The 57,671-nt window shown below is 63.7% G+C and carries 50 protein-coding genes and 1 pseudogene (2 of these 51 cut by a window edge); 20 read left to right on the top strand and 31 right to left on the bottom strand.

Features of this window, described 5'->3' with window-relative positions; translation table 11 throughout:
- Positions 1–1,608, top strand: partial view of an alpha-(1->6)-mannopyranosyltransferase A gene (locus QP413_RS00470; protein WP_284780046.1) — the 3' portion only. Its footprint begins 78 nt before the window's first position; 1,608 of the gene's 1,686 nt are visible here — the last part of the coding sequence; its start codon lies beyond the left edge, outside the window; its stop codon occupies positions 1,606–1,608.
- On the opposite strand, the gene QP413_RS00465 is transcribed toward QP413_RS00470, so the two are convergent.
- Positions 1,508–1,969, bottom strand: coding sequence for an Rv2175c family DNA-binding protein (locus QP413_RS00465; protein WP_284780044.1), 462 nt, complete (start codon positions 1,967–1,969; stop codon positions 1,508–1,510). The two genes, QP413_RS00470 and QP413_RS00465, sit on opposite strands and share 101 nt — an antisense overlap.
- A gap of 229 nt (positions 1,970–2,198) precedes the next feature.
- Between QP413_RS00465 and QP413_RS00460 the strand changes: the two genes are divergently transcribed.
- Entirely contained in the window at positions 2,199–4,592 is a 2,394-nt protein-coding gene (locus QP413_RS00460; RefSeq protein ID WP_284780151.1) for a PASTA domain-containing protein, read from the top strand.
- Positions 4,593–4,833: 241 nt separating this feature from the next.
- On the opposite strand, the gene QP413_RS00455 is transcribed toward QP413_RS00460, so the two are convergent.
- From QP413_RS00455 to QP413_RS00420, 8 genes are all read right to left on the bottom strand, one after another.
- Positions 4,834–6,222: a class II 3-deoxy-7-phosphoheptulonate synthase gene (locus QP413_RS00455; protein ID WP_070757981.1), complete on the bottom strand. Its 1,389-nt coding sequence runs from the start codon at positions 6,220–6,222 to the stop codon at positions 4,834–4,836.
- Positions 6,223–6,260: 38 nt separating this feature from the next.
- Positions 6,261–6,764, bottom strand: a complete 504-nt coding sequence (locus QP413_RS00450) for a polyadenylate-specific 3'-exoribonuclease AS (protein WP_284757817.1) — start codon at positions 6,762–6,764, stop codon at positions 6,261–6,263.
- A 12-nt stretch (positions 6,765–6,776) separates the two neighbouring features.
- Positions 6,777–8,021: an acyltransferase family protein gene (locus QP413_RS00445; protein WP_284780041.1), complete on the bottom strand. Its 1,245-nt coding sequence runs from the start codon at positions 8,019–8,021 to the stop codon at positions 6,777–6,779.
- Positions 8,022–8,054: 33 nt separating this feature from the next.
- Entirely contained in the window at positions 8,055–8,798 is a 744-nt protein-coding gene (locus QP413_RS00440) for a 1-acyl-sn-glycerol-3-phosphate acyltransferase (RefSeq protein WP_284757819.1), read from the bottom strand.
- 101 nt (positions 8,799–8,899) lie between these two features.
- Positions 8,900–9,880, bottom strand: coding sequence for an ROK family protein (locus QP413_RS00435; protein ID WP_284780039.1), 981 nt, complete (start codon positions 9,878–9,880; stop codon positions 8,900–8,902).
- A gap of 132 nt (positions 9,881–10,012) precedes the next feature.
- Positions 10,013–11,254 carry a glycosyltransferase family 4 protein gene (locus QP413_RS00430; RefSeq protein WP_284780038.1) on the bottom strand — a complete coding sequence of 414 codons (1,242 nt, stop codon included), beginning with the start codon at positions 11,252–11,254 and terminating at the stop codon, positions 10,013–10,015.
- A 15-nt stretch (positions 11,255–11,269) separates the two neighbouring features.
- A complete protein-coding gene (locus QP413_RS00425; protein ID WP_284757822.1) occupies positions 11,270–12,451 on the bottom strand; it encodes an NlpC/P60 family protein in 1,182 nt (393 codons plus the stop codon).
- A 335-nt stretch (positions 12,452–12,786) separates the two neighbouring features.
- Positions 12,787–13,410 carry a C40 family peptidase gene (locus QP413_RS00420; RefSeq protein ID WP_070757971.1) on the bottom strand — a complete coding sequence of 208 codons (624 nt, stop codon included), beginning with the start codon at positions 13,408–13,410 and terminating at the stop codon, positions 12,787–12,789.
- Between the two features lie 469 nt (positions 13,411–13,879).
- Here QP413_RS00420 and QP413_RS00415 point away from each other — a divergent pair, with 469 nt between their 5' ends.
- Positions 13,880–14,530, top strand: coding sequence for a PolC-type DNA polymerase III (locus QP413_RS00415; RefSeq protein ID WP_284780036.1), 651 nt, complete (start codon positions 13,880–13,882; stop codon positions 14,528–14,530).
- 198 nt (positions 14,531–14,728) lie between these two features.
- On the opposite strand, the gene QP413_RS00410 is transcribed toward QP413_RS00415, so the two are convergent.
- The 4 genes from QP413_RS00410 to QP413_RS00395 form a co-directional block, all read right to left on the bottom strand.
- Positions 14,729–16,366, bottom strand: coding sequence for a cytochrome bc complex cytochrome b subunit (locus QP413_RS00410; protein ID WP_070757800.1), 1,638 nt, complete (start codon positions 16,364–16,366; stop codon positions 14,729–14,731).
- Positions 16,363–17,568: a ubiquinol-cytochrome c reductase iron-sulfur subunit gene (locus tag QP413_RS00405; RefSeq protein ID WP_070757798.1), complete on the bottom strand. Its 1,206-nt coding sequence runs from the start codon at positions 17,566–17,568 to the stop codon at positions 16,363–16,365. Before QP413_RS00405 ends, QP413_RS00410 begins: the two co-directional genes overlap by 4 nt.
- A complete protein-coding gene (locus QP413_RS00400) occupies positions 17,565–18,461 on the bottom strand; it encodes a cytochrome c (protein WP_070757796.1) in 897 nt (298 codons plus the stop codon). The genes QP413_RS00405 and QP413_RS00400 overlap by 4 nt, the downstream gene beginning before the upstream one ends.
- Positions 18,462–18,529: 68 nt before the next feature.
- Positions 18,530–19,114, bottom strand: a complete 585-nt coding sequence (locus QP413_RS00395) for a heme-copper oxidase subunit III (protein WP_187441039.1) — start codon at positions 19,112–19,114, stop codon at positions 18,530–18,532.
- 450 nt (positions 19,115–19,564) lie between these two features.
- On the opposite strand from QP413_RS00395, the gene trpD reads away from it, so the two are divergent.
- The gene (gene trpD, locus QP413_RS00390; protein ID WP_070757793.1) at positions 19,565–20,674 is read left to right on the top strand and encodes an anthranilate phosphoribosyltransferase; all 1,110 of its coding nucleotides are present in this window, start codon (positions 19,565–19,567) and stop codon (positions 20,672–20,674) included.
- 300 nt (positions 20,675–20,974) lie between these two features.
- Here the strand turns inward: trpD and QP413_RS00385 are convergent, their stop codons facing one another.
- Positions 20,975–21,406: a cytochrome c oxidase subunit 4 gene (locus QP413_RS00385; RefSeq protein ID WP_070757791.1), complete on the bottom strand. Its 432-nt coding sequence runs from the start codon at positions 21,404–21,406 to the stop codon at positions 20,975–20,977.
- Positions 21,407–21,445: 39 nt separating this feature from the next.
- The gene (locus QP413_RS00380; protein WP_070757789.1) at positions 21,446–22,549 is read right to left on the bottom strand and encodes a cytochrome c oxidase subunit II; all 1,104 of its coding nucleotides are present in this window, start codon (positions 22,547–22,549) and stop codon (positions 21,446–21,448) included.
- Between the two features lie 344 nt (positions 22,550–22,893).
- On the opposite strand from QP413_RS00380, the gene asnB reads away from it, so the two are divergent.
- On the top strand, positions 22,894–24,852 hold the full coding sequence (gene asnB / locus QP413_RS00375; RefSeq protein ID WP_284780033.1) for an asparagine synthase (glutamine-hydrolyzing): 1,959 nt from the start codon (positions 22,894–22,896) through the stop codon (positions 24,850–24,852).
- Positions 24,853–25,110: 258 nt separating this feature from the next.
- On the opposite strand, the gene QP413_RS00370 is transcribed toward asnB, so the two are convergent.
- On the bottom strand, positions 25,111–25,455 hold the full coding sequence (locus QP413_RS00370) for an iron-sulfur cluster assembly accessory protein (RefSeq protein WP_012360489.1): 345 nt from the start codon (positions 25,453–25,455) through the stop codon (positions 25,111–25,113).
- 160 nt (positions 25,456–25,615) lie between these two features.
- Between QP413_RS00370 and QP413_RS00365 the strand changes: the two genes are divergently transcribed.
- The 6 genes from QP413_RS00365 to QP413_RS00335 all read left to right on the top strand — a co-directional run bounded on the left by QP413_RS00365 (position 25,616) and on the right by QP413_RS00335 (position 31,173).
- A complete protein-coding gene (locus QP413_RS00365) occupies positions 25,616–26,326 on the top strand; it encodes a DUF3043 domain-containing protein (RefSeq protein WP_284757835.1) in 711 nt (236 codons plus the stop codon).
- On the top strand, positions 26,327–27,310 hold the full coding sequence (locus QP413_RS00360) for a nicotinate-nucleotide--dimethylbenzimidazole phosphoribosyltransferase (protein WP_284780031.1): 984 nt from the start codon (positions 26,327–26,329) through the stop codon (positions 27,308–27,310). It abuts the gene before it with no gap.
- 282 nt (positions 27,311–27,592) lie between these two features.
- The gene (locus QP413_RS00355; protein ID WP_070757781.1) at positions 27,593–28,168 is read left to right on the top strand and encodes a pirin family protein; all 576 of its coding nucleotides are present in this window, start codon (positions 27,593–27,595) and stop codon (positions 28,166–28,168) included.
- 39 nt (positions 28,169–28,207) lie between these two features.
- Positions 28,208–29,419 carry a Gfo/Idh/MocA family protein gene (locus tag QP413_RS00350; RefSeq protein WP_070757839.1) on the top strand — a complete coding sequence of 404 codons (1,212 nt, stop codon included), beginning with the start codon at positions 28,208–28,210 and terminating at the stop codon, positions 29,417–29,419.
- A gap of 205 nt (positions 29,420–29,624) precedes the next feature.
- The gene (locus QP413_RS10265; RefSeq protein ID WP_070757779.1) at positions 29,625–30,854 is read left to right on the top strand and encodes a methyltransferase domain-containing protein; all 1,230 of its coding nucleotides are present in this window, start codon (positions 29,625–29,627) and stop codon (positions 30,852–30,854) included.
- Positions 30,855–30,876: 22 nt separating this feature from the next.
- Complete coding sequence (locus tag QP413_RS00335; protein ID WP_070757777.1) at positions 30,877–31,173, top strand: SDR family oxidoreductase; 297 nt, start codon at positions 30,877–30,879, stop codon at positions 31,171–31,173.
- Positions 31,174–31,265: 92 nt separating this feature from the next.
- Here QP413_RS00335 and QP413_RS00330 read toward each other — a convergent pair whose 3' ends face one another.
- Together QP413_RS00330 and QP413_RS00325 are read right to left on the bottom strand one after the other, a co-directional pair.
- Complete coding sequence (locus tag QP413_RS00330) at positions 31,266–31,796, bottom strand: hypothetical protein (RefSeq protein ID WP_141759410.1); 531 nt, start codon at positions 31,794–31,796, stop codon at positions 31,266–31,268.
- A 344-nt stretch (positions 31,797–32,140) separates the two neighbouring features.
- Positions 32,141–33,304, bottom strand: coding sequence for a branched-chain amino acid aminotransferase (locus tag QP413_RS00325; RefSeq protein WP_284780028.1), 1,164 nt, complete (start codon positions 33,302–33,304; stop codon positions 32,141–32,143).
- A 77-nt stretch (positions 33,305–33,381) separates the two neighbouring features.
- Here QP413_RS00325 and QP413_RS00320 point away from each other — a divergent pair, with 77 nt between their 5' ends.
- Positions 33,382–35,004, top strand: a complete 1,623-nt coding sequence (locus tag QP413_RS00320; protein WP_284780026.1) for a leucyl aminopeptidase — start codon at positions 33,382–33,384, stop codon at positions 35,002–35,004.
- Positions 35,005–35,070: 66 nt separating this feature from the next.
- Here QP413_RS00320 and QP413_RS00315 read toward each other — a convergent pair whose 3' ends face one another.
- Positions 35,071–35,481 (bottom strand): hypothetical protein, encoded by a 411-nt coding sequence (locus QP413_RS00315; protein WP_284780025.1) that lies wholly within the window; start codon positions 35,479–35,481, stop codon positions 35,071–35,073.
- Positions 35,482–35,621: 140 nt separating this feature from the next.
- Here QP413_RS00315 and sucB point away from each other — a divergent pair, with 140 nt between their 5' ends.
- The 5 genes from sucB (at position 35,622) to QP413_RS00290 (ending at position 41,459) form a co-directional block, all read left to right on the top strand.
- Positions 35,622–37,787, top strand: a complete 2,166-nt coding sequence (gene sucB, locus QP413_RS00310) for a 2-oxoglutarate dehydrogenase, E2 component, dihydrolipoamide succinyltransferase (RefSeq protein WP_284780024.1) — start codon at positions 35,622–35,624, stop codon at positions 37,785–37,787.
- Between the two features lie 182 nt (positions 37,788–37,969).
- A complete protein-coding gene (gene lipB, locus QP413_RS00305; protein ID WP_149121633.1) occupies positions 37,970–38,668 on the top strand; it encodes a lipoyl(octanoyl) transferase LipB in 699 nt (232 codons plus the stop codon).
- A 94-nt stretch (positions 38,669–38,762) separates the two neighbouring features.
- Complete coding sequence (gene lipA / locus QP413_RS00300) at positions 38,763–39,806, top strand: lipoyl synthase (protein ID WP_012360497.1); 1,044 nt, start codon at positions 38,763–38,765, stop codon at positions 39,804–39,806.
- A 156-nt stretch (positions 39,807–39,962) separates the two neighbouring features.
- Complete coding sequence (locus QP413_RS00295) at positions 39,963–40,733, top strand: DUF4191 domain-containing protein (RefSeq protein ID WP_284780022.1); 771 nt, start codon at positions 39,963–39,965, stop codon at positions 40,731–40,733.
- Positions 40,734–40,805: 72 nt separating this feature from the next.
- Entirely contained in the window at positions 40,806–41,459 is a 654-nt protein-coding gene (locus QP413_RS00290; protein ID WP_284780020.1) for a LysE family translocator, read from the top strand.
- A 206-nt stretch (positions 41,460–41,665) separates the two neighbouring features.
- On the opposite strand, the gene QP413_RS00285 is transcribed toward QP413_RS00290, so the two are convergent.
- The 3 genes from QP413_RS00285 to QP413_RS00275 all read right to left on the bottom strand — a co-directional run bounded on the left by QP413_RS00285 (position 41,666) and on the right by QP413_RS00275 (position 44,887).
- Entirely contained in the window at positions 41,666–42,142 is a 477-nt protein-coding gene (locus tag QP413_RS00285; RefSeq protein ID WP_187441041.1) for an RDD family protein, read from the bottom strand.
- Positions 42,143–42,253: 111 nt separating this feature from the next.
- A complete protein-coding gene (locus tag QP413_RS00280; protein WP_284780019.1) occupies positions 42,254–44,140 on the bottom strand; it encodes a hypothetical protein in 1,887 nt (628 codons plus the stop codon).
- Positions 44,141–44,887 (bottom strand): hypothetical protein, encoded by a 747-nt coding sequence (locus QP413_RS00275; protein ID WP_200973955.1) that lies wholly within the window; start codon positions 44,885–44,887, stop codon positions 44,141–44,143.
- 283 nt (positions 44,888–45,170) lie between these two features.
- On the opposite strand from QP413_RS00275, the gene glnA reads away from it, so the two are divergent.
- Positions 45,171–46,607: a type I glutamate--ammonia ligase gene (gene glnA, locus QP413_RS00270; protein ID WP_284780016.1), complete on the top strand. Its 1,437-nt coding sequence runs from the start codon at positions 45,171–45,173 to the stop codon at positions 46,605–46,607.
- Positions 46,608–46,696: 89 nt separating this feature from the next.
- On the opposite strand, the gene QP413_RS00265 is transcribed toward glnA, so the two are convergent.
- The 6 genes from QP413_RS00265 to QP413_RS00240 form a co-directional block, all read right to left on the bottom strand.
- Positions 46,697–47,338, bottom strand: a complete 642-nt coding sequence (locus tag QP413_RS00265) for a heme oxygenase (biliverdin-producing) (RefSeq protein WP_284780014.1) — start codon at positions 47,336–47,338, stop codon at positions 46,697–46,699.
- A 245-nt stretch (positions 47,339–47,583) separates the two neighbouring features.
- Entirely contained in the window at positions 47,584–48,660 is a 1,077-nt protein-coding gene (locus QP413_RS00260; RefSeq protein WP_284780012.1) for an HtaA domain-containing protein, read from the bottom strand.
- Positions 48,653–49,447, bottom strand: a complete 795-nt coding sequence (locus tag QP413_RS00255; protein WP_284780010.1) for a heme ABC transporter ATP-binding protein — start codon at positions 49,445–49,447, stop codon at positions 48,653–48,655. The genes QP413_RS00260 and QP413_RS00255 overlap by 8 nt, the downstream gene beginning before the upstream one ends.
- Positions 49,447–50,490 carry an iron ABC transporter permease gene (locus QP413_RS00250; protein ID WP_284780007.1) on the bottom strand — a complete coding sequence of 348 codons (1,044 nt, stop codon included), beginning with the start codon at positions 50,488–50,490 and terminating at the stop codon, positions 49,447–49,449. Before QP413_RS00250 ends, QP413_RS00255 begins: the two co-directional genes overlap by 1 nt.
- Positions 50,471–51,517, bottom strand: a complete 1,047-nt coding sequence (locus QP413_RS00245; protein ID WP_284780004.1) for a hemin ABC transporter substrate-binding protein — start codon at positions 51,515–51,517, stop codon at positions 50,471–50,473. The genes QP413_RS00250 and QP413_RS00245 overlap by 20 nt, the downstream gene beginning before the upstream one ends.
- 10 nt (positions 51,518–51,527) lie before the next feature.
- Positions 51,528–53,351, bottom strand: a complete 1,824-nt coding sequence (locus QP413_RS00240; protein WP_284780002.1) for an HtaA domain-containing protein — start codon at positions 53,349–53,351, stop codon at positions 51,528–51,530.
- A 221-nt stretch (positions 53,352–53,572) separates the two neighbouring features.
- On the opposite strand from QP413_RS00240, the gene QP413_RS00235 reads away from it, so the two are divergent.
- Both QP413_RS00235 and QP413_RS00230 read left to right on the top strand, forming a co-directional pair.
- Positions 53,573–53,947 (top strand): hypothetical protein, encoded by a 375-nt coding sequence (locus QP413_RS00235; protein WP_284780000.1) that lies wholly within the window; start codon positions 53,573–53,575, stop codon positions 53,945–53,947.
- Between the two features lie 223 nt (positions 53,948–54,170).
- Complete coding sequence (locus QP413_RS00230) at positions 54,171–55,139, top strand: GIY-YIG nuclease family protein (RefSeq protein WP_284779999.1); 969 nt, start codon at positions 54,171–54,173, stop codon at positions 55,137–55,139.
- A 375-nt stretch (positions 55,140–55,514) separates the two neighbouring features.
- Here the strand turns inward: QP413_RS00230 and QP413_RS00225 are convergent, their stop codons facing one another.
- The 3 genes and pseudogenes from QP413_RS00225 to QP413_RS00220 all read right to left on the bottom strand — a co-directional run.
- Entirely contained in the window at positions 55,515–56,171 is a 657-nt protein-coding gene (locus tag QP413_RS00225; protein WP_336620841.1) for a restriction endonuclease, read from the bottom strand.
- Positions 56,172–56,177: 6 nt separating this feature from the next.
- Positions 56,178–56,435 (bottom strand): annotated as a pseudogene (locus tag QP413_RS10260) (winged helix-turn-helix domain-containing protein); the annotation flags it as partial.
- 15 nt (positions 56,436–56,450) lie between these two features.
- Positions 56,451–57,671, bottom strand: partial view of a DEAD/DEAH box helicase gene (locus QP413_RS00220; protein ID WP_284779996.1) — the final stretch only. Its footprint extends 3,744 nt past the window's final position; the window shows 1,221 of its 4,965 coding nt (coding positions 3,745–4,965); the start codon falls outside the window, past its right edge — the gene reads right to left on this strand; its stop codon occupies positions 56,451–56,453.

Genomic DNA, 57,671 nt, shown 5'->3' with positions numbered 1-57,671 from the left:
CGCCCCACCGCGTGGTTGCGGGCCCACAGTATGAGCAGCGCGATCCGCATGGGGCTGATCGGCTCGGTGGTTCTCACGCTGTGTTCCTACACGGTGGGCGCTACCCGCGAACGCGGCGGCATCATGCAAGCCCTCGGCCTGGATTGGCTGACCTTCGGGCACATGGCGGGGATCTTCTCCGTCGTGCTGTGGGTGGGTATTGCGCTGCTGGTGCTCAGTTGGGCGATCGTCGGCGGGCTCGTGCTCCGGGGCGGGCGCTCCTTGCCACAGCGCGCGATCGCCGCGTGGGTCGGGCCGATGGTGCTGGCTGCACCGTTGATGAGCCGCGATATTTACTCCTATTTGATGCAGGGGGCGCTGGCGAAGGAGGGGCTGGATGCCTACCGGGTGGGTGCGGCGGCCAACCCGGGCCCGATGCTCTACGAGGTCTCTGCCGACTGGCGTAACACCACCACCCCCTACGGCCCCGGCCATCTGTGGCTGGGCAAGGGGGTCACCACGATCACCGGGGATAACGTCACCGCCGGGATCTTCGTATTCAAGTTTCTGACCCTCGTGGCCTTCGTGGCCCTGATCTGGGTGGTGCGCCGCCTGGCCGCCGAACTCGGCAGTGACCCCGACCTGGCGGTGTGGCTGGGCGTGGCCAATCCCCTGGTGATCGTGCATCTCATCGGCGGACTGCACACCGAGTCGATGATGATGGCGCTCGTGATGCTCGGCATTCTGGCGAGCCTGCGGCTGCGACCGGTCGCCGGGCTACTGCTGGGCAGCGTGCTGATCGCCACTGGCGTGGCGTTGAAGGCCACCGCCGCGATCGCCTTGCCCTTCCTAATTTGGATCGCCGTCGCCCGCATCGCTGGGCCCGCGCCCCGTGGCTGGTTCAAGGAAACTGCCGCCCGTTTCGTCACCTTGCTGTGGACGGGGATCAGCTCCGTGGCGGTGGTCGTGGCCGTGATGTTCGCCATCACCTGGGCCTCGGGGCAGACCTGGGGCTGGATCGCGGAGATGTCCGGCAACTCGAAGGTGATCAACCCGCTGGCCGCCCCCACGATGCTGGCCAGCACCCTGGAGCCCTTCATCTCCCACATCAACGACGACATCGGGTTCAACGTCCTGATCGGAATCTTTCGGCCGATCTCGATGGTCATCATGCTGATCGGTCTGGTCGTGGTGTGGTGGCTCTTCCGTCACGACGTCCGCCGCGCCCTGCTGGGTGCGACCCTGGCCTACGCGGTGACCTGCGTGTTCAACTCGGTGGTGCTGCCCTGGTACTACGTCGCCCCGCTGGTGATCGTGGGTGTGTGCATACGTGACCGCCGGGCGGTCTTCATCGTGGCCTGGTTGAGCGCGGTGCTGTGCTTCATGTTCGACGGCGGTGGCAACAACCGCCTCTACGTTCTGTGGTGGGTCATCGCCATCGGCGTGGTGATGTGGTTCGCGCTGCGCGCCACCCTGGGCTTCGCGCCCGGCATGCCGGAAGAGCAGGCCGAGCCGTGGCCGAAGGCCGCTAAATCAGAGCCATCGCCTGCGCCCGGCGGCGAACCTCACGAGCCAAGTGCCCGTGCAGCGCATCAACCGGCCGACCAGGCAGGGAGTCGTCCTCGGTAAAAAGGTACTCCAGGATCTCCGCGGGCTGGTAGCCGCCGTCGAGAAGGAGGGCAACCACCCCGGGGAGGAAGCGGGTGACCTGGCCGTCGTCGTCGAAGAAGCGGGCGGGGAGGTAGCGCACGCCGTCGATCTTGGTGTCGAGGATCTTTTTCTTCTGCACCAGATCCAGGATCTTGCTCTGCCCCACCCCCATGCGCTCGGCAGCTTCAGGGATGCTCAGCAGCACCTCGCCCGCGGGCAGGCCGCCCGCGGCCTCCTGCAACACGCCGCTGGTCACGCGGCCGCGATCGGAGCGGCTTTTGGCTGCTGGGGTGGCTTCTGGGTGGGAAGACTGCGGGTCCGGCTGTGTGGAGTTGCTCATGGCTGCCATTGTATTCGACTGTGACAGGCTAGAATCGTTGACACCTTCAAGGCACGCTTGAGCCTTTCGGGCGCCTCCTGCGCCCCGGCTCGGCACGGTGTGAACCCGACCCGCCCCTCCCCTGCGTGCGGTGCCCTGCGCACGGCCCAATGGCCTACGTAGCGGGCACAGATGGACAACGGGGAAGAGCGTAAGAAAAAATAAGCAAGGATTATCGGCAGTAAAAGTGATGGAACCGCAACCCGGCAGCTACCTCGACGACCGCTACCACCTGGGCGCCAAGATCGCCAAGGGCGGAATGTCGACGGTCTACCACGCCGTGGACACTCGCCTGGACCGTGAGGTCGCGGTGAAAATCATGAACCCGGAGCTCGCGACCGATCCGACCTTCCGCACCCGCTTCGAGCGGGAAGCGCGGGCTGTCGCAAAGCTCACGCACCCGGATCTGGTCAACGTCTTCGACCAGGGCGAGGATGGCCCGTTCGTCTTCCTCGTCATGGAGCTCGTAGACGGCGGTTCTCTACGGGAGCTGCTCCGGGAGCGTGGCCCGATGCCACCGCACGCAGCGCTCTCGGTCATGGAGCCGGTGCTCACCGCCCTATCGGTTGCCCACACCACGGGCATGATCCACCGAGACATCAAGCCGGATAACGTGCTGATCAGCGCCAATCACCAGGTCAAGCTCGCGGACTTCGGGCTGGTCCGCGCGGTTGCGACGGGCTCGGGTGAGGCGGCGCGCACCTCAGCCACCGGGCAGGTCATCGGCACCGTCGCTTACCTTTCCCCGGAACAGGTTCAGGGCCAGTCCCTGGGTGCGGCCTCCGATGTCTATTCCGCCGGGGTGCTGCTCTACGAGCTGCTGACCGGCGAGACCCCCTTCAGCGGTGGCAGCCCCGTCGAGACGGCGCTGAGCCGGCTCACCCAGGATGTCCCCGCCCCCTCCGAGATCATCGACGGCGTGCCGCCGGAGATCGACGACCTGGTGCTGCGGGCCTGCCAGCGGGCACCGGAGGATCGTTTCGCGGACGGTTCTGAGTTCCTCGCCGCGGTCCGCCAGACCGCCGCGGAACTCCAGCTTCCGGCATTCCGGGTGCCCGTCCCCGCGGATTCCGCCGTGCAGCACGCCCTGGCAGGCTCGAGTTTCACAGACCGCCTGGCCTGGGACGACGAGGCGATGTCCACCCGTGCGGTCACGCTCGACCCCGCAGCGGGTACCGATGAAGCCGGGGACACGGCGGAGACCCACTACGCGGCTCAGGACCAGGCTCACGAGACGTCGGAGACCGCACTGGTCGACCCCTACGGGGATTACTCCCCCGCCGAAGCCGATCAGGGCTATGACCAGTGGGCAGACCCAGGCCATCAATGGGCTGAGCCCGGCGAGCAGTGGGCCGAGCCAGCCCAGCCCCAGGGGTATGGGCAGGCGCCGGGCTACGCGGAGCCGCAGTACTACCCCGCTGCTCCAGCGGGTTACCCAGCGCAGCAGTCCGCAGGCTACCCAGCGCCCGAACACCGCCCCGCGCCCCCACCGGCGCCGACAAAGAAGCTCAGCAACCGCTCCACGATCAAGGGTTTGCTGTGGACCGCGATCATCACCGCGCTGGTGATCGCCATCGGGCTCGGCGGCTGGTGGCTGACCTCCGGCCGCTACGGCCAGATCCCTTCGGTCGTCGGCCTCGACCGAGAGGCGGCGGTCGTCAAGGTGGAGGACGCAGGCTTCGTCTCCCAGGTGGATGAGCAATTCTCCGACGACCACCCGGCGAAGAAAGTGATGGGGACCGATCCCCCTTTTGGTGAACGGGCACCGAAGGGAAGCCAGGTTTCGGTGCTCGTCAGCCTCGGGGCGCCGACCGTCCCGATCCCTGGTGAGACGGATACGGCGGAGACCTATTCCGCCAAGCTGACGTCCCGCACCCTCGTCGCCGAGATCGGCGAGGAGGTCTACTCCGACGACGCCAAGAAGGGCACCGTCGCCGAGGTGTCCCCCTCTCCCGGCAGCGAGGTCCGCACCGGGTCCACGGTGACGATCCACGTCTCCCGCGGGCCAAAACCGGTCCGGGTTCCAGGTGTGGCGGGTCAGAAGCTGGACCGGGCGAAGAAGACCCTGGAATCCGCCGGTCTGAAGGTGGGCAGGACGATCAAGGAGTTCGACCCCGACGCCGACCCGGGCACCGTCCTGCGCACCACGCCCTCGAAGGGCACGGAGGTGCCGAGCAAGTCCGAGGTCACCATCGTGGTCAACAATGCCACGGAGGTCCCGGACATCACGGGGCTGAGCAAGTCTGAGGCCATCGCCGAGCTGCGCGATGCGGGTCTGGACCCGGTCGATGATGGCGAGGTTTTTGACGAGGACGTCTCCGGCGGCGACGTCGCCTCCCAGTCACCGGAAGCGGGCACGGTCGTCGACCCGTCCCGGGACACGCAGGTGAAGTTCAAGGTCTCCAACGCCGAGTCGGTCCCCTTCGTGTTGGGGATGCGGGCGGAGAAGGCCCGGGAGAAGCTGGAAGACGCGGGCTTCGAGGTCGAGATTTCGGGCTCGGAGGACGGCCTGGTGTGGAGCCAGTCGCCGAACACCGGTCGGAAGGCGCAGAAGGGCGACACGGTGCGGATTTCGACCTTCTAGGCTCCGCTGGGGCGCTCGGGTTAGCTCCACTGCGGTCTCCCCACCGCCCCCGCCTGACACCCTGGATGGCTATCGCTGCCGTGCACCCTGCACAACCGGCTGGGCAACCGGCCCTCAATCAACCGACCCCACGCAATCGGCTGGGCACGAAATAACCCCGGGGAAGGAATAACTCCTTCCGCCGGGGTTGCGTTGCGCTGCGGGACCGGTGCGGTCCGGCGCTGGCTACAGGGGCAGCAGCCTAGTTGCGGAGCATCTCCGCGACGAGGAACGCCAGCTCCAGGGACTGCTGGGTGTTCATGCGCGGGTCGACGGTGGTGTCGTAGCGCTTCGGCAGGTCCACGTCGGTGATGGACTGGCCGCCGCCGACGACCTCGGTGACGTCGTCGCCGGTGAGCTCCACGTGCACACCGCCCGGGTGGGAGCCAAGGGCGCGGTGGACCTCGAAGAAGCCCTGGACCTCGTCGATGATGCGGTCGAAGTCGCGGGTCTTGTAGCCATTGGAGCTGGTGTAGGTGTTGCCGTGCATTGGGTCGGTCTGCCAGATGACCTTGTGTCCGGTGGCCTCCACGGCCTCCACGATCGGCGGCAGGACGTCGCGGATCTTGTCGTAGCCCATGCGGGTGATCAGCGTCAGTCGGCCCGGATCGTTGTGCGGGTCGAGGCGGTGGACGTACTGGACGGCCTCCTCTGGGGTGGTCGTCGGCCCGATCTTCACTCCGACCGGGTTACCGATCAGGGAGGCGAAGTGGATGTGGGCGTCGTCCAGCCCGCGGGTGCGCTCGCCGATCCACACCTGGTGGGCGGAGAGGTTGTAGAGCACGTCCCTGCCCTCTTCGTCGTGGGCCAGGCGCAGCATGCCGCGCTCGTAGTCCAGGACGAGGGCCTCGTGGGAGGCGTAGATGTCCGCGGTGTGCAGGGTGGAGGAGGTCACGCCACAGGCGCTCATGAACTCCAGGCCGCGGTCGATCTCCTGGGCCAGGGCCTCGTAGCGGGCGCCCGCCGGGGAGTTGGCGACGAATTCGCGGTTCCACTCGTGCAGCTTGTACAGGTCCGCGGTGCCCGAGCCAGTCAGGGCGCGGATGAGGTTCATGGTCGCCGAGGAGTTCGCGTAGGCGCGCACCATGCGGGACGGGTCGTGGGCGCGGGCTTCCTCGGTGGCCTCGTGGCCGTTGACGAGGTCGCCGCGGTAGTTCAGCAGGCCGTTGGCGTCGCGGTCGGCGGAGCGCGGCTTCGCGTACTGGCCAGCGATGCGGGCCATCTTCACCACGGGGGTGGACGCCCCGTAGGTCAGGACGACCGCCATCTGCAGGAGGGTCTTGATGTTGCCGCGGATGTGCGGCTCGGTGTTGGACTCGAAGGTCTCGGCGCAGTCACCGCCCTGCAGCAGGAAGGCCTTGCCCAGTGCGACGTCGGCGAGCTGCTTGCGCAGGCGACGGATCTCCGGGGCGACGACGATCGGCGGGACGGACTCGAGAATCCTCCGGACACGATAAGCGTGATCCTTGTCCCAGCTCGGCTGCTGCTTGGCATCACGAGCAAAAACCTGGTCAAACTCCGCTGCGATATCGTCCGGCAGCGGCGGGAGGTCGGGCATCTCATCGATGGGGAGGTCAATAGTCCAAGACATGCCTAAAACTATACCCGAAATTACCCCTGCGCTGCGCGTTAAGTGCGTTTATTCAGCGCAGCCATGCTCAGCCGGTACTTCACGGCGTTGAAACGGGCATCCACCAACGCGTCGTGGGCCTTAGATGGGGCCTCCGGCAGTTGCGGTTTACCCGCCATCTCCCACAGCTGGCGCAGCTCGCGGGTGAAGTGTGGAATCTCGCGGGGCAGCTTGGTCATATCCCCCCACAGCTGCGCGAGCGCCACGTGGTCGTACGCCCCCAGCCAGGCCCACAGTTCGGGCCAGTCGCGGCGGGTCGTGCCGGGCGGCAGGAGGAAGTCGTAGAGCTGGTCGCGCATCTGCGCGCGGCTCATCCAGGCCGCGTGGGAGCGTGGCGGCAGCAGCGGCAGCACGTTGCGCTTGACCCATGGGCCGGCCGCCCCCGCGTCGAATTCCGTGGAGATCGCGTAGAACTCGCGACCGTCCTCCGCGACAACACCGATGGAGATCAGGTCGATGGTGCGACCGTTTTCGATGAACTCGGTGTCATAAAAATAGCGCACTGCTACTGCTTTCTAGCTTCGCGTTTGGGTGGAGCTTGCGCACTGCTGGCGCGGCGTGGAGCGTTGTTCCGCCGTCGAGTGTAACCGGGTAGCGCCCGCCCGGGGCAAAGCCGGCGGATAAAGAATCCACTTGAGCACCGGCACCTTGCCGACGTTGTAGAACAGGGTCCCGGCGAACAGGCAAGCAGCGAAGCCGATGAGCATGAACGGATAAGTCTCAGTAAGGAACCCGAAGCGCTCCGGGTCACTATCGGCCAGGCCGCGGGCGCCGACGTCCATAAACAGCCACACCATCGCATGGTGACTGACGTAGATCGGCAGGGTGTTGGCTCCGACAAAGGTCAGGAAGCGGCTGACCAGCGGGGTGTTGCTCAGCCACACGGCCAGCACCACGCCGAACGGCACAGCGGTGAAGGTGCGGATGAGCGCCAGGAATGCGTTCTGGCTGGAAATGACGATATCCCAGCCTTCGAAGACCACCGCCTCCATGTAGCGGTACACGAACTCCCAGGCCACGAAGATGCCGAAGGTGCCGAGGATGACCGCCGCGTTGCCGGCCTTATTGGCCAGGGCAAAGAACCACGTGCGGAAGTGCAGGCCGGCAAAGAAGATCGGCATGTAGATGAAGGCCTGGCGGAAGCTCTGGGTCTGCACCCAGCCGGTCATCATGCCTGCACAGATGGGAACGAAAGAGAGCGCCAGGGCCACGACGGCGGGCTGGCGACGCAACAACCACGCGACGATGTTGTAAACCATCAGCGTGTAGAGGAACCACAGCCCAGGATCGCCGAACAGGATCGCCTGGATCAGGTGGGGCAGGTCGGCATTGCCCGCCATGTTGAGTCGGATCAGCGCCTGGAAGGGGGTGAAGACCAGATAGGGAACGAGCAGAAACCACAGGCGGCGGTACCACAGGTCCCCCAGCGTGCGCTCCAGCACGCGGTGGGCGAAGAGCCCGGAGACGAGGAAGAACAGCGGCATGCGCAGCGGGTCAAGGAAGGAGGACAGCATCCCCAGCGGTGTGCTGGTGCCATCCGGAACCGCCGTGACGACGTGCATCAGGCACACGCCGATGATCGACAGACCCTTCGCGGTATCCGCCCACTCGACGCGGCTCGCCTTGCGCGGCGTCGAGGCCGGCGCCGACGCGCTGCTCGCCGCGGTCGCGTCCGCGGTCTGCTCACTGCTCGTCTTGATGTTTGCTCCTCTATGCCAATGGGGCTCTGCCCTGCCCCGGTGTGGATCCGTGGCCGGCAAGCCCCTTATCGAAGCGCGACTTCTTAACGTTTTTTAAGAGTACACCACGCCCTCGCCCGGAGCGGAACCCTCCGGGTAGCCCTGACCTGCAGCGAGGGAGTTTTTCACGTCCGCGGCGTAGAAATCCTTCACGTACTCCTGGCCGCTGAGCTTGGCGAGCTCTTCCATGACCCGGTCGGTCAGCGCACGAGCCTGCTGGTAATCATCCCCGGCATCCTTGAACTCGGCGGGGTCGATCGGGTCGCCCACGATCACGCCGCAGCGGTAGGGCCGCGGGATCCAGGAGCCGATCGGGTTGACCTTATTCGTGTTGATCATCGCCACCGGATAGACCTTCACGCCGGACTCCAGCGCGATGCGAGCCATGCCGGTCTTGCCACGGTAGAGGCGACCGTCCGGCGAGCGGGTGCCCTCCGGGTACATGCCCAGCGCGTCCCCCTTCTCCAGCACCCGCAGCGCGGTCTGCAGGGCGGCCTCCTGGGACCCCTTGTCGGCGCGGTCGATCGGCACCTGCCCCACCGAGGAGAAGAACCAGCGCTGGATCGCGCCGACCAGGCCTGGGGTGGTGAAGTATTCCTTCTTCGCCAGGAAGGTCAGCTGGCGTTTGTTCACCAGCGGGAAGTAGAAGGAGTCCATCACAGCGAGGTGGTTGGAGGCGAAGATCACCGGCCCGTCCACTGGGGGCTTATCCAGCCCGCGGGTGAATGGCCGGTTGTAGATCCACAGCCACGGCCCGATGAAGACGTGCTTCAACCACCAGTAAGTCCGGTTCCGCATTGGAAAAGTCTTGCCTTCCTAGAGTTCGCCTCGAGCTTTGAAGCCCCGATCGTGTTTGGCCGCACGCCGCGCGGCCCGGGCTGCCCAGGGCTATAACTTCTTTAATCCAGCGCCTGCGCTGCGAGTAGAGCCACGCCAATCATACCGGCGTCCCCACCCAGTTCCGCGGGAACGACGCGGGCTAGGGGCCGGCGACCTTGGCCGACGATGTTTTTCGCCATTTCTGCCCGGGCGGTTTCTAGGAAGAGGTCGGCGTCGGCGCTCACTCCCCCGCCCAGGACGATGAGCTCTGGGTCCAGGATGTCCTGCACCATCGCCAGGCCACGGCCGAGCCACTCCCCGACGTCCCGGAGGATCTCAAGGCCCAGCTTGTCCCCATCGCGGGCAGCCTTGACGATGTGTCGGCCGGAGATCTCCTCCGGTTGCCGGTGGAATCGGGTGAAGAGCACGGATTCCGGGTAGGCCCGCTCCGCAATGCGGTCATGGGCGGCCAGCTGCAGCGCGGAGCCGGAGCAGTAGCGCTCCAGGCAGCCTCGCTTGCCGCAGGGGCAGGACCGCCCGCCGGGCACCACCGTGATGTGGCCGAATTCGGGCGCGGTGCCGAAGGAGCCCCGGTACAGCTCGCCGTTGTGCATGAGCGCGCCACCCACCCCGGTGCCAATGGCGAACAGCGCCCACGTGCCGACCCCCTGTGCCACGCCACGGTGGTGTTCCCCGATGGCGGCGGCGTTGGCGTCGTGTTCCACGACGATGGGCAACTTGATGCGGTTTTCCAGTCGGGCGACGACGTCGACGTCCTCCCAGGGCAGGTGGGGCGCGAAACGGACGGTGCGCAGGTCCGGGGCCAGGAAACCCGCGATCGCGAGGCCCACCGCACCGATCTGCGGGTGTCGGGCGCACAGCGTGTCGACGACGCGGACGATGGTGTCCTCCAGCGCCGGGGCTTCGGATGGTGTGGGGAGTTTTTCGAGGTCGACGATCGTGCCTTCGGCGTCGATGACTGCCGCGCGGAGGTTCGTGCCTCCGATGTCCATACCGATCGTCAGCTGTGGGTGTTCAGCTGGTGCTTCCTGGTTGTGCACCGGCAACCTTTCTCGATTCAGGCGTGGAAATACCGGTGCCCCGTAGCACCGGTATTCGCCGTGGTTCTCGCCCCTCGGTTGAGGTTGCGGCGATCGTGTCGCGCGGCTGGCGAGTTGAGGTCTTTATAGAACTTACTTCTTATTGACCGGGGAATTCCAACTGTGGCGGGGTGGTGTGCGCCGCCGTGGCTGCTGGTCACCCCTCAGGACGTACTCCAGTTGCTGGGCGAGAACGCGCCAGTCCCAGGCCTCCGCGACGCGCTCCTGCCCAGCTGCGGCCAGGTTTGCGGCGCGTTCCGGGTCGTTGAGTAGTGCGCTGAGGCAGGAGGCGACGGCGGCGGTGTCACGCCCGTTCACGATCTCGCCGGTGACTCCGTTGATGACGGTCTCGGGTGCTCCCCCACCATCGCCGGCCACGGTGGCCCGGCCGGCGGCTTGTGCTTCGAGGAAGACGATGCCCAGCCCTTCGACGGAGAGCCCACCGCCCTGGGTGCGCACCGGCAGGGCAAAGATGTCCCCGAGGCTGTAGTAGCCCGCAAGATCCTCTGGCTGCACCGGCCCGGTGAAGGTCACGTGCTGGGCGACGTGGAGTGCCTCGGCACGCCGCTGGAGCTTCGTTGCGTAATCGCCAGGGCCGACGATCACGAGGTGGGCATCCGGGACCTCCCGCAGGATCTGCGGCATCGCTGCCACGAGGGTGTCCTGCCCTTTCCTGGGAACGACCCTGCTGACCGCGACGATGACTTTCTTTTCCTCAACGCCCACGCGTCGGCGGAGGCGTTGCCGGACCTGCTCATCCGGGGTGAAGCTTGCGGCATCCACGCCGCCGGGCATGGGTTCCCACGCCACATCGGGGCCGAAAACCCCGGCGATGCGCCCACGCACGTAGCGGGAGACGAAGGTGAGAGTGTCCACGTGCCGGCCGATATAGCGGAGCACGGCACGGGCGCCGGGGAACATGGACCAGCCAACCTCGTGGCCATGGGTGGAGGCCACGACCCGCGTTGCCCCAGCGGAACGGGCGCTGGGAGCCATCGCAGCGAGTGGGGCTGCTGCACCGAACCACACGGTGTCGATGCGGTACTCGCGGATGAGCTGCCGCATGCGGCGGGCGACCTGCGGGGTCGGCAGCATGATCTTCCGGGGCCACCGTACGACGTGGTAGTCGACAGCGGCGTCGAACTCGGCGGCCGCGTCGGCGTCCTGGGTGGAGGCGAAGACCACGATGTTCTCCGCGGGGATCCCGGCGTGGGTGACCAGCGCGTTGAGGTAGTCGCGAATATAGGTCTGGATGCCCCCGAGGGTCGGTGGGAAGTCGTTGGTGACGACGAGAACCCGCGGGGCTGGGACGCCGTTGTTCTGCTGCTCCGGCACGCCGGGTGGGACCTGCTAGTAGCGGACGGCGCCGACGATCGGCATGGAATCGACCGGAACAACCTGGACCGGGATGCCGTAGTCGGAGGCGTGGACGAGCTGGCCGTCGCCAATGTACATGCCCACGTGGGTCGCACCCGGGTAGTAAGCGACGATATCGCCTGGCTGGAGGTCGGAGGTGCTCACGCTCTGGCCGCCGGAGAGCTGGGCCTGGGAGGTGCGCGGGATGGACTTGCCGATCTGCTGATAAGCCCAGACCATCAGGCCGGAGCAGTCGAAGGCGTCCGGACCGGTGGCGCCCCAGCTGTACGGGGCGCCGAGCTTGCTCATCGCCGCGGCGACGGCGCCGGCGTAATTGCCCTTCGCCGCACCCTTGGCGGACTTCTTCAGCTTGCCGAGGAACTCGTCGACGTCGACGTCGATGGGGCCGTTGCGGTCGACCCAGCGGCGGCGGTCCTCCGGGGAGAAGCCATCGACGATGGTCTTGACCTCGGCCTTGAGCCGGTCCAGGTCCTCGGTGCGCTCGTTGAGCTTCTTCTCCTGGTAGCGCAGCTCGTTGAGTCGGTGGTCGGCCTGGGCCTTGGTGCGCAGCGCCTTGGAGCGGGCGGCGTGGGCGTCCTGCTGGTCCTGGGTGACGGCGTCCATGCGGGACTGCGCGTCGCGGGTCAGGGCGGTCAGGTATGCGGAGCGATCCATGGCCGCGGCCGGACCGGATGCGCCGGCGATCGCGGAGACCGGGTCCACGCTCGCGCCACGGTAGGCGGAGCGGGACATCTCGGAGACGGAGGCGCGGGAGGCGTCGACCTTCTTCTGCGTCTTGTCGAGCTGGGCCTTGGCGGCGCGGACGTCGCGGTTGGCCTTGTCCAGGGCCTCGTTCTGCTTGGCGATGCGCCCCTTGGTGGACTCCACGAGGTCGCTGGTGACCGCCGCGGTGCGGGAGATCTTTTCGAGGCGCTTGATCAGGCCGTCGACGTCCTTCGGCGCGGGGCTCTTGAGCAGACGGTCGACGTCAGCCTGGGTGGCGTCGAACTCGCTGAGCTTCTTCTTGTCCTTCTTCGTGTCCGCCTGGTTGGCTCCGTTGTCTCGGGTCGACGCGGCGGGGTCGGCCTGCGCGATTGGCGCGGTCGGCAGGATCGTCGCGGCGGTGAGTACAGCAGCGCAAACACTAGTCCCGAGGGTGAATTTCTGCTTAGACAAGATTTTTTCCAAACCTTTGCTTCGAAGAGCCACAGTGTGGGGGCGGATGTACGGGCCGTTCACGGGGTCGTCACGGCCACAAGCCGGGTTTTCAGGGGGATCGTGCAGCCGTGTTGGCTTGGGCTGAAACCTGCTGCGGCGAACCGAAACCCAGCGGAACAACCAACTTGTGATTATGCCACAGTTGGCTCGCAATGAGTAGCCATTTCGGAGGGCTGAGCTGCAGCGCAGTAACGCCAGGCCTCGTTAGCCCCAAGAGTTAACTGAAGGAAACAAGAAACCCGCCGGAGGCGGCATTCTGGGCCACTCCGGCGGGCAATCGAGCGCCTGAAAGCTTAGAAGCGCACTGCGTTGTTGACCGGCATGTAGTTGAGGTCGTTGACCTGAACCGGGGTGCCGGAGTTGACGGCGTGGACGACCTTGCCCTTGCCGATGTAGATAGCAACGTGGGATGCGCCACCGTAGTAGGAGACGATGTCGCCCGGGCGCAGATCCTTGATGGCGACCGGCTTGCCGCCGCCAGCCTGAGACTGGGAGGTACGCGGGATGTTCTTGCCGACCTGCTTGTAGGCCCAGCTGGTCAGACCGGAGCAGTCGAAGGCGTTCGGGCCAGCGGCACCCCAGGCGTACGGGGCGCCGACCTTGCTCATAGCGTAGTCGGCGATCTTCTGGCCGATGCTGACGTGTGCCTTAGCAGGGGCAGCCTTCTTCGCACCCTTGGTTGGAACCTGAGCCTGCTTAATGAGGCCTGCGTTCACTGCCTGGCGGTGAGCGTTATCGATGTGCGGCTGCACCTGCTTGGCGATGTGGTCCGGCGCCTCGACGGAGAAGTCGGTGTCCGGGACGGTGATCGGCGCGGCGGTGGCGGTGGCCGGAGCCAGGGCTGCGAGGCCTGCGCCTGCTGCTGCGAATGCGACTGCGTTGCGGACGGTGTTGCCCTGCTTACGGTGCTTACCCATAGAAATTCTTGCCTTTCGCTACTCCCCTTGAGAGGAGTTCTTATTCGGTTTCTTTTCTCCGGATGTTTACCGGCGGGGCGGCTGCCCTCTGCTTTAAGATCACGGAAAGATTACGAAACGATCACAAGCCCTGTCCACTGAAACGGCCAAAGTTTGTGAAAATTCTTCTGTTTCCATGCCAACCAAGGGCACCGACCTGGGAACTTCACCCCGCGAACACACAAAAGTTACCAAACCGTAATAACCCCGCTACCTGCGTTCTTGCATTTGCAATACCGCTCGACTGCTGGCGCCAGCACCGCAGGCATAGCGGCGAAGTTCCAGCAATGTGATCTTGCTCACATCTCTTTATATTGGGTGCTTTTTTGGCGCTGGAAACACGGTTTGGAGGGAAGAAAACCGGACATCGAACACCTGCTGCTCAGCCAAAGAACGGGCTTGTCCGGGAGCGCGCCTAGACTCCTTAGCTATGAGCACTCCCCCGGCTAATACTCAACCCGGCTGCAATCGTGATGATGGCTCGTCGGTGAACCCGCGCCCGCGCCTTGAGGCTGCGTTGGCAGCAGCGTTGGAACGCTGTGCGGTGGTGGACCTGGAAACCACCGGGCTGGAGCCTGCCACGGATAGAATCATCGAGATCGCTGTCCTTCCCGTACAGCATGGAAGCATCGTGGGGAGGTTCCACTGCCTCCTCAACCCCGAGTGCAGCATTCCTGCGGAATCCAGCAACATCAACGGGCTTAGAGACGATGATGTCGCCAACTCACCCACTTTTGCCGAGGTCGCTCAGGATCTCCTACCCCAGGTATTGAATAGGACGCTCGTGGGGCACAACGTGAAGTTCGACGTCGGCTTCCTCGCGGCGGAATACGCTCGCCTGGGGCGCGCGGATGCGGCACGGGCTTTGACGGAGCAGTGCCTCCCGCAAGCGTTGTGCACGGCCGCAACCGCTCGAGAGCTCATCCCCCGGGAGGCCGTGGGGCGTTATACGTTGGCGAACCTCGCGGCACACTGTGGGTTGCCCTCCTCCCCTACCCATCGGGCGCAGCAGGACGCGGCCACGACTTTCGATCTCACCCATCGGCTCTACACAATCGCACAAGAGCCCCCACAGCGTTAGTGGGCGCTCACCGCACCCCGCTCAACGCTTCCGCACGCGCAAATCCCTCAGGCAGGAACAGCGGGAAGCTTTAGATAGGGCATAGAGAAAGGGCGGGGCCCACGTTTTTAACGTGGGCCCCGCCCTTAGCCTTTCCCGGCTGCTAGTGGCAGTTGGAACTAGCGCCGGTACTTCTGCGAGCTATGCGCCTCGTGGCGTTTAGTCCTCGTTGCGGGACTCCAGCTCGGCACGGTTGGCCTCCTGGAGACGCTCGAACATCTGCTTGCGCTCCAGCGCGTTGCGGTGCTCGATCTCCTGAGCCTTTTCGGCGATCTCCGGGGAGTCCGGGCTGAACCAGCCACCGCGGCCCGGCTTGCCAGCCGCACCGAGGTCGTTCGGCTGGGTCGGCACGTATGCACCCTGGTACTCCAGCGGGATGGCGTGGCCGTGCTCGTCGACGCCACCAAGCGGCTGGTGGACCTCGATGAACTCGCCGGACGGCAGCTGACGGATGGTACCGGTCTCGATACCGTGCTCCAGGATCTCCCGGTCGCGCCGCTGCAGACCAACGCAGATGCGGTGGGTGACGTAGTACGCGATCGGAGGCAGCACGATCAGGCCGATGCGGCCGACCCAGGTCATCACGTTCAGCGAGATGTCGAAGAAGTGAGCGACGTGGTCGTTACCACCAGAGACGGTCAGCAGTGCGTAGAACACCAGAGCCATGACGCCGAGGCCGGTGCGGACGGGGACGTCGCGCGGACGCTGCAGCAGGTTGTGGTGTGCAGTGTCACCGGTCATCTTCTGCTCGATCCACGGGTAGGCAACCAGCAGCGCGACCAGCAGGCCGAGCAGCAGAGCAACCCAGAAGACAGAGGCGATGGTGTAGTTACCGAGGTACAGCTCCCATGCCGGCATGACACGGGCAGCACCATCAGTCCACAGCATGTAGACGTCCGGCTGGGAACCAGCGGAGACCTGGGACGGGTTGTAGGGGCCGATATTCCAAATACCGTTGATCTGGAAGAGACCAGCCAGCAGTGCCACGAAACCGAAGGTGATCAGGCCGAAGGAAGCAGCCTTGACGCCGAAGACCGGGAGGATTCGGACGCCGACAACGTTGTTCTCAGTGCGACCCGGTCCAGGGAACTGGGTGTGCTTCTGGAACCAGACCAGAGCCAGGTGAGCAGCGATCAGAGCCAGCAGGATGCCCGGGATCAGCAGCACGTGCGCGATGTACAGGCGCGGGATGATGATGTCGCCCGGGAAGTCACCGGCGAACATGATCCAGTGCATCCAGGTGCCGATGATCGGCAGGGAGATCACGATTGCAGACATGATTCGCAGACCCACACCGGAGAGCAGGTCGTCCGGCAGGGAGTAGCCCATGAAGCCCTCGGCGATCGACAGCAGCAGAAGCAGGCAGCCGATAACCCAGTTGGCCTCACGTGGCTTGCGGAATGCACCCGTGAAGAAGATACGCATCATGTGAACCATGATGGAAACGGAGAACAGCAGGGCTGCCCAGTGGTGGACCTGGCGAATGAACAGGCCACCACGCACCTCGAAGGTGATATCGAGGGCCGTGTGGTAAGCGGCGGACATCTCCACACCGTTGAGCGGTGCGTAGACGCCGTCGTAAATGACCTTCGACATGGATGGGTCGAAGAACAGGGTCAGGTAGACACCCGACAGGATCAGAATGATGAAGGAGTAGAGCGCGATCTCACCGAGCATGAAGGACCAGTGAGTCGGGAACACCTTGTTGATCTGCGGGCGGATTACCCCAGATGCGGTGTAGCGCTCATCGATGTTGTTTGCGGCCTGCGCGAGGCGGCCTTGTTGCTTAGTGGTCATGACCTACGCTCCCAGAATGCCGGGCCAACAGGCTCAATGAAGTTGCCCTTGGCGATGAGGTACCCTTCCTCGTCCACCGTGATCGGCAGCTCTGGCAGTGCACGTGCGGCTGGGCCGAAGACCGGCTTGCCGTACTGCAGCGCGTCGAACTGGGACTGGTGGCACGGGCAAAGAATACGGTTGGTCTGCTGCTCGTACAGGGACGTCGGGCAACCAATGTGCGTACAGATCTTGGAGAACGCAATGTAGTCGCCGTAGTGGAAGTCCTCCTGGCCGGCACGCTGGACAGCACGCAGAGCATCCTCGTGGCGCAGGCGGATCAGCATGACCGCGTTGCGGGAACCGTGGATGGAGTGCATGTGGTCCTCGTAGACCTCAGCCTTGGAGTCGTACTTGTCGCCGTCGTTGACCATGCTTTCGGTCATCGGGAAGACGGTCTCCATGGCACCAGCGTCCAGGTCCTCCGGACGGACGCGGACCAGGCGGGAGATGCCCTGGGTGCTCCAGTGGCCGTCGTGGTTCTCAGCCACGGCGCCGGTGTCGCGAGCCAGGTACAGCTTCTCGCCCTGCTCGTGCAGGGTCCAGCCGGTGGTCCACAGGGTGCCGTCGCCGGCGATGCCCATTGCGCCGCGCTTCCACGGGTTCTTCACGATGCCACCCATTGGGAGGATGATCGCGAGACCAGCGAGTGCAGCACCACCTGCGGCCAGGCCGGCGATCACCGGGCGGCGGCCGAGGGTGGAGGTCTTCCAGGAGTCGTTCAGGAGGGCCACGAGGGTGCGGCGATCGACCTCGTCAGACGGGCCGTCGTGGCGAGTCTGAACGGAGATCTCCTCCGGAATGAAGCTCTTGGTGTAAGCCGCAACACCCATGCCCAGCAGGGTGATGGACAGACCAGAGGTGATACCCAGCAGCGGGGTGTAGAAGGTGTACCACCACAGGCCCTCTTCATCCATGTGCTTGTACTCCCACGGCCAGAAGAGGTAGATGGCAACGAATGCCAGGCCGAGGACGATGGAGAGGATCAGGTAGGTGGCAACCCGACGGGAGGCACGCTTCTCAGCCGGATCGTTCTCGATCGGGAAGCGTTCCTTACGGTAAGCGACGGTCACGCCGTCCAGCTCGGTGCCGAGGCGAGCGAGGTCTTCCTCGCTCATCTGTGCCAGCTCGGCATCAGTGTACTTATTCTTCAATTCGCTCATGACCGGGTTCCAATCCACATCGCGAAGGCGATCATCACGATGATGCCTCCGAACCACATCAGCATGCCCTCGCTAACGGGACCCAGACCGCCGAGGCCGTAGCCACCCGGGTTCGGGGTTTCCTTAGCGTTCTTCACGAAGGCGATGATGTCCTTCTTCTCGTCAGCGGTCAGCTGGCGATCAGAGAACTTCGGCATGTTCTGCGGGCCAGTCAGCATGGCCTGGTAGATTTCCTGCTCGTTCGCGTGATCCAGGGTCGGAGCGAACTTACCGGAGGACAGTGCGCCACCACGGCCAGTGAAGTTGTGGCAGGAGGCACAGTTCAGACGGAAGAGGTCGGAACCGCGTGCCACGTCGGCCGGGTTGATCTCACCGTCGGTGGTGCTCTTACCACGGAGGGACTCCATGGCGATGGAGCCGTCCTCGTTGCGGACGATGCCCGGGCCGCCACCGTTGGCGTTGACGTATGCCGCCAGAGCCAGGGTCTGCTGCTCGGAGTAACGCGGCTGCTTACGCTTTGCCTGCGCCTCGTTGCGCAGCATCGGCATGCGGCCGGAGTGGACCTGGAAGTACACGGAGCCCTCGCCGACACCGATCAGCGAAGGACCACGACCCTCCTGGCCCTGGAGGTTGGCACCGTGGCAGGTGATACATGCCACTTCGTAAATTTCCTTACCCTGCTGGACCAGTGCGGTCTCGTCCTGCTGTGCCGTAGCAGTGTTCGGGTCCGGAGTGAGGGCATTAGCCAGGAATCCCGCGCCGGTCAGTCCGACGACGAGAGCGAATGCCCCGGCAAGCACCTTGCGGAGCTTGCGGCGCCGCCGTGCGGCCCCTGGGGAACGCTGCGCACCGGTTGCTGCACCAGCGCTCGCGTTGTTGTTAGAGGTATCCATCTTGTTCCCTTTAACTCGTCAATGGAATTGCGATGGGCTGTCGGCCAACCTGAGTTGGCGCTAACGGCCTATTGAACGAAGTAAATCGTGATCCACAGGCCGATCCAGACAACGTCGACGAAGTGCCAGTAGTAGGACACGACGACGGCAGCGGTTGCCTGTGCCGGGGTGAACTTGGACTTGAACGTCCTGAGCAACACAACGAGGAACGCAATCACACCGGCCAGCACGTGTGCGCCGTGGAAACCGGTCGTGATGAAGAACACCGAGCCGTAAACGGAGCCCGGGATCGTGGTTCCAGTCTCGACGAAGTGGAAGTACTCGTATCCCTGACCGATAAGGAACACGGTTCCCAGCAACGCCGACAGTGCGTACCAACGACGAAGAGCGAAGACATCCCCCCTCTCAGCCGCGAACACGCCGAACTGCGCAGTCACGGACGAGGAGATCAGGATGATCGTAATCGTCGCCGCGAAAGGCACGTTCAGCTCGGTTGGCTCGGATGGCCAATTGCCTCCCGAGTTGGCCTTGGACACGAAGTACATCGCGAACAGGCCAGCAAAAAACATCAATTCTTGAGACAGGAACACGATCGTGCCGACGCTGACCATGTTCGGTCGGTTCAGCGTCGCAACACGATGTGGTGCTGCCATACCTGGGTTTTCAACTGCGCTTGTCACGTGTCTAAGTATGGCTGTTTTCTGGCAGATAGTCGATTCCCCACGCGTGAAAGCTCAAAGCGGACTGGAAAACAGCAGGTCAAACCTTGGACAAACCTGCCAGTATCCCCCCTTTGGGGGATAGTCGGAACTTTTTGGAACCGCTATCCGACGCACCACATCGTGCCAGGTCAGCGCATAAGCGGACCCGGTTTTCCGCCGTACTGACACCCGATTTTGTTCACAGGATTCAGCCAGCAAGGCACCACCCCCTCCCCCACTTCAGGCCCGAACCCCGACCCCGAAGCGCCCCCGCATCTCACCTTTACCCCCGCAGAATTCGCCGAGATTCGGTTCGCAGTGGTGATCCACGCCACCCGCTCACAGGCAACACTAACCTCCGCCGTATTATTTAAAGAAACAGCTTTGGAAGGGAGCCAACAGGTGGCAACAGAGTCAACCGATCACAGCACATTCACCTCTACCGCTCATGCACTTGGTGCCGAGCAGCTTCCGGAGTCCTACTTCACCTGGCCGGGCCTACTGGACCGCCTGGGTCGCCGCGAAGAGCTCAGCGAGTCCCAGACCGCTTGGGCGATGAACGAGATCATGGCTGGACGCGCCAGCGACGTCTTGATCTCCGCCTTTGCCTTTGGTCTTCGGGTTAAGGGCATCACCGCCGCGGAGCTCGCCGCTGCAGCAGAGGCCATGCGCTCTTTCGCGACCCCGGTGGACTTCTCGGGCGTGGACAAGATCGTGGACATCGTCGGAACCGGCGGCGATGGCCGCAACACCGTAAACATCTCCACGATGGCGTCCTTCGTCGTCGCGGGCACCGGAACGAACGTTGTTAAGCACGGTAACCGCAAGGCGTCCTCCCAATGTGGAGGCGCAGACATGCTCGAGGCGCTCGGTGTGGACATCGAGCGCTCCCCCGAGGCCGTAGCGGAGGACCTCAAGGAGACGCACTTCGCGTTCCTGTTCTCGAAGGCCTACCACCCGGCCATGCGTTTCGCGGGCCCAGTGCGTAGCGAGCTGAAGGTTCCGACCGTCTTCAACCTGCTCGGCCCCATGACCAACCCGGCAAAGCCCGGTTATGGCCTCATCGGCTGTGCGTTCAAGGATCTCATGCCGATCATCGGCGGAGCATTCGCCCACCAGGGCAGCCGCGTGCTCGTCGTTCGCGGTATGGACGGCATGGACGAGATCAGCGTGTGCGCCCCAACCGACGTGGTCACGGTGGATGCCAACGGCCAGACCGGCGAGGAGATCATCAATCCGCGTTCCCTGGGCCTCGACTTCTACGAGGAGGACGCCCTGCGCGGCGGGGATGCCGAGTACAACGCCGAGATCGCCCGCAAGCTCTTCCGTGGCGAGCTCGAGGGCGCGATTAAGGACGCCGTCCTGCTCAACGGCGCCGCAGCGCTGGCCACCGTCGAGGGTTGGGAGGAAGACGGCCTGCAGGCCACGCTGAAGCGGAACATCGACCGCGCCCGCGAGAGCCTGGAGTCCGGCGCAGCCCTAGAGAAGATGGAGGCGATGATCGCCCGCTAGGGCCGCACCACTGCCCCATCAGGCCCCTCGGTAAAGGTTTAAAGCCTGACCGAGGGGCCTTTTGCGTTGCTTTTCAACCGAAGTACTCCGCTGCCGTTGATTACTGAACCGCGCGCACGCCTGTCCCTCAACCCGCCCCCCGCTAGCCCAACCAGATGACCCCCCAGCGCGGTTGCAGATGCGATGGCCCGCAGGCTGACAGCGAGATATTGGCGAACAGGGTCCAGAAATACGGAACGCGGCCGGGTTCCCGTCGAGGGATCCCGGCCGCGGCCTTAAAGCGTGTGAACGCTTAAGCGTTTAGTGGTCGTCGCGAGCGACACCGTACTGGAGGTTCATCATGACAGAGCCCCAGATCAGGAAGATTGCGCCGGCTACGATCAGCCAGAAGTGCCAGAAGGCCAGACCGTAAGCGACCAGCATCACGGCGATGGTCAGCTGCAGCGGCCAGATGGAGCCAGCGGAGAAGAAGCCCAGCACGCCAGCGCCGTCCTCAATCTCAGCCATCTCCCAGTCGGAAGGACCGATGTCGGTCTTGTTGTCGGTCAGGTGCAGGTACACAGCCAGCATCAGGGACAGCAGCAGGGCCAGGGTCAGGCCGGTGACACCAGCCCACTCGGTGCCCATCACACGGTTGGTCTCGACCAGGTGCTTGGTGCCCAGGATGTAGACCACGTCCATGACGAAGAAGAACAGGGCGAGGCCGTAGAAAAGCTTTGCTCCGGAAGTCATCTTTTCCTCTTTCTCTAGTTAGGAACTCGCGCGGTGCCCTTAGGCAGCGTTGCGGTCCGTCATGTTTTCGCCGGCTTCACGGGTGCCCGTGCGGTCGGAAACGAATGGGTGGGTAGAGGTGGAGTACGGAGCTTCACCGATGGACTTCAGAGCCTCGGAGTTCGGAGCCTCCGGGTTGTCCTGACGGAACTTGATGTAGTCCGCGAACTTCTCCGGGGAGACGACGCGCAGCTCGAAGTTCATCATGGAGTGGTAGGTACCGCACATCTCGGCACAGCGACCGACGAATGCTCCCTCTTCCTTGATCTCGGAGATCTGGAAGCGACGCTCAGACTGGTTTGCCTCCGGGTGCGGGAACACGTCGCGCTTGAAGAGGAACTCTGGGATCCAGAAGGAGTGGGCAACGTCCGCGGAGGCGAGGTTGAACTCGATTGCGGTGTTGGACGGAACAACCAGGACCGGAACCTCGTCGGTGGAGCCGACGGTCTCGATCTTGTTGAAGTTCAGGTAGCTGTAGTCTTCCTTCGAGCGGCCGTGGATCGGGCCGACACCGTGGTTGGTGTTGGAGCGGATCTCGTACTTGGAGTCCTCAGCGCGCTGCTGAGCCTCCTTGTCGACGCCCTCGTAGTCCTGGCCGCCCAGCAGCTCGCCGTTGATCTCGCCGTAGCCGAACTTCCAGTTCCACTGGTAGCCGGTGACGTCGACCTTGACCTTCGGGTCCTTATCCAGGGCGGTAACGCTGTCCTGGGTCTGGACGTTGAAGAAGAACAGGACCATGACGATCAGGACCGGGAGGGTGGTGAGCACCAGCTCGAGCGGGACGTTGTAGCCCGTCTGACGTGGGAATTCCTCGTTGTCGCCACGGCGGGAGCGAGCCTTGCTGGAGTAGCGACCCATAACGAAGAACATCAGGGCCCACATGATGATACCGATGATCCAGGCGGCCACCCAGACCCAGACCCAGTAGTTGCCCATCTGCTCAGCCTCCGGGGTGATACCCATCGGCCAGCCCATGCGGAGAGCATGGAAAAAGCCGTTCTCCGGGGGCGCGACGTTACAACCAGCAAGGGCGAGGCCGGACAGGCCGAGCGTCCCTGCCATAGCAATACGGCGAGTCATACCGTGCACTTTTCGCTGTTCCACGCGATTATGCCTTCCTCGTTCACACGTTCATAGCCTTGGGTTTTTCGGCGTTATCGCTCGTGGTGAGCGCACGCTTGTTGCGCCCAAGACTGCTTCACTAGAGAACTTTAGACCATATACAGCGAATTGCCACTATTCGTTGCGGTGGGTGCCACATTTTGGGGGTTCCCTGTGAGCCCCTCCCCCCGTCCGGGGCAACTTGCCCGTTTTCTGCCCCGCGCGCCAGCTAGGACGAGCGCCCCCGAGCGCGTAGTTTGTAGTCTAACCGACCTGGCTCGCGGCCACCTCTGTTCCGCGCGTCAGTTTATATAGTCCCCGATGATTCAGGAGTAGTAAAGCACCCTATGTGTGGCCTACTTGGTTTACTGTCCGCCGACGGCACTGCCAACACGTTCAGCGACCCGGTCGCTGAAGCGCTGCCGTGCATGCGTCACCGTGGTCCGGATGATAGCGGCACCTGGAACGACGACGATGTGGTCTTCGGCTTCAACCGCCTGTCCATCATCGACCTGGAGCACTCCCACCAGCCGCTGCAGTGGGGGCCGGCGGATCAGCCGAACCGCTACTCCATGACCTTCAACGGCGAGATCTACAACTACGTCGAACTGCGCGAGCAACTCCAGGAATTGGGTTACTCCTTTAATACCGGCGGCGACGGCGAGCCGATCGTCGTTGGTTTCCACCACTGGGGTGCCGATGTGGTCAACCACCTGCGTGGCATGTTCGGCATCGCGATCTGGGATTCGGTGGAGCGCCGCCTGTTCCTCGCTCGCGATCCGTTCGGCATCAAGCCGATGTACCTGGCATCGACGGACAAGGCGACGGTCTTCTCTTCCGAGAAGAAGTGCATCCTTTCCCTTGCGGACGCCATCGGCCTGAACCTCGATCTGGATCCCCGGGCTATTGCTCACTACACCGATCTGCAGTACGTCCCTGAGCCGGAGAGCCTGCACAAGAACATCTTCCGTCTGGAGTCCGGTTCGCGTGCGTTCGTCACTCCCCCGGCGGAGGGCGCGAAGGGCGGCTGCACCATCGAGGAGGAGCGTTACTTCGAGCCGAAATTCCCGGTGGCTAAGGTACCGGCGGGCGGCGAGGACGCCCTCTTCCAGCGCATCGCCGAAGCGCTGGAGGATTCCGTGGCCAAGCACATGCGCGCGGACGTCACGGTGGGTTCCTTCCTTTCGGGCGGCATCGACTCCACGGCTATCGCCACCCTGGCGAAGCGCCACAACCCGGACCTGCTGACCTTCACCACGGGTTTCCAGCGCGAGGGCTACTCCGAGGTTGATGTGGCCGCGGAGTCCGCTGCGGCGATCGGCGCGGAGCACATCGTCAAGGTGGTCAGCCCGGAGGAATTCGCCGACGCGGTGCCGAAGATCATGTGGTACCTGGACGACCCGGTTGCCGACCCGGCGCTGGTGCCGCTGTACTTTGTGGCAGCCGAAGCCCGCAAGCACGTGAAGGTCGTGCTCTCCGGCGAGGGCGCGGACGAGCTCTTCGGTGGCTACACCATTTATAAGGAGCCTTTGAGCCTCGCCCCATTCGAGAAGATTCCTGGCCCTATTAATAAGGTGTTGGCGAAGCTGGGCGACGCACTGCCAGACGGCGTGCGCGGTAAGTCGCTGCTGCAGCGCGGCACGATGTCCATGGAGGAGCGCTACTACGGCAACGCCCGCTCCTTCAACTACGAGCAGCTGGAGCGCGTCCTGCGCGAGGTCCGCCCCGAGTGGGATCACCGGGAGGTCACCGCCCCGATCTACGCGAAGTCGAGGGACATGGATCCGGTGGCCCGCATGCAGCACCTGGATCTGTTCACCTGGCTGCGCGGGGACATTCTGGTCAAGGCAGACAAGATCACGATGGCGAACTCCCTGGAGCTGCGCGTTCCGTTCCTGGACAAGGTCGTTTTCGACGTCGCGGAGACCCTCCCGATCGACATGAAGATCTCCCACGGGACGACGAAGTACGCGCTGCGTAAGGCGATGGAGCGCATCGTTCCGGAGCACGTGCTCAACCGCAAGAAGCTGGGCTTCCCCGTGCCGATCCGCCACTGGATGGCCGGCGACGAGCTCTACGGCTGGGCGAAGAAGCACATCGAGGATTCCCAGACGGATCACATCTTCAACAAGGCCGAGGTGCTGGCGATGCTCGAGGAGCACCGGACGGCGATGAACTCCGGTTCCGGCCCGGATCACTCCCGCCGCCTATGGACGGTGCTGGCGTTCATGATCTGGCATGGCATCTTCGTGGAGAAGCGCATCGACCCGGGCATCAGCGAGCAGGACTACCCGGTGAAGCTCTAAGCGCGCTGTGTTCCGGGGAATCCGGAGCCTAGGCCTATTTCCCCGGCCCTAGAGCCCCTCCCCGGCGCCAGCGGCTGCTTCCCCAGCGCATAGGTCCAGCCCTTCGGCCAAACCCTGGGCTCCCTGCCCCGCTGGCCCTCTAAATTATCCACCCCAACAGAAAACGCCGCGGCACCCACTCATCGTGGGGCCGCGGCGTTTCGCCGTCTTCCCTTTTTCGCTACCCCGCAATTGCGGGGCCCAGGGGCCTTCTTCGGCTTAGGAGAAGGAGTCGCCGCAGGCGCAGGAGCCGGAAGCGTTCGGGTTGTCGATCGTAAAGCCCTGGGACTCGATGGTGTCCGCGAAGTCGATCTTCGCGCCCATCAGGTACGGGGCGGACATGCGGTCGACGACCAGGTTCACGCCCTCGTACTCGTCCTTCAGGTCACCGTCCAGGGAGCGGTCATCGAAGAACAGCTGGTAACGCAGGCCAGCGCAGCCACCTGGCTGGACCGCGATGCGCAGTGCCAGGTCGTCGCGACCCTCCTGGGCCAGCAGGGAGCTTGCCTTGGCCACAGCGGCGTCGGTCAGCTCAACACCCGTGACCTTCTCTGGGGCAGTCATATTTCCTCCTCAATAAGGATGGTTTCGATGCTCGTTTAGGTTACTCGCGAAGCGGTGCGAATTCCACAAGCTCGCGCTCCGTCCTCCCGTACAACGAACGTTGCCGCGAAACTATTCCATCCTTTTGATAGCCCCCTGATTCTGCTCTAGCCTAAGAGGCGTGAAAAAGTCGCGTAAGAAGAGCACATCCACCTCCGCTGCCGCCAGCACCGCCGCAGCATCCGCCGAGGCCACCCCAGAGGCTGGGGACAAGCAGCCTGCCAACAAGGCCTTCACCCCGCCGAAGGGTCGGCCGACCCCGAAGCGTAACGAGCAGGAGCGCCAGGCCGGCGTGCGCCGCGGCCCCTACCAGGGTCCAGAGACCCCGGCCGAGGCCCGCAAGCGCCGTAAGGAGCTCAAGGCCTCCATGTCCAAGGAGGAGTACAAGGAGCTCAAGGCCAAGGAGCGTCGGGAGCGCGAGGCCGAGCGCCGCCACATTAACGAGCGCATGATGGCCGGCGACGAGCGCTACCTCATGGACCGCGATAAGGGTCCGGAGCGTCGCTTCGTTCGCGACTGGGTGGATTCGCACCGCTACCTCGGCAACTACTTCATGCCGATCGCGCTGGTCGTGGTCGTGATCATGGTGATCGGCCTGCGCAACCCGATGCTGGCGAACACCGCCTCCCTGGTGATGTTCGGCATCCTGATCCTCATGGTCATCGAGGGCATCATCCTTGGCCGCAAGGTCAACCGCCTGGTGCGCGAGAAGTACCCGGACACCACGCTGGGTAAGTTCGGGCTGGGTATGTACGCCTTCGGCCGCGCGACGATGATCCGCAAGATGCGTAACCCTGCCCCGCAGGTAGAGATCGGCGAGGACGTTCGCTAAATGGCAGTGGACTTCACGGCCGTGGAAGCAGTCGATCCGACGCGCGTTGCTGAGGCGACCCGCCGGCTGGAGGCGACGACGATGGCTGCCGGTGGCGGCCGTGCGAGCTTGGGGGAGCTCGCCGCCTGGGGTGGCTGGTTGGCGGCCTGCCAGAGCCGGGAGCTGCCCGCCGCGCTGGAGCGCGTGACCTTGGCGGTCGTCGCGGGTGGGTCTTCAACGACGCCCAGCGTGTCCGTTCTCCCCGAGGACTCCCTTTCTCAGGTGGGCGAGCTGTATTCCTCGGGTCGCTCCCCCGTCGCCGCCGCTGCGGTGGCCCAGGATGTTCGGGTAGAGTTTATCGACGCCAACGCCGCGGCCACCGATCAGCTTTCCACCGAGCAGGCCTCCCCTGGGGCGGAGCCCGGCATCGAGGAGTGGCTAGCGGCCGGTGCGGCCTTCGCCGATGCGGAGGCCGATAAGGGCACGGAGCTGCTGCTGTTCGGCGACTTCGGCCCGGGCACCACGACCGCGGCCGCGACGATCATCGGCGCGATCTGCGGGATAGAGCCGGTCAAGGTCATCGGTTGGGGTTCCGGCATTGATGACCAGGGCTGGCGGCGCAAGGTAGCCCAGATTCGCGACGGCATGTTCGCGGTGCGGGATGTGCGCACCGAGCCCCGCGAGATCCTCGCCCGGGCGGCCGCGCCGCATATCGCGGTGCTGACCGGGATGCTCGCGCAGGCCGCGATCCGGCGCACGCCGGTGATCTTCGATGGTGCGGGCTGCGCGGCGGCCGCGCTGTGCGCGCAGATGCTGGCTCCCACCGCTCGCGACTGGTGGCAGCCTGCCTCCCCCGGCACGGAGCCGGCGATCGTGCCGGCGCTCGGCGCCTTGGGCTTAAGCCCAATCCTGCCGACCGGGATCGGCCTGGGTCAGGGAGCGGGTACGCTGCTGGCGCTGCCGCACTTGCGCCTGGCCACACAGTTCGCCGAGGGCGAGGCATAAGACCGCACTCCCCTGATCAGCGCCCTGCCTAGCAACGCTTAAGGCCTCGGTGCCACCGAAAGTGAACTAGCCCCCGAAAGTTGGGCTTTTAACCCTAGGCGGTTAGGAGCTCAAGGGCCTGAGTCCGATATTGCATCGGGGTCAGGCCCTTAAAGTCGATGTTGGATGCGTGCGGTGTTGTGCCACTTACCGGCTCTTCTCGATTTAGAGTGCGTTGATCCGGTCCTGTAGCTGCCCTGAAACCAGTCCCGTCCCGCCGCGCCACCGGCATAGAATTGCGGCATGGGCAAGAAGAAGACGCCGATGACGGCCCTTGAGGTCCGCATCATCCGCGCCGATGAACGCTCGACGTGGCGTGATTCGGCGCTGCTGTCTCGCCAGTCTTTCCCCGCCACCGGCAGCTTCGACCTCGAGGGCAACGCGTTCGGGCTGCTCATGGTGCACAACGACGACATCGTCGCCCCCGGCGAGGGCTTCGACATGCACCAGCACAACGACGTCGAGCTGGTCACCTGGATCATGACCGGCCGCCTGCGCCACCGCGACGATGGCGGTATGGAGGGCAGCGCGGCCGGCACCGCGTCGATCCTGACGCCGGGCATGGCCCAGCGGGTCAGCGCCGGACGCAGGATCCGCCACTCCGAGCTCAACGCCTCCGGCTACCTCGACGGCAAGAAGTTGCGCGTCATCCAGGCGTGGCTGCCGTCGGACGAGATCGGTGCCGCCCCTACCCACGACGAAACCGACCTCAACGACGAGCTCACCGCCGGCACGCTGATCCCCGTCGCCTCCGGCACTCCGGGCATGGCGCCGCTGACCATCGGCACCTCCGGCGCGACGCTGTGGGCCGGTCGATAACATGGCGGGGCCTCGTGTCCGCGCGTACCGTCGGCGATGATGACTGACATTAACCAGACGCCTTCCACGCCCAACTCCCCCGACTCGCCGTTCCGTTTCGCCGTCGTCGGAGTCGGCCAGATCTCGCAGCAGGCCTTCATCCCGGCTCTGCGCAGCCTCCCCGATGCGGTGGTCGCCGCCGTGGTGACCAGCTCCGACGCCAAGGCGGAGGCCGTCGCCAAGCGAACGGGTGCCGGAGCCGGACCCGACGATGACCCCGCGGCGACCGGCCGGGCGACCGCCGACGACGTGGCGGTGTACGACTACGACGAATTCCCCGAGCTGCTGAAGCGCGGCGACATCGACGGTATCTACGTGGCCACGCCGGTCTTCCGCCACCGCGAGTTCGCAGAGCCCGCGCTCGACGCCGGCATCCCGGTGCTTTTGGAGAAGCCGATGGCCGATTCCGTGGAGGATTGCGAGGCGATGATCGCGGCCTCGCAGCGCTCCGGCGCGACCTTGATGGTCGCCTACCGCATGCACCAGGACGCCTACCTGGTGGAGCTGGCGGACATGGTCGACCGCGGCGTCATCGGCGAGACCCGCACGTTCACCTCGACGTTCGCGCACGACATCGAGGAGGCCAACCACCGCGGCCACTCCGGTTTCTGGGGCGGCCCCGTCCCCGACTTCGGCGCCTATCCCCTGAATCTGGTGCGTCATCTGTTCCGCGCTGAGCCGACGCACGTGCACGCCACCGGCGTGAGCTCGCGCGACCGCGACTTCGATTTCCAGGACGGCGTCGGCGTGACGCTGCGCTTCCCCGGTGCCCGCGTCGCGCAGTACACGCTCAGCTACAACGCCGCGGACCTGGACACGTTCCAGCTGGTGGGGTCGAAGGGCACCATCACGTCGAACTCCTGTTATGGCTTCGCGCCGGAGCCGCCGCGAAATTGGACGCTGACCACGCCGCAGGGCACGAAGACCCATGAGGCCACCTCCGTCGACCAGTTCGCCGGCGAGACCCGCTACTTCATCGACTGCGTCCGCGCCGGCGTGCGCCCCGAGCCCGATGGCCGGGAGGGGCTCGCCGACGTGCGCATATTCGCCGCCATCGAGGAGTCGCTGCGCCTGGGCCGCGAGGTCATTCTGCCGCCGCACCAATTCGGCCCCGGCCTGAGCCGAGATCAGATCCGCTCGATCCCGCCGCGCCCGGCCGGGGAGATCCCGGAGGACGACGAGCTCGTCGACCAGACTCCGCAGGACCGCTGACCGGGGCATTTCTCGAACCAACTCCCCCCTTCCGGGCCGTCGCAAAGCAGCTTTGCGACGGCCCGATCTGGCTTTTCATCCCTTCTCGACAAGTAATTAAGGTTAGCCTAAGCTCGTTCCTGATACTCAGTACTTCATATTCGGATTATTGGCGGCCACGTTCCGACGACACCGCCACCACCGACACTCGACGAAGGAGTCACGCATGACCGCCCGCGACAGGGATTTCGATCAACTCCAGGGACATTGGCTGTTGGCCAGGCTCGGAAAGAAGGTGCTGCGCCCCGGCGGCCGGAAGATGACGGAGTGGATCCTCGACCAGTCCCGCCTCACCGATGCCCGAGTCGTCGAACTGGCCCCGGGCCTGGGCGTCACGGCGGCGGAGATCCTAAAGCGACGGCCGTCCGGATACGTCGGAGTCGACGAAGACGAAGCCGCCGTGCAGACCACAGCCAAGGTCGTGAGCGGCCAGGGTCGCGTAGTGAAGGGCAAGGCCCAGTCGACGGACCTCGACGACGATTCAGCGGATGCCGTCATCGGCGAAGCGATGCTCACCATGCAGGGAGTCAAGGGCAAGAATGCCATCCTCGACGAGGTCCGCCGCATCCTCGTGCCCGGTGGCCGGTACGCGATCCACGAACTCGCACTGACCCCCGACGACCTCCCGACGTCGACGAAGGACGAGATCCGGGTCGCCATGTCGAAGGCGATTCGCGTCAATGCCCGTCCACTCACCCCCGCCGAATGGCGGCAGCTGCTCGAGGATCACGGCTTCGAGGTCGAACAGGTCCGCATCGGCGAGATGGGCCTACTCAAGCCGAGCCAGATGCTCGAGGACGAGGGCCCTGCCGGGGTCGCGCGGATCGTGGGCAACGCGATCAGGCAGCCGGCGGCGCGCCGACGGGTCCTGGGCATGCGCAGCACATTCGCCAAACACGACGACTCTCTCGCCTCGATCGGCATCGTGGCCCGTCTGCGCGACACCGCCGATGCCTTCGATGCGACGGGCGCCGATTCCAACGCTCCCGGCCCCGGGCGCGAAGCATCGTCCGCCGCCCGACGCGAGCCCGAGATCGAATTCCTCGACGCCGACCAGAAAGCTGAACTGACCGCCGAGCCGGAAGCCCTGAGCCTTCATGACATCGCCACCGCCGCACCAGCTGCAGAGGGCGGCGACGGCCCGGCCGTGAAACGACTGCAAACGGCCGACGGCGTCAACATCATCGCCATGCGCTTCCGTTCCGGACAGACATTGCCCGATCACCGCGCTGCACACCCGATCATGGTGCAATGCATCGAGGGCCAAGTGCGCTTCACCGTCGGCGACCGCACCGAGGTCCTCACGCCGGGGACCGTCGCGTACCTGCCCGCCATGGTCCCGCACCGGGTCGACGCGGACGAGGACTCCGTGTTCCTGCTGTCGATGCTGACCTGATCCGCCGGCCACGCCACCGGAGGTGATCGCCCGCGGCGATTCCGTCATCGCGACGGACCTGCATGACACGGCGAACGAGGACGTCATCAAGCTCGGCGAAACGTGCACCTACCGCAAGCTGGACGTGACCTCCGACGCCGACCGGGAAGCCGCGGCCGAGGCCATCGGCGCGGTGGATGTGCTCGTGCTCAACGCGGGCATCGCGGTCGGCGGGGCGATCGAGAACGTCACCATGGACACGTGGCACCGCGCGCTGGACATCAATCTGGCTCTTCGCGTTTGGGAGCGTGTAGCTGAGCCCACTAACTGCTCGCGCTAATCTTCGCTTGGCTAGCTTCGTGCTCTCAACGGAAACTGCTCCTCACTAGTTGGTAGCTGATAACTCAGGCCAACTAATGGGGAGCAGTTCATTTATTTAGGAGAGTTTTTTCGATTCACGATTCGCTTAATCGCGACAAATAGCAGGTTCAAAGGGATGCAAAGTAGCGCCACTCCCACAAAGGCAAAAACAACCCCAATTCCTTCTTGGGATGTTACACCAAAAGATGCATCGAACGCGAAAGCTGCGCCAAAACCTGAGCCCGTAAGAAGAGATATAATGAGAGTTCCCCTGACAGACCCAGAGTTAACATATGCAATTATACCCGAACCGAGTATCAGGGAAATTCCACAACCAATAATCTGCCATTTAGGGAATTGGTTAGGCGCGCCATATAGAAAAAAATCTCCAATGCTTGATCTCGGAGACCATGAAAGCCAGAATGCAGCTGACAGAAGCCCAACAAGAAAAGACGCAACGGGAGCTCTACGTGGAAGTCGTGAATTATGGCAGTTTTCAGGAACATGCCTGTTTATCAAAATGTAAACTACTACGGTGGGGATCAGCACCAGGATAAAGATGACCCAAAGAAACTGCGCAAGGTGAAAATTTCCATTCAGCATTGCGTCTCCAATCAAAGATTATCGCTGTGAGCTCCTGTAACAATAACCCAGTAGGTATCTCTGAAATCTCTGCATCCGTACCGTCTTGGGTCTGGACCACTATAAACATTTGTGCAGATAGTTTCCATGTCGCGCCAGAGTTTGTACCACTTACTGCTCGCGCTGATCTTCGCTCAGCGAACTTCGTGCTCTCAACGAAAAACTGCTCCTCACTAATCGGTAGCTGATAAATCAGGCCAACTAATGGGGAGCAGTTCAACGATGGTAGCCCGGGGCCGTGAAGTTTCGCTCCACACCACCGCGCTCGAAGCGCGTTACGGAGCTAGGGCGTTATTGCAGGCGCGCTACTGCAGGTCCTCAGCCGGAACCAGGGTATGCAGCCAACCGTGCTTATCCTCCACGGCACCGCGCTGGATGCCCGTGAGGTGGTCGCGCAACCGCATGGTGACCTCGCCGGTCTGAGCACCGTTGATGTCGTACGCACCGCCGGCGTATTTCACGGAGCCCACCGGGGTGACCACGGCCGCGGTGCCGCAGGCCAGCACCTCGGAGAGCATGCCGGAGTTCGCGGCCTGCTCCCACTCCTCGATGGAGATACGGCGCTCGTTGACGTTGTAGCCCAGGTCCCGGGCGACCTGGATCAGGGAGTCGCGGGTCACGCCCGGCAGCAGGGAGCCGGAGAGCTCCGGGGTGATGACCTCGGCGTTCTCCCCCTCGCCGAAGACGAACATGAGGTTCATGCCGCCCATCTCCTCGACCCACTTGCGCTCAACGGCGTCCAGCCATACGACCTGGTCGCAGCCCTGCTCGGCGGCCTGGGCCTGTGCCATGAGGGAACCGGCGTAGTTACCGGCGCACTTCGCGGCACCCGTGCCGCCGGGTGCAGCGCGCACGTACTCGGTGGACAGCCAGACGCTCACCGGCTTGATGCCACCGGTGAAGTAGGCTCCCGCCGGGGAGGCAATAACCATGTAGGTGTAGGTCTTGGAAGGCTGGACACCCAGGTGGACGTCCCGGGCGATCATCAGTGGGCGCAGGTACAGTGCGGCCTCGCCGCCTGCTGCTGGCACCCACTCGTGGTCGATGGCGACCAGCTGCTTCAGGGACTCGAGGAACAGCTCCTCCGGCAGCGGGGCCATGCCCAGGCGCTCGGCGGAACGGGCCATACGCTGGGCGTTCTGCTCCGGGCGGAAGGTGGCGATGCTGCCGTCCGGCTGGCGGTAGGCCTTGATGCCTTCGAAGATGGCCTGGCCGTAGTGGAAGACCATGCTGGCCGGGTCCATGCTCAGCGGACCGTAGGGCTCGACGCGGGCGTTGTGCCAGCCGATCTCCTCGTCGTAGTCGATGAGGACCATGTGGTCGGTGAAGTGGACGCCGAAGCCCGGGTTCTCGAGGACCTTGGCGATATCCGCCGAGGAAGTGCGGTTCTCGTTCGGCGTGACGGTGAAGCTCAGATTGGTGTTTGGTGCGGTGGTGTTCGGTGTGCTTTCGCTCATGGCTACAACCATAGTTCCTCGAAAAATTGTGAGTACAGTTGATGGCGCATTAGTGAGTTTTCGCATTGCGAAAGGATTGATTTTCGATCATGACCACCCAGCCAGGCCAGCCGATCGCGCTGGATCCCGCCCAGACTTATTCCGCCCTGCCGAACCGTGGCACGATGCCGGCGATTGACCTCGTCGCGGAGGTTCCGGCAGACACGGAGGTGGACACGCTTATCGTCCCGGTGTTTCAGGGCGCCAACGGCCTGGAGCTGGCCGCCACGGGTTCCGGCCTGCTGAGCAAGGAGCAGGAGATTACCCTGTGGCGCGTGCTCACCGGCGTGGGTGCGACTGGCAAGCGCGAGGAGCTGACCCCGGTGCCGGGCGAGCTGCTGGCGACCGAGGGGAAGGCTCCGGCGACCAAGATCCTGGCGCTGGGTCTGGGCGATATCGACGAGTCCACGGACGAGGACATCCGCGAGCTCGCGGGCGTGGCTTCCCGTGCTGCGGGCCTGGGTTCGAAGGTTGTCTCCAGCCTCGGGTTGATTTCCCCGGAGGCCGCGCTGGTCGGTCACGCCCTGGGTGGTTACCGTTTCGCTGGCTTCAAGGGCGCTTCCGCCAAGGACGCCGCTGGTCAGGACGTTTCCGCTAAGGACGACGCCGACGCGTGCGACTCCCCCGCCACCATCACGGTGCTCGCCCGCGAGGCCGACGCCGCCCTGCTGACCCAGGCTCAGGTTGACGCCGCCGCGGTGGCGCTGGCCCGTGACTTCGTGAACACCCCGGCGAACTTCCTGTACCCGGAGACCTATGCCAACACGATCCGCGAGATCGCTGAGGCCGTGGGGCTGGGCGTCGAGATCCTGGATGAAAAGGAGCTGGAGGAGAAGGGCTACGGCGGCATCGTCGGCGTCGGTAAGGGCAGTGAGCACGCACCGCGCCTGGTGCGCCTGACCCACGAGCCTTCCGCGGATAACGAGGCACCACAGGTCGCCCTCGTCGGCAAGGGTGTGACCTTCGACACCGGCGGTATCTCCCTGAAGCCGGGCGCGAATATGTGGGACATGATTTCGGACATGGGTGGCTCCGCGGCTGTCGTCGCCACGATGGTGGCGGCCGCACGCCTGGACCTGCCGATGAAGGTCATCGCCACGATCCCGCTGGCGGAGAACACCCCGAGCTCCACGGCAACCCGCCCGGGTGACGTGCTGCGCCACTACAACGGCCTGACCACCGAGGTGCTGAACACGGACGCCGAGGGCCGCCTGATCCTTGCGGATGCGATGGCGCGCGCCTGCGAGGACGAGCCGGATTACCTCATCGAGACCGCGACCCTGACCGGCGCGCAGATGGTGGCGCTGGGCAACCGCACCCCGGGTGTCATGGGTTCCATCGCCTTCCGCGACAAGGTGGCGGAACTGTCCCAGGAGATCGGCGAGAACGGCTGGGCTATGCCGCTACCGCCTGAGCTGGGCGAGGCGCTGAAGTCCGATGTGGCTGACCTGCGCAATATCTCCGCCAGCCGCTGGGGTGGCATGTCGGTGGCCGGCCACTACCTGGCTAACTTCGTGACCGAGGGCGTGGAGTGGGTACACATCGATATCGCCGGCCCGGCGTATAACACCGAGGGCGCGTTCGGCTACACCCCGAAGCGCGGCACGGGCGTGCCGGTGCGCACGATTCTGGCGACCCTGCGCCACCTGGCAGGGACCAGCAAGGAGGGCTAAGCCCAAGCCCTGGCCCTCCCCTCGGCAAGAACTGCCCGGGGCTAGGGTTTCTCCCCCCCCGAAGGGCTAGGACTCCTCTTCCGAGCGGCGCGCCTGTTCCATGCGGGCGCGCCGTTCGCGCTGTTCGAGGCGCTTTTTGATCAGCCGGTCACGCTCGATGCGGTCGCGCATGCGCTGCGGGTAGCCGGTCTCTTCGGCGAAGTAGAGGGGGATGCCGAGCTGCTTGGCGACCACGTCGATGCCCTTCGGCCCGCCGATCTTGCGGCGCGTCCAGTCCCCAGAGCCGTCGACGAGAACGACCGACATCTCGTTGATGATGGTTTCGGGTTCCACGAAGCCCTCCACCCCACCTGCCTGTCCGCCATGCTGCGCGGACCAGGTGCTCAGGTACTCCAAATCACGTGCGCGGATGGTGTCTCCGGGCGCACGCGGCGGCTTGGTCTGATTCTTGCTGGATCGGCCAAAAAGATTGAACACAACTAGCCATTCTAGGCAGTCCGGTTCTCGGTCGGGGTTGGGTGCGTCGAAAGTTGCTTGAGAGCGTACAATTGTTGAGTAACTGGTCTTTAAAACTCGACCACAGCTAGTTTTCGCGTTTCAAGAGGAGCTTCAACACCATGGCGCAGTCCGTCGAAATGCCCGAGTTGGGCGAATCGGTCACTGAGGGCACCATCACCCAGTGGCTGAAGAAGGTTGGCGACAAGGTAGAGGTGGATGAGCCTTTGCTCGAGGTGTCCACCGACAAGGTTGATACCGAGATCCCCTCCCCTGTTGCCGGCGTTCTGCTGAAGGTAATGGCCGAAGAGGACGACACCATCGAGGTCGGTTCCGTCATCGCTGAGATCGGCGAGGAGGATGAAGCTCCTTCCTCCGATGACGAGGGCGACGACTCCTCCAACGAGGACGAGGCTGCGGACAGCTCCGATGAGGAGGCTGCTGAGGAGTCCGAGGATGAGTCCTCCGACGATTCCGCTTCCGAGGGTTCCGGTGAGGGCGAGGACGTCACCATGCCGGAGCTCGGCGAGTCCGTCACCGAGGGCACCATCACCCAGTGGCTGAAGTCCGTCGGCGACAAGGTCGAGGTCGACGAGCCACTGCTCGAGGTCTCCACCGACAAGGTCGACACCGAGATCCCATCCCCGGTCGCAGGCACCCTGGTCGAGATCCTCGCTGAGGAGGACGACACCGTCGAGGTCGGCGACGTCATCGCCCGCATCGGCGACGGCGAGGCTAAGCCGGCCAAGAAGGAAGAGCCGAAGGCTGAGGAGCCGGAGGAGACGGAGGACGAAGACGCTGAGGATTCCTCCGAGGACACCTCCTCCGACGAGTCTTCCGACGATTCCGCTTCCGAGGGTTCCGGTGAGGGCGAGGACGTCACCATGCCGGAGCTCGGCGAGTCCGTCACCGAGGGCACCATCACCCAGTGGCTGAAGTCCGTCGGCGACAAGGTCGAGGTCGACGAGCCACTGCTCGAGGTCTCCACCGACAAGGTCGACACCGAGATCCCATCCCCGGTCGCAGGCACCCTGGTCGAGATCCTCGCTGAGGAGGACGACACCGTCGAGGTCGGCGACGTCATCGCCCGCATCGGCGACGGCTCCGGCAAGCCAGCCAAGAAGGACGAGCCGAAGAAGGAGAAGTCCGAGGACAAGTCTTCCGAGAAGACTGAGAAGTCGGAGAAGAAGGACGACTCCAAGGACGAGCAGAAGTCCGAGAAGAAGGATTCCGGCAAGGACAAGGCCGCGGCCGCCCGCGAGGCTGCACGCGAGAAGGCTGCGGAGACCACCGCACGCCCGAACGTCGCCGACCGCGGCGAGAAGTCCGGCTCCGCTGGCGAGCCGTCCGGCGATAACCTGCCGTACGTGACCCCGCTGGTCCGCAAGCTGGCCGAGAAGAACAACGTGGACCTCTCCAAGGTCACCGGCACCGGCGTTGGCGGCCGCATCCGCAAGCAGGACGTCCTGGCCGCCGCCGAGGGCGAGAACATCACCACCGGCGCGAAGACCAACCTGCCGGCCGGCCCGCGTGCATCCGCGCACAAGGTCGACCCGAATAAGCAGGAGCTGATCGGCACGACCCAGAAGGTCAACCGCATCCGCGAGATCACGGCACGCACCACCCTGGAGTCCCTGCGCAACTCCGCGCAGCTGACCCAGGTCCACGAGGTCGACATGACCCTCGTCGCCGACCTGCGCGCGAAGTCCAAGAAGGCTTTCCAGGACGCCCACGGCGTGAACCTGACCTTCCTGCCGTTCTTCGCGAAGGCTGCCGTCGAGGCGCTCATCTCCCACCCGAACGTCAACGCGTCCTACAACGCTGAGACCAAGGAGATGACCTACCACGACCGCGTGAACCTGAGCATCGCGGTGGACACCGAGGACGGCCTGCTCTCCCCGGTCATCCACGACGCCCAGGACCTGAGCCTGCCGGAGCTGGCGAAGGCCATCGCGGACATCGCTGACCGCGCACGCAACAAGAAGCTGAAGCCGAACGATCTGGCCGGTGGCACCTTCACCATCACCAACATCGGTTCCGAGGGCGCCCTGACCGACACCCCGATCCTGGTTCCGCCGCAGGCAGCCATGGTCGGCACCGGTGCGATCGTGAAGCGCCCGGTCGTCCTCACCGAGGACGAGAACGAGGCCATCGCTATCCGCGACATGGTCTTCCTGCCGCTGACCTACGACCACCAGGTCATCGACGGCGCCGACGCAGGCCGCTTCATGTCCACCCTGCGCGACCGCCTGGAGAAGGGCGACTTCGAGGAGGACCTCGAGCTCTAAGCTCCTTCCTCCCCTCCCTGGGGCTGTAAGCCCCCGCCCCCTACACGGTGGCGCTGGTTGATGGCAGCGCCCCGCGCGGAAGATAGCGCCCGCGGGTAACTAGCTGTCACTAGCCCCGCAGCATTCAGACCCCTGAGCCTCAAGGCTTGGGGGTTTTGTGCTGCGCGCTACACTTGGCAAACATGGGCTTTCAAACCGGCAGTATCCGCATGGACTCCACCCCGATCGAGGTCAACGAGCTCGGGACCGTGGACTACGAAGAGACCTGGCATCGCCAGGCCGAACTCGCCGCCGAACGCGCCGAGGGGAAGATCGGCGACCAGCTGCTGATGCTGGAGCACCCGTCGACGTACACGGCGGGTAAGCGCACCGAGGACAGCGACCGGCCGGATAACGGGCTGCCGGTAGTGGACGTCGACCGTGGTGGTCGCATCACCTGGCACGGGCCGGGCCAGCTGGTGGCCTACCCGATTATCAAGCTGGCCGACCCGGTGGACGTGGTGGACTACGTGCGCCGCCTGGAGGAAGCACTGATCCAGACCTGTAAGGACGTGGGCCTGGAAGGCACCGGTCGCGTCGAGGGCCGTTCTGGGGTGTGGCTGCCCGCCGGCGTGGTGGGCGGCGAGCTGAAGCCCGCCCGGAAGATCGCAGCGATCGGCATTCGTGTCACCCGCGGGGTGACGATGCACGGGGTGTCCCTGAACTGTGACAACACGATGGAGTACTACGGGCACATCGTGCCCTGCGGCATCGCCGATGCCGGGGTGACCACGCTGTCCGCGGAACTGGGCCGGGACGTCACCGTCGAGGAGTGCCGCGAAGCGCTGGAGAAGAACATCGTGGCTGCCCTCAACGGCGAGCTGGCGGTGCACAAGGACTAGCCCCAGCGCTGGCCATGCCGGTGATGTTTGGGCAGGTCAGCCCGCACGCCGAGATTGTTAGCAATCATCGGGGGACCAGCGTAGGGTGGACTCTATGACTGTCAGCGCTAACGGACGCCGGATGCTTCGCATTGAAGCTAAGAACTCGCAGACCCCCATCGAGGCTAAGCCCCGCTGGATCCGCACCACCGCGAAGATGGGCCCCGAGTATCGGGACATGAAGAACCGCGTGACGGGCATGAGCCTGCACACCGTATGCCAGGAAGCTGGCTGCCCGAATATCCACGAGTGCTGGGAGGACCGCGAGGCCTCCTTCCTTATCGGCGGCGACACCTGCTCCCGCCGTTGCGACTTCTGCCAGATTAAGTCCGGTAAGCCCACCCCCCTGGACCGCGACGAGCCGCGCCGCGTGGCGGAGTCCGTCCGCGAGATGGGCCTGAAGTACGCCACCGTCACGGGCGTGACCCGCGACGACCTGGACGACGAGGGCGCCTGGCTGTACGCGGAGGTCGTCCGCAAGATCCACGAGCTCAACCCGAACACTGGCGTGGAGAACCTCACCCCGGACTTCTCGAATAAGCCAGAGCTGCTGCAGATCGTGTTCGAGTCCCAGCCGGAGGTCTTCGCCCACAACCTGGAGACCGTGCCACGCATCTTCAAGCGCATTCGCCCGGCTTTCAAGTACGAGCGCTCCCTGGAGGTCATCCGTGCGGCCCACGATTATGGGCTGATCACGAAGTCCAACCTGATCTTGGGCATGGGCGAGACCGAGGAGGAGGTCGTGGAGGCCATGCGTGACCTGCGCGAGGCTGGCACCGACATCCTCACGATTACCCAGTACCTGCGCCCGACCTCCATGCACCACCCGATCGAGCGTTGGGTGCGCCCGGAGGAGTTCGTGGCACACTCCGAGGCTGCTTATGACATGGGCTTCCCGGCTGTCATGTCCGGCCCGCTGGTTCGCTCCAGCTACCGTTCCGGCCGCCTGTACGCGCAGGCGATGCGTGCCCGTGGCCGTGAGATCCCGGAGAACCTCTCGCACCTCAACGAGAAGCTGGACGGCTCCACCCAGCAGGAGGCCACCAACCTGCTGGATAAGTACGGCGCTTCCGAGGAAACCCCGGTCGCGTACCGCTAGGAACCAAGCGGGGTACTGCTAGGACAAACCCCGCCGCGTAGCGCCAGGACAATCCCAGTGGCGTACCGCTAGCGCGAGAAGCGTTGAGACGCGCGTAAGGCTTCGCACCTTGCGCGCGTTTCTTTCTTTTTCGCTGCATGTTCTATCCTGGAGCACATGGCTAAGGACATCCGCGAGAAGGAAAATAAGAAGGCAGAAAAGGCCGCCAAGCGCGCCGCCCGCAAGGAGCAGCGCGGTCAGCTGTGGCAGGCCTTTAAGCTGCAGCGGCAGCGCGATAAGGCTCTGATCCCGCTGATGCTGGTGGGCTTTTTGGTGCCCGTCGTGCTTCTTCTCCTGCTCTCCACCGTCTTCGGCTGGTGGTGGCTGAACCTCATCGTGGGTATCCTGCTGGGCATCGCCGTGGCGGTGTGGGTGTTCACCCGCCGCCTGCAGAAGGGTGTCTATGAGCAGATCGAGGGCGAGGCTGGCGCTGCCGCCTGGACCCTGAACAACCTTCGCGACGGCGTGGGCATGAAGTGGATCGTCGAGCCAGGCATCGCGCAGAACACGAACCTGGATGCCGTCCACCGCGTCGTCGGCACCCCGGGCATCGTCCTGGTCGGTGAGGGCGACTCGAACCGTGTAAAGCAGATGATCGCCCGCGAGCGGAAGAAGATCGCCCGCATTGCTGGCAACGCCCCGATCTACGACGTCGTCGTCGGCGACGGTGAGGGCGAGGTTCCGGTCCGTAAGCTGCAGAACCACCTGATGCGCCTGCCGCGGAACATTAAGAAGAACGAGGTCGATGCGCTGAACTCCCGCATCGATTCGATTTCCCGCCTGCAGTCGCCCATGGCGAATATGCCGAAGGGTCCGCTGCCGAAGGGCGGACAGATGGCCGGCATGAACCGCCGCGCCCGCCGTGCTGCACAGCGTGGCAAGAAGTAAAACTTAAGATATTTTGCGCTCAACCGGCCGCACTCTGTGGCCGGTTTTTGCTTGGAGATTTGGGATTAATTTGTGGAATTAACGAACATCGGGATCGTCATGCTGATGAACATGCTCGGCGTGATGACCCCTGGACCAGACCTGTTTCTGGTGCTGCGGATGGCTTCCCGCTCGCGGAAGCATGCCTTCGCGGCGATCGGCGGGATCATCACGGCGCTGGTGTTCTGGTCGACGCTGGCCGTGACCGGCGCGAGCGCGCTGCTGAATAAGAAGCCGTGGATCCTGGATTATCTGCAGATCTTCGGTGGCCTGTGGTTGGGCTATATGGCCTTTAGCCTGCTGCAGCAGGTGCGGGAGTACTACCGCACGCGGGTGGGGGCGAACGCTGATCTGGTGATGCCCCCGGGCTTGGGCTCGCCGCGTGCTGCCTACCGCACGGGCGTGGCGACGAACCTCTCCAACCCGAAGGTCGTGCTGTACTTCACGGCGATTCTGGCGCCGTTCCTGCCGGTGGGCGCGCCGTGGTGGGTCTCTGTGGTGTATGTGGTCACCATCATGGCCTCGGCGGCGCTTGTGTTCAGCCTGATCGCGCTGTTTGTGTCGACGCAGCGGGTGCAGTCGCGGTTGCTCTCCGTCTCCCACCTGATCGACTTGGGTGCGGGGCTGTTCTTCGCCGTGGTCTCGCTGACGTTGCTGTACAACGGTCTGAGCGGCCTGTTGGGCTAGTGCTTCGGCGCCGGCGTTCTCGATTTTCGGACGTCACCGAGGGGCTGCTTCGACGTCGCCGGCGCTCCCCCTCCTGGGCCCCGCAGCCAGCCCCTCTTTCTTGCGGTCCCCCGGTCGCTTTGTCCCTGTTTCTTGCGGTCCCCCCCGGTGGTTTTGCCCCTGTGGCCGCGCGGTCCGCGGCCCTGTTCCCCTTTTTCCGGGAGGGGCTAGCGGGTCTTAATGACGCCGGTTTGGGTCACGCGGTCGTGCAGCCCGCGGCCGTCGGTGTCCTGGACGACGGGCGGGAACATGAAGATGGTCAGCAGGATGCGCACGAAGGAGCGCCAGAGTCCGACGCGCTGGGTGGCGTCGTCCAGGCGGGCGACACCGATGCCCATCACCGCGTGGCCTGGGGTCTGGGCCAGCAGCCAGACGGTGAGCAGGCGCATCAGCACGAAGACCAGCATGGTGAGGGTGGACAGGCCACCGAACTTGGTGGTCTGCGTGGTGATGAAGAACGCGATGCCCATGCTGAGAAACCAGTCGATGAGCAGCGCGATCATGCGGGGCATCAGCGGTGAGAGCGAACCGGGCCCGTCCTTGGGTAGGCCGATGGCCTCGCCCGGGTATGAGCTGAGTTTGTTCGGGTCTTCGTTTTGGCCGGGCAGCTGGGGGCCTTCGAGCCAGGAGCGCTTCTGAGTCATGATGGTTTTGAGCCTATCCAAGCGCGGGGGCGGGAACAATTTCCCGCGCCCCTGCTGGGCTTATTAGGCTGCCCTGACCGGGCTGGAGTGAGGCTCAGCCCGGGACCGGGGTTAGCGGCTGATCACCTTCTTCGTGGTGCGCGGCTTAGTACCCAAGAATTGGCGCTTGAAGTACTCCGAGACGGAGCTGGCCCACTGGCCGGCGCCTGGCTTTACTTGTCGCCCGGTGTTGGCCCCTCCCCGTGCACCGGGTGCCATGCCGCCGTAGAAGCCGCGGCCGCGTTGGTTGTTCTGCGCAGCGGCGGCCTGCTCGGCGTGTGGTGTTGCCGCGGTCGGATAGCCGTGGCCAGTGCCGTGCATGCCCGTGTTCGGAACCGTGTGGGGAGCGCCCGGCGCGCCGACGCCGTGCAGCCCGCGGCCCGCAGCACCGTTGCGGAGGTTCTCCGGGTGCGCGGCTGGTAGCTCGGGGCGGACGACGGTGACCCGTGGCATTCTCCCCTGCCCGGTGGTGGCGTGGGTTCCGTAGCCGTGGTTGCGGCTGCCGGTGCGCTCGCCGGTTGTTTCTGCTCCGCCGAGCCCCGGTGCGTTACGGAGGGCGTTGTGCGTGCCAGTGCCGTGTGGGGCGCTGCCTGCCCGTGGCACCGGCGCGTGCCCTGCGTTTGGCCGGTGTGCACCCGTAGTCGGTAGCGCAGGGCGGGTGGGCTGTGCTCCCCTAGCGCTCGGGCTCCCGTTCGCCCCGCGTTGGTTGGTTCCAGGCAGTGCGAGGCCCGGCGCGGTTGCGTTGGATGGAGCCCCGCCCGGCATGCCTGCTGTGTGAGTGGGCGTGTGCGCGGGCAGCTGTGCGCCTGCCGGTGCCACGCCCGGACCCGTGGGTGCTGCGGGGTTGGCGCCTGCCGGGGCGACGTGCTGCTGGCTGGCGGGGATGTGCTCCCCTGCCGCTGGGCTGGTGTTCCCGGCTGCTGGCGCGTTGGCGGCGGCGTTGCCGCGGCCGGCATCCGTCACAGCGTCAGCGGTTTGTGTCCCGAGTTCTTGGACGTTGTTCGCAGCGGCGGGTGCGACGTTGCCGTTGATGCCCTGGAATGCCTCGGCGGGGCCGGCGGTGTTGAAGCTGGTGATGTTCACCCCGCCGCCACCGTTGTGCCCGACGACGGGCACCCCGAAGTTGTGGACCGGTGGCTTGAGCAGCTCCAGCGAGGGCTGCAGGTGCGTGCTCACGAAGGTCGCTACCGCAGCTTTCCGGGCAGCCAACACCCCGGGCCCAGTCCCTGCCAGTGAGTTAGTACTCAGCAGTCCTTGGAGATAAGTCAGGTTCGCCGCCCTCACCACTGGAAACTGGCTCGCAGATTCGGCCATGAGAGCGGCATTGGCGGAGATGTTGTGGCCCCGCTTAACGAAGTCCTCCAGAGCATTGCGCACCTCATCGAAAGCACGCCCCCTGTTATTCCGGGCGAGATCGCCGGAGATCGAGTGCAGGGTGTGCGCCGTAGCCTCCAAGCGGGTGGCCGCCTGCGACCATCTTTCTGCCGATGCCAGTGGTGCTGCATCCGAGCTGGTGAACATTCCGATCAAAACTTCAAGCTCGGTGCCTGCTTCCGCGACTGTCACGGGCGCCGTGTAGTTCAGGTTCTTGAATGGTTCGTTGTCTCGTGGCTGGAAGCAGGCGAAAGAGCCAATACCACCTGCATGCTTCGCGACATCAAACTTGTCGAGCACATTCGCGCTGGACTTATCCTGCTGATCGATCGCGAAGCCGAGGCTGTCCAGCAGTTCCATCGCCCACTGCAGGTCTGACTCGTATTTCTCCATGGCTCGCAGCACGTCGCCGGGTTGACCGCTCCAGAACGTCTCGTGCTGAGCATAAGCCTTGGCCAACGAAGGAGCTGTTGTGTAACTCTGCGTCCAGAACTCTATCTGGTCAGGGGTTGCCCTGTTGGCCAGCGTCGACGCGATCCCCTGCTTCGCACCGTCAATGTCTGCGATAGAAGCTTGCAAGTCCATTTATGATTCCCCCAAAACATTGTTGAGCACCTGCCAATAGAAGGCGCTATTTTTACAATTCGCTTCTCGCGATCTCACGTTCAAATTGCCCGATTGGACGTAGAGCCGGTGTTCATCCCGAAGGCGGGTTCCCCGAGCAACGCAGGCCACAGCTTCAGGATTCGATGCGATGACTACAAGCGCAGATTCCCGAGACAACTGATAATCGGTCTCCCCCTGGTACTCCTCGAGATCGCCCATCGGTGTACCCAACGAGGCAGCAATGGTATCTAGCTGTTCAGCCCTATCCACTCCGTAATTCACATACGTGCAGCCATAGCGATAGTCGTAGTTGCTGCCCAGCCCTTCGTCATCCGTGTACCCCAGCTCGGCCATGCGCTCGCGCACCACCGGGCCACAAATATCCGGCAAGCCCACGAAGTCCCCCTTCACCTGCCCCTGCTTCAACTTTGGGATGTCCACCGGCTCACCCACGAAGCGCTGCGATTCCCACACCACATGCTCCCGGCGGCCGTAGGGCTCCTTCTCGAACCAGATGCCGTCGAAGCCCTCCGGCCTGGGCCAAGAAAGATCCATCCCACCGTTATTAGACAACCGCTCGCCCAGTTCGGTTCCCACGTAGTTCCCCGCGTCCACGATCGGCATCACCCCCGCAGCCTCCCGCCGCAGCTCGCCACCCGTGCCGGGCGCGAAACCCATCACCCCCGCCAGCCCCAGAACCGTGGCGATCACCACCACGACCCGCATGATCCCGCGAGGGGATCGGGTGGTTGTGCGGGGGTTGACGTCGTTAAAAAAGCTGGTCACAGCGCCCCCTAATAAACAATGACTTCCCACCCCACCCCGCAACCGGTGCCCCCTGCTGCGGGAACGAGGTAAAAGAAACAGTAACCCAGCGGCCACCGGCGCGGACGGGAAAAACGGAAAGTTCACCCCCGCGTTATCCCCGAGGGCAATACTCCGGATAACGGCGGGTAAAATGTGACCCCAGCAACCCCCGAAAACACGACTACGAAGAGCGGAGTTTAGCGTGGCATTTGAAACACCCGAAGAGGTCGTGAAGTTCATCAAGGACGAGGACGTGGAGTTCGTTGACATCCGCTTCACGGACGTCCCTGGCACCGAACAGCACTTCAGCATCCCGGCAGAGGCTTTCGACGAGGACGCCATCGAGGAAGGCCTGGCCTTCGACGGTTCCTCCATCCGCGGATTCACCACCATCGACGAGTCCGACATGAACCTCCTGCCGGACCTGTCCACCGCGAAGATCGACCCGTTCCGCGAGTCGAAGACGCTGAACATCAAGTTCTTCGTCCACGACCCGTTCACCCGCGAGCCGTTCAGCCGCGACCCGCGCAATGTGGCGCGTAAGGCGGAGCAGTACCTGGCGTCCACCGGTATTGCGGATACCTGCTTGTTCGGCGCGGAGGCGGAGTTCTACCTCTTCGACTCTGTGCGCTACCGCGTGGAGGGTCACGAGGCGTTCTACAGCATGGATTCCGACTCCGGCTGGTGGAACCGCGACCAGGAGTTCGACCTGGATGGTTCCCGCAACCTGGGTTATAAGACCCGCCCGAAGGGTGGCTACTTCCCGGTCGCGCCGTACGACCGCTACCAGGATCTGCGCGATGAGATGAGCAAGGAGCTCATGAAGGCCGGCTTCACCCTGGAGCGCCTGCACCACGAGGTGGGCTCCGGCGGTCAGCAGGAGATCAACTACAAGTTCGACACGCTGCTGGCTGCGGCGGATGATATCCAGACCTTCAAGTACATCATCCGCAACGTGGCGTGGCGGAATGGCAAGTCCGCGACCTTCATGCCGAAGCCGCTGGCCGGCGATAATGGTTCGGGTATGCACGCCCACCAGTCCCTGTGGAAGGACGGCGAGCCGCTGTTCCACGACGAGAACGGTTACGCAGGGCTTTCGGATACCGCCCGCTACTACATCGGCGGCATCCTGGAGCACGCTGGCGCGGTGTTGGCATTCACCAACCCGACGCTGAACTCCTACCACCGCCTGGTGCCGGGTTTCGAGGCGCCGATCAACCTGGTGTACTCGCAGCGCAACCGTTCTGCTGCGGTGCGTATCCCGATCACGGGCTCGAACCCGAAGGCGAAGCGCATTGAGTTCCGTGCGCCGGACCCGAGCGGTAACCCGTACCTGGGCTTTGCCGCGATGATGCTGGCTGGCCTGGATGGCATCAAGAACCGCATCGAGCCGCACGAGCCGGTGGATAAGGACCTCTACGAGCTGCCGTCGGAGGAGGCGAAGAGCATCCCGCAGGCGCCGACCTCCCTGGAGGGCGCGCTGAAGGCCCTGGAGGACGATAACGAGTTCCTCACCGAGGGTGGCGTGTTCACCGACGACCTGATCGACACCTACATCCGCTACAAGGTGGATAACGAGATCATGCCAAGTCGTTTGCGTCCGACTCCGCTGGAGTTCGAGATGTACTACGACTGCTAGTTGCGGTTTAGCAAGTGAGGGCCCGGAAGCGCGATGCTTCCGGGCCTTTTGCTGTGCAGTTTTCTACTGTGCAGGTGTTCTGCTTCTGGCTAGTGGCGCTCCGCCAGCTCCGCGAAGATTGCCGTGTTGAAGTTGAACGCCTTCTCCGCCTCCGTCAGCAGGGTCGCGCGCTGATCATTATTCAGCGCCAGACCATCCACCCGCTCGCGGTATCCGTTGCGGTACGGCGGGATCTTTCCGATCGCGCTGAAGTCGTAGAAGTTCAGCGCCCCAGCCGGAATCCCGTAGTGGGAGCGCAGCATCGCAGCGATCACCTGCCCGCCGGAAATATCGCCCAGGTAGCGGACATAATGATGCGCCACCACTTCCACAGGTTTACCCGCGATCTCTTCCAACCGCGCCACATAAGCGGCGGTGGCCGGCAAGGCCTGGATCTTCTCACGCCAGTCCTCGCCAATAAGTAGCTTCAGGTCTGCCTCCAGTGCGCCACGTCGCTCAAGCCGCGGGTCCGCTACCGCACCGGCGATCGGGCTGTTGGCTACGCTGCGGGCAGCGTTTTCGAGGGCGTCGTAAACAAACCACAGCTGGCCGGCAAGATCGGCCGCAGCGGCTTCGGTGAGCTGCCCACTGAGCAGGCGCTGCATGAAGGAGGAGTTTTCCGCTCTCTCGTGGACCTCTGCGGTCGCGTCACGCAATGCAGCAGACAGTGGTTTATCGATGGTGGTGGTCATGGTTCTGCTCCAGGATGTAATCGGAATTATTGGAATGAAAATTAAGGGTAGCCACACCTTAGTTTGGCAGGCGTCGGGTGTTCTGATTTGCGAGAAAGTATCTTCAACACCGCTGCCTCCTATTCCTAAGGTGTGGCAACCCTCGTTATTGACGGGGCGGTGCCAACCGTCCGCCGCTATCACGCGGCCCGTCGTTGTGGCTCTAAACTTTCAGCGTTGTGCCTGAGTATTTAACGGCTCGGCAATTAGCGCTGGAAGAAAGAACGAATGTTGTCGAGAGCACCAGACTTCACGACTGCCTGCCACAGGATGCCGAACATCCCGCCGATGGCTACAGCTCCGAGGAAGTAGTTCCAGAAGTTCTTGAACTTCGAGATGGCGGAGGACCCGGTGTCCTTGTCACCCTGGCCGTCCTTATCCTTATCCGGCTTCGGGGTCTCCGGCCCCTTCGGGTTCTCCGGCTCGGTCGGCTTCGGGGCCTCCGGGGTCGTGGTCTCCGGCTCCTTCGGCTTCTCCGGCGCAGGCGGGGTCGGGGTCTCCGGCCCCTTCGGGTTCTCCGGGGTCGTGGTCTCCGGGGTCGTGGTCTCCGGGGTCGTGGTCTCCGGGGTCTCCGGCTCCTTCTTCTCGCAGGAGACCTTGAGGGTCACCTTCGCCCCATCCACCTCTGGGTTGTAGTTGGGGCCATACATACCCATGAACAGGAAGTCGACGCCCTCGACAGCACCAGCTTCATCCGTGCCCGGCTGGGGCACATAGGTCACGTCGCTCGCATCGAGGGTGAGGGTGTCACCCTCCTTCTTCCACTGCGCCTTACCGTGACCAAAGGCACCCTCACCGGTGCGCTTGTTTTCCTCAGTGCGGTCGTCTGCGGTGTATTCGTGCATGGCCTTACCTTCGACGAAGTAGGCCTCGTACTCGGAACCGAGCTGGGCCTTGTCCCCGTCGGTCTGGACGAATGGGTTGATCATCTTCGAGTACAGTGCGCCGTGGTGACCAGTGAAGGTGACTGAGGAATCCTTGGCTCTGATCTTCGAGGCGGTGACGTTACCGTTCTCGTCTACCGTCACCGTGGAGGTTGCCGGGTCGACGTCGAAACCGAAGGTGAAGTCCTTGGCGTTCGGTTCCCCGTTTTCGGCCACCGGGCCGGCGGTCTCCCAGGTCCCCTGGGCGATACGGCCCTTGATGTATTTACGCCAGGACTGCTTGACGCCCCAGTCGAAGGAGCCGGATTCAATGGTGCAGGTTTCTGCTTCTGCCGCGGACGCCTGCGGCACGGTGATCGCGGTAGCTGCGATAGCGGTCACCAGGATTCTTTTAAGCATGGAATTCCTCCAGTTGATGTGAGAAAAGTGGATTGATGGTGGGCGTGGCACGTTGTGGCTGTACCAGCAGCCCGTTGACGGAGATCGGCCACCCATACACCTCGGACAAGGTGTGATCGGTGAAAACCTCCGCCACACGCCCTTGAGCTGCTAACCCCCCACATGAGACGCACACAATGTGATCGCAATATGAGGCTGCCGCGTTCAGGTCGTGGAGTACGACGAGTGCGGCGACTCCGGCTTCCCGGGCGAGGGATTTCACGGTCCCCAGGAGCTGTTCTTGGTGACGGATGTCGAGGGCCGCAGTCGGCTCATCCAAGAGAACAATCGGCGTGTTTTGGGCAAGCACGCGGGCAAACGCCACCCGCGCACGTTCCCCACCGGACAAGGTGCTGATGTCACGTCCCGCGAGGTGGGCGACGTCCGCGGCCTCCAGGGCGGCGTCGATGAGCTGCTCGTCAAGGTCCGCATGCGGGGTTCCGCGCCAGGGGCGGCGCCCCATGGCGACGACGTCGCGGACCAGGAACTCGAAGGACACCGCGACGTCCTGGAGCATCACCGCACGTGTCCGCGCGAGGTCCAGGGGTGGGGCCTTCGGCGAGAGGCCGCCGACGTTGATCTCGCCGGTGTAGTCCATGTCCCCTGCCACCGCGGCGAGCACCGTGGACTTGCCGGCACCGTTCGGGCCGATCAGCCCAGTGACTTCGCCTGGCTTGGCAGTAAAGGATACGGAGTCGACAAGGGTGCGCTCCCCGACTGTGACGGTGAGGCTGTCCACGCTGAGCATCAGTGCACCCCTTTCCGCATCATGCGACGCAAAAGAATGAAGAAGGTTGGTCCGCCAACCAGGGCGGTGAAAATGCCGATCGGCAGGTCCGCGAAGGGAATCAGGGTTCGTGCTGCCACGTCCGCGAAGCCGATAAGCACCGCACCACCGAGGGCAGAGGCCGGGATGAGGATGCTGTTTTCCGGCCCAACGATGCTGCGCAGTAGGTGGGGAACGATGAGGCCGACGAAGCCGATGAGGCCGGCGAAGGCCACCGCCGCGGCGGTGAGCACCGCGGAGGCAATGATCGCCACGATGCGTAGCACGGGAACGTTCACACCGGTGTGCGTTGCGGCGCGTTCGCCGAGCGCGAGAATGTCCAGCTGTTTACCCAGGCGCAGCGCCACGGCGATGCCGAGGATCACGACGGGTAGAACCACCCAGACGTGCTTCCACTGCGAGCCGTTGAAGGAGCCCATCTGCCAGAAGATGATCGCTTCTCGGTTCGCGGTCGGTGCGAGGTACACCATGAAAGCGATGATGGCGTTGCACACCGCGTTGATGGCGATGCCGGTGAGGATCAGGTGGACCACCGTCACACGCCCGTTGTGACGAGCGAATTGGTAGATGATGAAGGTCACCACGAGCGCGCTGACGAAGGCGAGTGCTGGAACGGTGAAGGTTCCCAGGAAGGAGACGTTGAAGACGATCGCCACCGCGGCACCCACACCGGCACCTGAGGTCACTCCGATGATGGAGGGTTCCGCCAGTGGGTTGGCGAAGATCGCCTGCATCAGCGTTCCCGCAACTCCCAGGGCGGCGCCCACGAGGAGCCCCAGCACCAGGCGTGGCAGGCGGATGTTCCAGACCACGCTGGCGGTGAGGGACTCCTGGCCGGGGCCAAGGGTCAGGATGGGTACCAGGTCACGGATCGTGATGTAGTACTGCCCAAGGATGATCGAGACCAGTGCGGCCAGGATGGCGAGCACTCCTAGACCCACGAATACCCATCTGCGCTGTGCGCGGCGGCGGGCGAAGATCTCGCTAGGCGTTGTTTGGGTCATAGACAGCCTTTGCGAGCTTGACCAGCGTCTGGCCGGTCATGGGGCCGAAGGCCAGCGACTGGCCGTCGGGGATCGTAACGATTCTTTGCTTCTGACCAGCGATGGTCTGCTTGACGCCGGGGCGTTCCAGCAGGCCGTCGATGCCGCCGGTGGACTTCAGGCCATCGGTCATCATGATGATGACCTCCGGGTTGATGCGGGCGAGTGCTTCGGCGTTGGCAGGCTCGGCGTAGGAGAGTTTGTGCTCTGCTGCGAGGTCCACCCCACCGATGCCTTCGATGAGGTCCTCGGCGCCGGTGCCTTCACCCATGATGAAGAACACGCCACCGTTGCCGCGGGCGTAGAGGAAGGCCATGCGCATCGGGTCCTCGGGAACGATGTTTTTGATGGCTTCCTTCGCCTCGTCGATTTCCTCGATGGAGCGCTCGGCCAGGGTTTGTGCCTCATCCGGCAGCCCCACTGTTTCGCCCAGGGTGGTGATGTCCTCCCCCACCGAGTCGATTGTGCGCTGTGGCTCCATGACGACGGTGGTCACGCCCGCTTCCCGGATCTGGTCGATCGCGTCGCGGGGTCCGATGGAGTGGTCAACGATGACGAGGGTTGGCTTGAGCTCCAGGACTGCCTCGACGTTGATGTTGTGGCCACCTTCGGTCACGACCGGGAGGTCGGCCAGGTTCGGTTCCGTGGAGGAGACGGTGCGGCCCACGATGTTGTCCGCCAGGCCCAAGCCGGTCAGCGTCTTGGTGTACGTCCCGTAGATGTCCAGCGCGAGGATCCGGGAGGTGTCGTCGACGGTGACGTCGTAGCCATCGGCGTCGGTGAGCTCGACGGGGAGGGCTGGCTGTGCGTTATCAGTCACCGGCTCGATGTCGGCGAAGTCGCTGACCTCGGTGACCCCTTCGAAAGAGCGGGGGTCGGAGAGGTTTTCGGGGTCCGGGAGCTGGTCGGTGTAGCTGCCCTGCACCCCGCAGGCGGTAAGTCCCACGGCGCACAACAGCGGGACGAGCAAACGTAGAAGGAGTTTCACGACAATCTTTCTAGGAGTTGTTCATGATGAGTCGGCTCGTGGAGCCACCGGCGATGACCAGCGCGGCGATGAACAGGAGGAGGTAGGTGGCTGGGTCGTCTGCCGTGCTGCTGTTCGGACCGTTGGCGGACTTGATCTTGAACTTCTTCGAGCCGTCTTCGTAGCCCTGCTCGGAGTCGCCAGCGAGCGCTTCTTCGATGGCTGCGTCGTTGACGCCACCGCCGCTCGCGGAAGCGAAGTCACCGCCGCCGGCTCCCCCGCTGGCACCGCCACCGGCGACGTCGCCGCAGTCAGCGTTGCCGCCGAGGGATGCGCGGAAGCTCAATGGGTCCAGCTGGGTGCCGGGCTCGTAGAACTCGGCGAAGGCCTTGGATCCCACGTCGGAGAGGGAGACGGAGGCTTCACCGGAGGCAGAATCGGCGCCGACGTTGAGGGAGCTGAAGTTCAGGTTGGCGATGACGGTGCGGCCAAAGTTCTTCTTCTGGCCCTCCATGTTGGAGGAACGAACGTCGGCGATCAGCTTGCCGGTCTTGCCGTTGAAAGTGATCTCCAGATTGGCGATGTTCAGGTCGAGCTTGCCGTGGTGGCCGTGGAATTGGATACTTCCGCCGTAGCGGATGGAGCCTGCGCCGTCCTTGACTGCACCGGAGTTACCGGAGAACTGGAAGCGGCCGTTGTTGTAGCCAACGCCCGAGAGCTGCCACTTGCCCTGTGCGATGGAGCCGGTGATGTAGGACTGGAAGGACTTCTTCACGCCCCACTGCGCGGTAGCTTGGGTGACACCGGTGGCCTGGCAGGATGCGTCGCTGCCGCCGGACGCACCCCCGGAGGACGTACCGCCCGCGCTGGTAGCCCCGAAGCCCGAGCCCCCAGCGGTGGAGGCCCCTGCGCCGGCACCGCCGGTTCCCGAGGTGCCGAAGTCTGTGCCAGAGTCGGAAGCGCCGGAGTCGGAGGTGAAGTTACCGGACGGTGAACCCCCGGAGTTCGAGTTTCCGGTGCCGGAGTTGGAGTTCCCGCGGTTGCGGAAGGATTCCAGCTCATCCAGGAATGCCTGGGTGTTGCCCATGAAGGTGGTGATGCCGTTCATGGTGTCGTTGGTCTCGGAGAGGATGTCCATGGCTTCCTTGTTGAAGCCGGTGAAGTTGCCCGAGATGGAGTTCAGCTGGCGCTGCGAGCCGGACCCGCCGCCCGCGGAACCGCCACCTGCGCAGGAGCCGTCCAGCGCGATGGTTCCCGAGGATGGATCGAGAGCCTCGCCCTGGTTGTAGAAGCCGGTGAAGAGCTTAACTCCGCCGGAGGTCAGGGACGTGGATCCTGCCAGATTGACCTTCTTGGCGCCGGACTTGACGGGCTCCTGAAGGCGGATGGTGGCGATGACCTCGTCGTCGCCCTGGATTCGCTGACCGCGACTGTAGTTGCTCCGGTTGAGCTCGTAGGACACGTAGTCGACGGAGATCTTCGCCTGGTTGCCGGAGGCGGTGACCTTGAAGTCAGACATCGTCATGTCGAGGACGCCGTCGTGCCCCTTGAAGTTCAGGGTGCCCTGGAACGGGACGGTGACGGTGTCGCCGGAGGCCTGTGGCGAGCTGGCCTTGAAGACGAACGCGCCGTTGCCCGTTTCGTTTCCGGTAAAGCCGATGCCGCTAGCACCCCAGCCACCGCGGGCGATTTTGCCCTTGATGTAGCTGCGGAAGGATTGCTTAATTCCCCAGTTCCAGGTGCAGGACGTGTCTGCCTGGGCGACCGGGACGGTGTGGAGAAGTGGTGCTGCGCCGAGTGCGAGAGGGGTGGCGATCATGACGCTGACTGCTGAGCGCCAGAGATTTCGAGTCATGTCAGGAACCTTGTTTTATCCGGTGAATTCTGTAGGCTAGGCTTGCCTTAGTTAGGGAATCCTTCCCTTAAATTGTGTATTTGTCAATAACTGCATTGGAAGAGAGAAAAAGCGTGCACAGCTACCCCCAAACAGATGTCTTCAGAAGCATCTACCCGGATGTGGATCCCGCCCAGAATTTCCCACCTACGCTGGGAGAACGCACTTCCCTAGCGCTTGCTGTGGGCATTTTTATGTTCGGTGGCGTGCGGGGGGATCTGATCATCGCGGGGGCTGGACTGGTGTTTGTGGTGGGCTGCGTATGGGCGCTCTCACGGAAGGCGCCGAGGCGGATTCGCGCTGAGGCGCGCAGCCGCTTCCCCCAGCAACCGTGGGTGGAGCAGCCCAGCCCGCTGGTGCCGGTGGCGTGGTTCGCGCTCGCGGTGGTGGCACTGTTGGCGTGGTGGCTGACCCCTGACAAGTTCTTGGTGTGGAGCGCAGCCGCGGTGGCCATCGTTGCGGCCGTGGTGACATGGTTCCTGCCTGTTATCCAGCGCCGACGCACGGAAGGCGACGAGGAGCTCGAGCTGTTCGAGGAGCTGGACGGGACATTCTAGGGGCTGAGTTTCGGCTGGGCTGGCTGGGCCAAGACTGGATGGTCGAGCCGGGTTGGCTGGGCTGGCCAGGGCTGGCTGATGGGGTCGGTTTTGGGCCGTGGCGTGTCACTTTTCGCGCGTTTTGTGGCACTGCACTGCCCAAAAGTGCGCCCCTGCCCCAGCGCACCGTGCCCCATCCACGCACGCCACGAGCAGAAGCAGTTTCTCCGGATAAGATTCCTGTATGCAGCTGCCTGAGGGAAAAACCATCGATGTGCGTGACTTGGATTCGCTGAGACCAGCGTTCAAGAGAGGCGAATCCACGTGTGGGGTCTATCGGCTGCACTTTGAGAACGGGGAAGCGTATCCGGGACAATCCAGAAACGTGGTGAGTCGCTTCGCCAGCCACCGGCGAACTTGGCCGGACATCGTCGCCATCGACTTCTTCCCGATGCCAGCGGACTTGCTCGACGAAGCGGAGCAGTTTCTCATTACCGAAACCGAGGCGACGCACTCGGTGCGCAACATCATGCTGACCAACAAGCCACGCGGCAACGACACGGTAGAAATCGTCACTTCGACGGGATCCACTGTAGCTCTTCCCTGGGAACGTGAGCGCGCCATAGGGGCGACACAGTCGTACGTGGAGAAAATCGATCCAAAGGTCGCAACCCTGTTACGCCATCCTCTTTTCTTGGAACTTAGGTCGCTGGTCGGCTGGTACATCGCCAACACCATTCAAGACCCGGCCTCAACGGTCGAGCAGCTTTGGACTGTTTCATGCATGCCATCGACAAACCACACGAAAACTGAACATCGCTTGCTCACTTTGTCCTGCGGGAATCTAGAGACACTATTCATTGTCGCCAGTAAAACTGAGGACTATGAGGATGATCCACATGCTTTTGCGACCGTGCGGATCAACACCGCGTTTATCGAAGGTTCAGACCGCTTTGAAAGCCCAGATGGGCTCTGGACTGTTTACGACGACGTCCCGTATCGCGGGGAGCGTGTCTTAAGCTTTGATTTCAATCTCGGCGAACTGCGAGCGATCATTAATGGAGATCTTGAGTTTCCGTATCTGGACGAAATGCTCAAAGCGGCGTACACGCTCAACACTCGCCTCATGCGGCGTGGTTCCACAATGTACAGCCGTTTTCACAACACCAAGCTCGCGGATCTTCTTATCGCAGAAGCCGTGACGTGGGACTAGTGTGCACACCTGGCGAACGCCCTGCCCCTCCGACCCGCGCGCGATTCGGTTCGTTTCCATAGCAACGCGCGTCACGCGACCGATGAGGTCCACGATGTAGCGCGGGTTGCCTACCTCATATGACCAGCAAAGGCGCTATGGTGCTGCAAATGGGTAACAAGGCCCAGGGTTGAATGAAGGCAAAGGGCCCGTCGAGCGCCTAGAAGCTCGCCAGGAAGCACTCTGCGAGCTGCTCGAAACAGCGTTCCCCGCGATGTGTCTGAAGGCATCAATGCTGAGGTTGCCTCCAACTTCGAGGAAGAAGAACTCTAGCCCCTGCCCCCATGGGAGAAGGGGCTGTGCCCCCTGCTCCTGGGATCTAACTGCGGTTGCCAGCTACTCGAAGTAGTCCTCGTCGATCTCGACGATCTGGACCGTCCGCTTCGTCTGGACGCCAACGCCGTACTTGATCATCAGTTTGGCAAGCAGTGCGCCATCGATGAGAACCACGCGGGACTGAACCGACCCCGCGTAGTTAATCGCACCGGAACTAAACGAGGCCGTGGTGAGGAAAACTCCCTGGGAGGCCTGCGCACCATGCAGTGCTCCGACAAAGGCCTGGACATCCGGGCGTCCAATAGACTTAGACATCTCGTAGCGCTTCGCCTGCACATAAATGCGAGACAGACCCAGCGCATCCTGGTCGATCACACCATCGATGCCGCCGTCGTTGGACAGCTGCGTGCGCGTTGCGTTGCCGAAGGAGCCTCCGTACCCCATGGCCATGAGCAGATCCAGCACCGCCTGTTCGAAAAAGGCTGGTTCCCTCTCATGCATCCGCTTCAGCAGTTCCTCGGCGACCATTTCCTCGTTGCGGCGCTGACCATCGTCGACCTGCTCGAGTGGTGTTAGCTCGGATTCTGGCTGTTCAAGTGAAGCATCTGCTGGCGTGGAATCTGCCTTGCTGTGAGAGGGGTTCCGGAATTGTTGGTAGGACTCCCCACTTTCAGAACGCAGCTCGGATTCAGTAATTCCATTTGGATATTTCGCCAACAAGCGTCGCCCCTTGTCCGTGATTTGCCAGAGCGCCCTTGCAGGAGAAGAAATCGCTTCTGCTTTGGAAAGATAGGTAACCGCCCAATTTCCGCGATTCAAGTACCGAGCTTCACCCGACGAAATGGTTTCTGACCGCTCCTCGTCACTGATTCCCATGTTGTCAGCAGCGGTAGCGACAATGTTCCTCCGCTTTCGGATCTTCCCATCCTCGAGCACTGACAAGCACGGGATCAGAAACTCGTCCCAGGTCCTCGCGTTCACCTGCGTTCCTCTCTGCTACTTATCGTCCAAAGAATTGACGATGCGGACGGTCTCCATCGCCACGCGTGTCACACGCCCGATGAGATCCACGATGTAGCGCGGGTTGCCGACCTCGTCCGCCCAGTCATTCGGGTCATTGACAATGCCGGAGGCCTTATCCTTCTTCACCTGGTAACGGTCGATCAACCACGCGATCGCGGAGCGGGAGCCCAGCATGTATTCATTCGCCTCTGCTGGGATACCGGCGATGGTGATCTGCTTGTTGTAGATCAGCTTCGTGACATCGTTGACGTTCTTGCCGGTCTCCGGATCCTTACGCTTTGCCCAACGCATCTTGGTTACCCTCCAGGTTTCGCGGTCAGATTCATCCCCCTTGACCTGGATGTCCAGTGGCCATGGGTCAACGTTCTCATAATTGACGTGCAGGGCCATGAGCTCCTGCCCGGCTGCAGCGAACTTATCGAACTCAGTACGAGAACTTGGGGTCTCGATGTGAGGCAGCATCTTCTTCAGGTCGGCTGCATACTTGGTCCGGTACTCCGGATCATGCAGCTTTCCGTAGACGAAGTGGAAGATGTCATCGCCCGTGATGTCCGCACCTAGCGCATCACGGTAGATTTCCTTGATCTCGTCGGTGATATTGTCCTTACGCACATAGCCATCGACGACCTCACCGATCTGGCCATAGCTCGAGGACTCTCCTTCGCTTATCGACGCCCCAGCGCCGAACAACCCACCATCCGAAGCCTCAACCGGCTCCCACGTGAAGCGGGAGAAGAACTGGCCAGCGTTCGAACCGTAGAGAGCCAAGTCTGGAAGCAGCTTCGTTGCAAACACGGAAAATGGTTTCTCTGCGCCGGGGTTCAGCACGTAATAACCGATGTTGTGGTGGTGCTGCGTCGGGAACATCGATGGCAACTGGTACTGCCTATCGATCAATTCCTTCGCGAAGTAATTACGCTGTTTGTAGAACGGGCGGTACAACGACGTGTACACACGGTCCGGTTCAAACGAGATTTCGGTTCCGCGGGCTAGCTCCTGTTTCAGGTTGGCATTCCATGATCCCTGCGTGCTATCGACTAGCTCAGGGTGCTGCGCAAACAACGCGTCGACCCCCCGCTTGCTTTCTTCAAACCCTTCGTTTTGCAACAGGTCTTGCGCCTGGCGGTAGTTCGCAACGTGCGTCTCGATGTTTTCTATGAGTTGGGCGGTCGCAAAAGAATACGACCACGCATC

It is taken from the genome of Corynebacterium sp. UMB4614 (assembly GCF_030217065.1).
GTDB lineage: Bacteria > Actinomycetota > Actinomycetes > Mycobacteriales > Mycobacteriaceae > Corynebacterium.
Note: the sequence above shows the minus strand (reverse complement) of the source record. Positions and strands in the feature narration are given on the sequence as shown.

Bases quoted from the DNA above. Each gene is read 5' to 3' on its own strand.
- QP413_RS00465 (WP_284780044.1), bottom strand. From the start codon at position 1,969: ATGAGCAACTCCACACAGCCGGACCCGCAGTCTTCCCACCCAGAAGCC.
- QP413_RS00460 (WP_284780151.1), top strand. From the start codon at position 2,199: ATGGAACCGCAACCCGGCAGCTACCTCGACGACCGCTACCACCTGGGC.
- QP413_RS00455 (WP_070757981.1), bottom strand. From the start codon at position 6,222: ATGTCTTGGACTATTGACCTCCCCATCGATGAGATGCCCGACCTCCCG.
- QP413_RS00440 (WP_284757819.1), bottom strand. From the start codon at position 8,798: ATGCGGAACCGGACTTACTGGTGGTTGAAGCACGTCTTCATCGGGCCG.
- QP413_RS00420 (WP_070757971.1), bottom strand. From the start codon at position 13,410: ATGGGTAAGCACCGTAAGCAGGGCAACACCGTCCGCAACGCAGTCGCA.
- QP413_RS00415 (WP_284780036.1), top strand. From the start codon at position 13,880: ATGAGCACTCCCCCGGCTAATACTCAACCCGGCTGCAATCGTGATGAT.
- QP413_RS00410 (WP_070757800.1), bottom strand. From the start codon at position 16,366: ATGACCACTAAGCAACAAGGCCGCCTCGCGCAGGCCGCAAACAACATC.
- QP413_RS00405 (WP_070757798.1), bottom strand. From the start codon at position 17,568: ATGAGCGAATTGAAGAATAAGTACACTGATGCCGAGCTGGCACAGATG.
- QP413_RS00400 (WP_070757796.1), bottom strand. From the start codon at position 18,461: ATGGATACCTCTAACAACAACGCGAGCGCTGGTGCAGCAACCGGTGCG.
- QP413_RS00395 (WP_187441039.1), bottom strand. From the start codon at position 19,114: ATGGCAGCACCACATCGTGTTGCGACGCTGAACCGACCGAACATGGTC.
- QP413_RS00385 (WP_070757791.1), bottom strand. From the start codon at position 21,406: ATGACTTCCGGAGCAAAGCTTTTCTACGGCCTCGCCCTGTTCTTCTTC.
- asnB (WP_284780033.1), top strand. From the start codon at position 22,894: ATGTGTGGCCTACTTGGTTTACTGTCCGCCGACGGCACTGCCAACACG.
- QP413_RS00370 (WP_012360489.1), bottom strand. From the start codon at position 25,455: ATGACTGCCCCAGAGAAGGTCACGGGTGTTGAGCTGACCGACGCCGCT.
- QP413_RS00360 (WP_284780031.1), top strand. From the start codon at position 26,327: ATGGCAGTGGACTTCACGGCCGTGGAAGCAGTCGATCCGACGCGCGTT.
- QP413_RS00355 (WP_070757781.1), top strand. From the start codon at position 27,593: ATGGGCAAGAAGAAGACGCCGATGACGGCCCTTGAGGTCCGCATCATC.
- QP413_RS00350 (WP_070757839.1), top strand. From the start codon at position 28,208: ATGACTGACATTAACCAGACGCCTTCCACGCCCAACTCCCCCGACTCG.
- QP413_RS10265 (WP_070757779.1), top strand. From the start codon at position 29,625: ATGACCGCCCGCGACAGGGATTTCGATCAACTCCAGGGACATTGGCTG.
- QP413_RS00330 (WP_141759410.1), bottom strand. From the start codon at position 31,796: ATGCTGAATGGAAATTTTCACCTTGCGCAGTTTCTTTGGGTCATCTTT.
- QP413_RS00325 (WP_284780028.1), bottom strand. From the start codon at position 33,304: ATGGTTGTAGCCATGAGCGAAAGCACACCGAACACCACCGCACCAAAC.
- QP413_RS00320 (WP_284780026.1), top strand. From the start codon at position 33,382: ATGACCACCCAGCCAGGCCAGCCGATCGCGCTGGATCCCGCCCAGACT.
- sucB (WP_284780024.1), top strand. From the start codon at position 35,622: ATGGCGCAGTCCGTCGAAATGCCCGAGTTGGGCGAATCGGTCACTGAG.
- lipB (WP_149121633.1), top strand. From the start codon at position 37,970: ATGGGCTTTCAAACCGGCAGTATCCGCATGGACTCCACCCCGATCGAG.
- lipA (WP_012360497.1), top strand. From the start codon at position 38,763: ATGACTGTCAGCGCTAACGGACGCCGGATGCTTCGCATTGAAGCTAAG.
- QP413_RS00295 (WP_284780022.1), top strand. From the start codon at position 39,963: ATGGCTAAGGACATCCGCGAGAAGGAAAATAAGAAGGCAGAAAAGGCC.
- QP413_RS00285 (WP_187441041.1), bottom strand. From the start codon at position 42,142: ATGACTCAGAAGCGCTCCTGGCTCGAAGGCCCCCAGCTGCCCGGCCAA.
- QP413_RS00280 (WP_284780019.1), bottom strand. From the start codon at position 44,140: ATGGACTTGCAAGCTTCTATCGCAGACATTGACGGTGCGAAGCAGGGG.
- QP413_RS00275 (WP_200973955.1), bottom strand. From the start codon at position 44,887: ATGCGGGTCGTGGTGGTGATCGCCACGGTTCTGGGGCTGGCGGGGGTG.
- QP413_RS00265 (WP_284780014.1), bottom strand. From the start codon at position 47,338: ATGACCACCACCATCGATAAACCACTGTCTGCTGCATTGCGTGACGCG.
- QP413_RS00260 (WP_284780012.1), bottom strand. From the start codon at position 48,660: ATGCTTAAAAGAATCCTGGTGACCGCTATCGCAGCTACCGCGATCACC.
- QP413_RS00255 (WP_284780010.1), bottom strand. From the start codon at position 49,447: ATGCTCAGCGTGGACAGCCTCACCGTCACAGTCGGGGAGCGCACCCTT.
- QP413_RS00250 (WP_284780007.1), bottom strand. From the start codon at position 50,490: ATGACCCAAACAACGCCTAGCGAGATCTTCGCCCGCCGCCGCGCACAG.
- QP413_RS00240 (WP_284780002.1), bottom strand. From the start codon at position 53,351: ATGACTCGAAATCTCTGGCGCTCAGCAGTCAGCGTCATGATCGCCACC.
- QP413_RS00230 (WP_284779999.1), top strand. From the start codon at position 54,171: ATGCAGCTGCCTGAGGGAAAAACCATCGATGTGCGTGACTTGGATTCG.